This window comes from Bradyrhizobium acaciae, from assembly GCF_020889785.1.
Taxonomy (GTDB): Bacteria; Pseudomonadota; Alphaproteobacteria; order Rhizobiales; family Xanthobacteraceae; genus Bradyrhizobium; species Bradyrhizobium acaciae.
This window is the reverse complement of sequence record NZ_JACMYK010000004.1, coordinates 115,343-173,013: the sequence shown is the minus strand read 5'-3', so window position 1 is coordinate 173,013 and position 57,671 is coordinate 115,343. Positions and strand designations below refer to the sequence as shown.

The following is a 57,671-nucleotide window of genomic DNA, read 5'->3' as shown; positions in this document are numbered from 1 at the left end:
ATTTATGAAGGCGCATCACGTCAGCCTTGAGATGCTCCATCACCGCCCGCTGGACGGAGGATCCACGATCGCGCGATGCGGGACTTGCCGTTGAAAACGATCAGGTGGCCCTTTCGCCTGGACCGTTGCTTGCTCTCGGCGTCCGCATTTGAGCCAACGTTGAACGGCATACGCTTGCTAAGGCTCGTACCTGCGTAACAATCCCTACTTCACTGAATTCGATACTCAAAATCGACTTGTATTTCATCGTTTTGTTTATGCTTACGACGAAGCAAGCATCGCTCCCGTCCTGCCCCTTCTGCAGGTCTCGTGAGACGAACGCGAATAACCTTCACACCCGCTCGTTCCTGAAATGAAGGAAGTTACAAACCTCAAAGTACTTTTCCTCATTCAAGCGGAATCCAAATGCCGATATTCGGCTCGTCAGAACAGATGGATCGAAAGCAAACGCCTGAAAGCCGTTCGAGCAATCTAATCGGACGTAGCCATCTGTCCGCACCACAGCCTGAACGTTTATCCCGCAAAGATCATAATATTCTAGCCGCGCCGCGGTCGCTGTCTGGCTGGTTGAAAAAAGCGACAACGCGAGATCAAAGGGCGTCTGGCACATCAGCGCGAGAAATTCCATTGGACGATCCATGGTGCCAAGAACATTGAACGGCAGAATGCAAAGCACGCTTCCGTCATATCGCCGCATGATCTCACCGACCAGACGCCTTCTTTCAAAAAACTTGTTGGCCTCGCAGCGGACAACAGCTCCCTTGTCTTCCTTCAATCTACGTACGCGAGGTGGATTGATATCGATACCAAGGTAATCACTCTCATCGTTCTTGATACCAATAAGGCGGTAGCAACTGCAACCGACCTCAATAATCAACCGGTATGTGGTCGAACGCAGGAGCTCAAGACAGAACGCTCTCTCACGTTCGTGGAACTGACGCACCTGAGCGGTGAAGTAGCTCGGACGCATGAGACGTATGCCTTCGTCACCCAGATAGATCGCTCGATTCACTTGGCGGGATCGGAATGCAGAGGAGTTCACTGGCACCTCATCTGATTCCGCTTGCCCGAAATATAAAGTCTGCGACACCGGCGTCCGATCGCTGTGGTCAGTTCATCGCTCAGCATGTCGGCGGCTAAAGCCATATCTGCGACCGTCTGCCCGGGGCAGATCAGGTCGACCGTTGTACCTGGCGCAGTCGAACTCTCGGGCAGCTCCGTCACATCGATGCTGATGAGATCCATCGAAACGAAGCCGACGATTGGCGCTCGAGCACCACATATGAAGACATGACCTCGATTGCCGAGGCTACGCGGGAACCCATCTGCATAACCAATAGAGGCGGTCGCGACACGCATCCGTCTCTTCACTGGGTATGATCTGTGGTATCCGATCGCTTCCCCGACCTTTACCCTGCGACATTGAACGATTCGCGTTCGCAGGCGGACGACTTGCGATGGCCTGAAGTCGGGATCACCGGATATGGAAAGGCCGAGAATTCCACCACCCGATCGTATGAGGTCGAAATGAAATTCACATCCGGCAAATAGTCCCGCGGAGTTCGACAGCGAGAGGATTGCTTTGGGAAACAGATAGGTGAGTTTGCGGAACTGATACAATTGTTGCCGACTAATATCGTTGCGCCACTCCGCGCAGGCGAGTTGGCTCATGAACAGCACGACCGGCAGATCCGACAGCACCTTTTCATTTTCGACGGCTTTTTGCAGCTCATCGACGGGAAACCCCAGTCGAGACAAGCCCGTGTCGACATGGACACCTGCGGGCAACAACCGGTTGCGAAGGCGGCAATGCCCGAGCCATGCATTCAGCTGTTCCCTGCTGTTCAGGATCGGCAGCAAGTCATGGTGCTCAATAGCCGCCTCCAAACCGGGCATAACCCCATGAAGCAGGTAGATTTTCGCAGCTAAAGGCAGCACCCTGCGCAAGGCCACGCCTTCTTCCACATCGGCCACGAAGAAATGCCCGCAGCCAAGCCGCGCAAGAAACGGCGCTATGCGCAGCGCGCCAAGGCCATAGGCGTCTGCCTTGAGAACTGCGCCGCAAGCGCTATGGGGCGCCAGCATCCGAAACTTCCGGTAGTTAGATTCTATTGCGCCGAGATCAACAACCATGGTCGATCTCGATGTATTGGCATAACCGGCATCTGACAGATTATCAGAGAGATTGGAGTTAAGACCAATCACATCCGGCATGTGCCGACCCTCATGTCGCCGTAACGTCGTGTCGATCCGCAGCATATAGGAATCGTACCGCCTCTTCCGCACACGCCGGCCCAAAGCGAAACCCATTACCCGAACCGCCGCCGATCACACACAAACCTGCGATATCTTTCGCAGGACGGGAAAACGGCACACCATCCGCCGAATAGCAGTCGCAAAACACACGTGCTGACGCCACCGCTGGCCATTCGGCGGAAAACCACTTGGCCAGAATTGCGGTGGCACGCGCGAGATCATCCGAACTGAGCCGCAGTTCATCGGAGACCGGGTTTACATCCCATTCCTGCGAGGTAAAGCTAAACAGCCAGTATCCCTGCTCGATCATGGGAATGAGGAACGCGTAGTCATCGAATAGCCCGATCATTGGACAGTTCGGCGTGGGCCGCGCGGCCAAATGGAGCGCGACTACCTTCTTAACTCGCAATCCCGATTCGTCTGTTAGATGCCGCCGCAACAGTGAGCCTGGTAACCAGGGCCCGATTGCAAGAATGGCCCGCTTCGTCGCGAGTTCGCTGTTATCAGAGGTCTGGAGAACAATATTGCGCGGCCCCTTCCGTATGCTTGTAATCGATGTACGCTCGCTTACTGAAACCCCTTCGATCCTGAGCCTTTTAGTCAGATCCTGAACAATGGAATCCACTTGACAGTACGAACCACGATCTAACAGGACGGCCACATCGGCAGGGACCGAGAATTGCGGCAAAGATGATAGCTTCTCGGCCAGAGCGAAGGATGTTGATGGGGTCAGGTGGCCCACGCTGCTCTGTCGCGCGAGTTCACCGGGATTGCGCGTCAACCAAAACACATCACAGTCTCGTCCCTTGGGCCATTGTCCGTCGGGATAGATCCCGCGCCAGAATTCCGAACCGCAATCGATGAGGCTCCTTTCCTTTTGGTTCCGACAGATATTGATCTGGATCCCAGGCGCAAACCCGCTAGTACCAGATCCAGCGATATCTCGTTCGACGATGACTATTCTTTTTTCCGGGCCATCCCTCGCTGCGATGAAGGCCGCACTAAGACCCATAATGCCAGCCCCGATGACTGCGAGGTCATAGATCTTGTCAGTCATTGAGTTTGTTTCCAGGAGATGGAGAAGGCACTCAGAACTTCGTTGCCACTATTCTGCAAATGATGGGTCTGATTCGGTCGCAGAAACACCAGATCGCCGGACTTCACGGCCAACTCACCATCGTCGGTCACCACCTGACCGCGCCCGCTCGTAATCCGCCAAATCTCGCTGGATGGATGAGAATGAGGCGTCGACACCGCGAGCGGATCGAGGCGAAATTCAATGAATTCGACCGGAGCGGTGATCTCCGGATCATCTATCCGTTTGACGTCCTGTACCAGTACGCCGGGGCTATAGACCGTTACGTCACCTAAGGTCATCAGCTGAGCATTCTTCACGGTTTATCTCCAATCATGCAGCTGGATCGCGACATGCTGCCCATTGCCGAGCGGGCGCTCTCAGGCACCACACCATACCAGTTGAGAGCTCCTGTTGCGGGCCCGCAATCGTAAGCTACCCGACCAATGATCGAATTGAGCACAGTTGAGGCGCGCCAAGGAACCAAACTCAGATTTGTGTCGGCGATGCCGTGTTGAAATCGTGCGCCATTCTGGACGTATAAGCGGCAGCTTTCGGGGCCATCAAACCGGGCCTGGAACTCCTTGCCGACCACGATCTCTCGAGAGCCACCAGGCGCGCTCACAATCGAAAGCCGGTTTGCGACCGGCTCCAGAAAGGGAGGGATCTCCGTACGGTAGCCCGTGGCGAGCACGATAATGTCAGCGACATATTCTGCGCACGCGCCGGTGGCCTGCTGACGTACCCCCAGGCGAAATGGAGATGTGGCACGCAGCTCCTCAGCCATGGCGTCGACGCGTATTTCGACCTCGGCGGGATACAAACCTCGACCAACCTCGCGATCGTAAAGTGCGTTGTAGATCGCGCGGAGTGTCGATGGGTTGACGCCATCGCTCGCCAAAACCTGCCGTTCAAGTGTTTGCTTTCTGGCGGCGTCGCTTTGCCCAAGGAACCATGCGCCAAACTGTGGAAAGAACCACTCATTAACAAAGGGGCTATCTTCGAGCGCAAATATGCTTGCGCGGCGCGTGATCCAGGCCAAGGCTCCCAGCGCGCCGCATGCACCGGTTAGCAGATGAAGAAATATTTCTGCTCCGCTTTGCCCCCCACCTACCACGACAACACGCTTGTTGGCGAACTCGCGGCGTCGCAGGAGAAAGGTACTCGCGTGAAACACCTGATTCTCCGGCGCATTTCTGCTCCAGTCAGGAACAGAGGGCACCCGGCCTACGCCGACCACTGTCGTACGGGTCTGATAATTGCGGCGATTGGTAGCGATACTGAACGCATCACCGCGTAGCTCGACTGCAATGACCTGTTCGCCGAATTGAACGTTTGCTAGCTTTTCTGCGGCCCATTTCAAATAATCTTCAAATTCGCTGCGGCCAACCGAAGCGATTCCTCGAACAATGGCTCGATAAAGCCGTCTTTTCTCGTGCAGATAGGCGAGAAAGCTATATACACTGGTCGGATCTGCTGGTGTTACGAGATCCTTTAAGGGGCTGGTTTGCATAAGAGCCCCATCTAGAAGCAACCCTGGATGCCAACTCGGCGCCTCCGATCTTTCCAGGATGTGTAAGGAAATTTCCGGAATCGGGGCCGCGAGCGCTGCCAGGCTCAGATTCGCCGGGCCCGCGCCGATTGCCGTTACCTGATGGCCGCCCTGCTTCGACATCACGCCGTCCGCAAGCCGGGCCATTTAGCGCTCCCGGCTCGTTGAAAACATTTGAATTGCGAGAACGATGCCATTGCTACCGACAAGCATCATCATGCTGATCAGCAGATCATCGAAGCTGTGGGCGCTCACGATCTGCCCGGCGATATATGGAAATCCGAACAAACCAACGAAGTAGGAGATTGTGAAGACCTGAGAAGCAACCGCCAATGATGTCCCTTCTGTACCTGCGATGAAGACAACCATACCGTTCAGAGTCGAATAACTAAGTCCGTATCCAAGGGCGAACATCGCTGTACCGAGGATGTAGATCTCCGCACTCCTTGCATTCATCAAAAGCAAGAATAGTCCTGCCATGGTGCACAAGACGAGAAACGCTGCGACCCACTCAAGCCGAAACTTTCCGATGACCGGCGCAGCCGCGAAGCGCAAGAAAACAGCTGTCAACGTGAAGACTATAAAGAATGTATCGGCGGATTGCCCGCGTGATGAGGCGTAAAGCGTCTGGAACGTTGACAGACCTGAAAACACGCATGCGCCGACGCCGATCATGACGATCGGATAACGCGTATTCGACTTGAAGGCCTCTTGCACGCCCTCAAACGTGAGTCGGACAGCCGCCATTTTGATCTGAGGAGCCTGCGCCAGTGCCCTGCCGGCCAACACCAGCAGCATGGCGCCAACGAGACATGCAGCAGCGAATAGAGAGTACGCTGCGATATAGGATCCGGAAATCTCCACGACGGTGCGCGCCAGTGGAACAGCAAGTCCGATCCCCAGCATCTGGGATCCGGAAAGCAAGGTGAGATACTTGACGCGAGCCGTAGGTCGCACGCGTTCTAGGATTTGAAGCGGAGCCAGCATATAGAAGATTGACCATCCAATGCCGAGCGAGATCCCGCCGAGATAAGCGAGCAACATAAAAGCCGGCGCCGCGGCAAAACAGATCATTGCAATTGCCATCACCGCGGCAGCAAGGGTGATCGTTTGCATCACGCCCAATAGATCGGCGATCCCGCCCGCTACAAGCGAACATAGTATTGTCGCGACCGTACCGGTCGAAATAACTGTTCCTGCTATGGATGCGCTCTGTGGAGCCGACTGCAGAGCATCCACTAGAAAGAAGCTCGACCCATACGACGCGGCCACGTTGATGCTACCTAGCATGAATGGAATCGAGACCTCGAGCGGCACTTCATCGGGCAACTTATCGGCGGCGATAATGTTCGCTGCGGCTTTCATTGCGTTACTTTCCCCGGAAGGCATCGATCTATGTCTGTGGCCGTCAAGCTGCGCCCATCGATTCTTGGTGCGTTTCCGCTCCGTTTGGATGAGGGTCTCGCCGCGCGGGCTGCGAGGGGATGTCCTTCATGACCGAGCCAGTGCCACAGAGCTTCTGTGATCCTAGGCATCAACGGCCAACCCAATATGCTGAAGCCCATCAGCCATGTGTAAGCGATTTGATGGCTCGGATTGGACTCAAGACAATCGAGCCATTCGGTCACCGATCTGAACGCGCGCGATACGCGCAGATGATCTAGCGAGAGAGCGGAGCACTGCTGGTCGTACAGCCGGTCCAGCATGATCATCATCGCATTATCTATGTGACACGCGGCGAAGGCCGGCATCGCGTTGATGATGTCCGTACAACGGTTGAAGACCCCAGCGCTCTTGTCGAGAATTGCGTTATAACGATCAATCAATTGTTTTGGGATCAGATCGGTTTCCGCTTCTTCGGGGCAGATTTCCGACAAACATACTCTGAGAATATCGATAGATATATCCGGCACTTGAGCTATTTCACCCGCCCAAACCACGTGGCCGCGACTGGTGGAGAACTTCGATCCGTTCAACCGAAGGAAATGATTAAAGAAAATTCGGTCAAATTGACGAAATGACTCCTGGCCCAATGCGCATCCGGTAACTCCCACGAGCATCGGGATTGTATTGTCGATGCCGGTCGCCCCGATCAGAAAAGTATCGGAATTGCGCGCAAAAGCACTTGGTGTGCCGAATGCCTCCGCATTTTTATGCCCACAATAGAGAGAATGAGCGTAGAGCAACGAGGAGTAGCTAAACAGGATCTGACGTGTGTTGAACTGGTGCGAATTCCAGGACAATCCATGCAGGCCAGGAACGGTCAACCGCATTTGCTGCCCTTTGCGTGCGATATATCGCTTTCCTATCTCCATAAAGGCAGGTTCGATAGCCGCATCGTCCCACGCCCGGGCGAGTTGGTCTCTTCGCGCAATTGAGAGAAAGGCAGAAATGTTATCTGTCCATTCTACAATCCGTCCTCGCCTCGACACCGGGTTTCGTGCTTCATCTGGCTCGAAATGATGTCCACATTGTTCGCAGAAGAAGCTCCCTGCGGATGCTTCGCATATGGGGCAGGTTGCGCCAAACCAGCCTCCAATGCAGAAACGCTCTTCCGTTGACGTCAGAGCAGAGCCCGCATCGTCGACGGGTAGCCGCGCTGCGCGAAATTCCAGCGATCCTGCTGCAGATAACGCATCCATAAGCACGTTGCTGACATTGGAAAACCGCTGAAGATTTACGCCGTGGGCTGGATCGTCGAAATGATCGAAAACGATCTCTAGTGAGGCGAGATCATGAGTAATCCGCATGTGGAAGCCATGAGCCAGGTCCGACGGATCGATGTTCTCGCGCACGGCTCGGACTAGAACATGGTTCTCGAAACCGTCGGTCGTCAGACCGGAGCGAACATGATGCCCTGCCCTCTTCAGGTGCCTTTGTAGAACGTCCATTCTGAGAAATGGGCCGGCAGCGTGGCCAAGATGTGCCCTGCCATTAGCCGTCAAGTTGACGGGCGAGATATATACGTCGGCCGGATTCGTATTGGCTACGCTTAGCGGCGTGATGATTGGGGTTTTTCTCATATCTGCACAAATGACATCCAGGAACAGATCCTGAAAACACGCGAATAGACATCCAGATAATTCGCCACGACAACGGGAATACGCGTGCGACTTGGCGGATTACGAATTTACGTATCTCGAGCCTAGGCGTTCAAAGCGTGTCACACACTCTTTGAGTACCTCTGGACCCTCTCCTAGCTGGACGCGTCACGTGTCGGTTCTCAGCTCAGAACCTGGCCTCCTCTCCACTTCTGCAGTCAACCTAACCAATCGCCCTGGAGCGATCGAGATAACGCCATGGAGAAGCAAGCGGCGCGCCAATTCAAAATCGTTAATCTTGCCGTCGCCGCGGCCTGCATTTCGGTCCACAATCAACATTTGGTCACGAACCTGACAGGCGGCTCGACAGGGACCGCAGGAGCCCACCACATTTTTTTACTCTCTCACGCGCAACGGCGGGCGTTGAATGGACAACCGCGCCTGGCCGGGCGACCGCGAGCTCACGATCTACGCTGGGCGACCGATCCGGCCGTTGCAAGGTTTGAGATGATGCCGCCCATGCGGACGAGCCCGCAGCAATCAAATAGGCCCGCGCGAAAGGGATGCATGCGCTCTCATTGGACGAGAGATAGCTTGCTGCGTACCACGCGCCTTGCCGACCAGCCGATAGCGCGTCGGAGCGGATCGTTTCCGTGCGTCGCTGAAAGCTGGCCGGCGAACATGCCGACCTCCGCAGGTCGACAAGCCGTTGAAGCCAACACCAGGAGCTTATCCCGTTTTTGAAAGGTTGAGACGGCTTCAATCTTGCGCCTCAAGGAGTCGAGTGCTCGCCGCAACTCAACCAAGACCATTGAACAGACAGCGTTATTGCGCCTTCCCGCGCCGTACAATCGGCATAGGGCGACTCCAGCCGCTTAAGCTTGAGGTAGGCACCTTCTGTCGTGCCGGAGCTATCGGTCCAAGCAAGCAAGGCAATCTTGCTAAGGTACAGCACCTCATGCGCAACCATCGTGAATCTCGGCGCCAAGCTGCGATACCTTCAGGGCACTCCCGGGATGTGGGCAGCAAATTTGATCTTCGATGACTTTGGAGTTGGCACCTCACACCAATTCGGCTTCCAAGCTCCACGGCCACTTTCAGGCAAAACAATTCGCGCGAGGACGTCGGACCCATCTCCGCAGCGCAGATATGTTGCTCACGTCATTCTTTGCGTGATGACCGAGGATATTTGAAGTCTGTTCGGGGGCGTCCTGTACCGGTCGGCGAGGCTTTTGAACAACTCGCCCATCTGGTCTGACCGAACGGTAAATTCTCCATAATTTGGATCAAACAGGGTCGTCATTCCATTCGATGTCGAGGTCGCAATTGTATGCGCGCCACGCGGTTTGAAACGCAGGCTGATCAGATAGACCGATGGATAGTGGGTAATTTCATTCACTATCCGGGCAATTTCGGAGGACGTTCCAAACTCATATCGAGTCTGATTGCTCGCAGGCTCTAATCCCGCCTCACGCAGCATTGCGGTTTTTGCCTGAAGGTTGGTAGAACTCCCCGCCCTGTCATTTCGCAACAAGGCCTTGAGATCTTCATACCGTTGCTGCCGCACTGCCGCCGAGACATGGTTTTCAGCGCCCGGTGCCAGAGCGCTCATTCGAGACGATGGACTACTGGCGAGATTGAGGATCCACTCAGCTGCCAAGCCCATGCAGATTCCATTGACATTGGCGCCAGATAATTCGGCAGTTCTGTATCGGAACAAAGGCTGGCGCGGCTCCGCCGGAGAGGCTGAAGCTGAACCGGAAGACAGAGAAGTGGTGGTGAGGTCCGATGAGGCCGGGGTGCGAATGTTCGCATCTGAGGTATGCGGCCTGCTGCAGCAGAGCCCCATTTTATCTGACAGCTCTTCGGGAGGCAGGCTCTCTTCCTGCCCGAGATCCGTAAGCACCTGCTCGAAGTTGCTGTTGTCCGCCGACTGACTCAGTTCATGAGCTTGATCGGCGCCCGTGGCTTGGCCGATTACCGGATTGAACATGGCGTTCCCTTGCCTCTAGCATGTGCTTGCCTTGACGGAGTAGGGCTGGGCGAGCTCCACCTGTGAGTTTATTGCGGCAAGCTGACGACGAGCTGACGAGCAAGAACAAGTTGCAGAAGCCGGCGCATGGCGTCTCCTGCATGGCCACCTTTTCCGCTTACCCAATCCCGGCTGAAATGCCGGCGACCTGCTCGACGACTTCAAGGATAGGAGTGGTCGGGCACAATCGTCGGAGGATGCAATTTATCCCGAGCTCGAGTTCGGCGCGGCTGTCCACGCATATTTGGCGCGGCGATGGCCAGATCCTGACGCTGTCGTTCCCTCAATTCGCCGGCACGGGACTCGCCGGACCGGTGCGTCATCATCACCTCCTGCTTCGCTGGGCTGGCAAGCCGGCGACGTTAGGCAAACGGAACTACCGACACCTTCCGTTGCGGTGTGGGCTGACAACAGCGCCGAACCACTGCTTTTCATCTGCCTCGCGGACAATCCTTAGCCCACCTCATATTGCGGTCGCACTCATGCGGGCAAACCACGTTGCCGCCTCCGATGGGCCGAGCCCAACGACGCCTACAAAGCCCGGTGGCGGCATTGGGATGTCCCGATGAGTTGGCCTCCACAGATGCAGGCAGTACCGACTGTTATTTACATATTGCGAATGTGGGGGATGAAGCTGCATCACGCATTCCTCTTCATCCCAGAACAGGTCTTTGACGAAGCACATCTCTTCCCAATTCGGACAACGTCGCGGCGTTGAGACAGCGACATGCTCCCAGCCGGGACGAATTAATCCGCTGATCGTCAGTTCACAGCCGCAAGGTCCCTGTACAACGAACATGCCGCAAGGACCTGATCCTGGAAGGCTTGCAAACTGGCCATATTGTACGCGACCGGCCTCCAGCCTCTCTATCACTTGCGTCCGCACGTTTCCTCCTTTGCCTCGTGGACCGCCTTGAAGTCGATGTAGATGACGTTGTTGTTTTGCAACTCACGACTTGGCGCATGTTCCGCCCTCTTTGGGACGGCGCTCCGATACCAATCTTCAGCGAACCACCTGCTGAGAAAGCCGCAGATGTCCATCACTTGTTCTCCTGTCTTTTTGGACACCGACGCCCTGCCCAGGGCGCTTGGCAGTCCTTGCGGGGCCTTTATTGCCCGAATGCAAACCGTGCAAGCTGCAATCGATGATGACCGCGCATGGGTCGAGAATTGCCACTCGGGGAGGCTCGGCGGTATGGGGAGCCTATATCTCGATCATCGCACGAGGCCCACGCGCAGCGCCTGCTCATTGACCGCAGCGTACACCGCCGAACAACGTGCGCATCAGCATACGATGTTGCCTTGAGCTTTCGCGGTTGACGCACAATGGTTCGTTGCGTGCGCCGCGTCGAGGTCTCGCGGAGATGCGCTTAGTCCTACAGACGCGTCGAGGGCGACAACCTCATCGCCGCCGGATCGACCACCATGCTTGGTATGCACTCCGAAATGGCCCGACATCTACATTCCATTATCGCTCGCAATACCAAAACATATTTCGCCTATCCTCGTTCAATGCTTCGCGAGCGCGATGATTGCGGCCTCATCAACTGCACTGCGATCACTCGTTGCTTTCTGCTCGCCGGCTCTGAAACAGTGCCAATGCGTCATCTATGTGACCGTAATTGATTCGTACGGAAGCAAAATCGAAACGAGCTCGCGTTGTGACAGCATACCGTGTCCACATACCGATAGCATCCATGGGCTGATGAGATCTCGTAAGCTAGTGGTCAGAGAAGCTGATTAATCTATCTTGAGGCACTGCAATCGCGCTAGCGCCGGCTGCCCCTTTGCCGCGTCCTACCATGCAAACTCCCCACCCCCTATTTTGTCGAATGTCGCTAACGAGCTCTTGCCTTTCGATGCCGATGTCGCCTTCCGGACACCTAGGTTGCAACTCCGACCAACGGCAGCGAGCTCGTGTGGCTTCGTTCGCATCAAGGCTGCGCCGGCACCTGTCCGCTCGTGGCATGCTGATTACTGCCGGAGTCTAGGCGTCACTCATCTGGCTATTTGTTTTGTTCTGCGCGATACGCTGCCCAGCGCCCCTCAGCTTTGGGAGCACCTCCTCTAACCGCCCATTGATCGCGCTGCAAACAAGAATCTGACAACCCGAGCCATGAAGGAAGACTGCGAACTTATGAACGATACGATGCATCCGGAAATCAGCCGTCCCCCGCGGACCAGTGCGGCACGTGGCCAATGACTCACTGGCGCGCACCAAAGGACCCAACTGTCAGGCATTACGGTGCCGATTGCCGTTGTTCGCAGCCGCAACGGCAATGGAATGTATGGCCGCTGGCCGCACTCCTCTTGGGTGCGCTGCTCTGGGCCAGCATTTACTGGATCGTTGCAGCGGCTTTATGAGCCAAAAGAGCTCGCAGAGAAACAAGGAAGCTGCGTCGGGTGGCACGCCCACGCACTTCCTGGCCTCGGCGGTCCGATTGCAGGGCAGGAATATGCCCGCGTGAGTGGGCAGCGGAAACTTCCTTCACGGGCCAGCCCTGCGCCCCGGCTTGGGTAGCGGGATATGAATCCGCAACTGAGGCAGGAAGACGCATCCGGCATACCATGCCGAACCAGCTTCGAGGCCACTCAATGTGCCTCGAAGCCAAAAGGCCTATCGTGGACCAAAGCGCGAAATTTAGCGCTACTTGCTTGGATGCGCCGACTGCCGAGTGACATTTGCTCCGCGATTGGCGCTGCGGCCGTCCAGCTGAGGCGCAGCTTCTCGAAGCCCAGCAAAGCCCTACAGCTCTCGCTCGGGCCATGTTTCGTCCTCCCTTCTACGCGTCTGCCACTCTTGGGCACGCCGAGCCAGCTTGTCGTACTCGATCGCAACGTTAAGAAGCCTGTCTCTTAGTTTACCGTAAGCGAGTCCTTCCGCCTTTTTTCGCGTTGCTTCCGCACGGCTTCGCCAGTGGTCGGGCTGATAGAGTTTACTTTTCGGATCCATGCCGTGAGCATGCAATTTGGAAATCAAAGAAATGCGACAGCGGCGCTCCGTATAATCACCTAAGGGCGGGCGGCCGCCAAAGCGCCATTTGCCACCGTAAGAAGATACTCGGTCGATTTGATCCAGGAAGGGACTTGAATCGCACGCAGCGTCAGATTGTACGATCCTGGACAGCTCGGGACCGACCCCGACAATCCAGACGCTACCTGCAGGCAATGAGAATAGCGAATGTGTCAAACATCTAAGCGCAGCTGGCGAGAGGCGCTCGGGATCATACGCTTCCGCAGATACGTGCCTGCTTGCACGTTACCCGAGGCTAGCTCGGCCAGCAGCGAGAGAGATCGAGCCCATCGATATTTCTACAGAAGGCGCTCTCATCCCAATCGCCGTCTCCACATTAATGTGGATCGCAGGCCGGCTACACTGAACATGACCTGGAGGCGCCTCATCGGGGTTCATTACGCAGGATCAATTGTGTCATCAGCTATAGTTTGAGCGCACCTGGCTTTTGCTCATCTCGCTGCCTCGATAACCCCGGCTCCGGGCCGCAGGTCTTGTTCGATTCCGCATCGCGCCGGCCGTAACGGCAACTATCGGCCGTGAGGTGGGCAGCGCTCAAGCACCTCAAGACGTGCCACGCGAATACTTCAGGACATCCAGGCACACCGGATCGGCGAAACGGGCTCCAGGCTGCCCTTGGCGCTATACGTCTATTGGCCGACGGACAGGCCATTTTGCGCTTCGCTCAAGACATCGCAGACCTACCAACCTTAAGGAATGACATGACTCAAAACCAAGGGACCGGTTCGGCTTCGCTCCTCAAATCTTGCCGCGCCATCGCTGTAGCTGCCGCAGTGACTGCTTTAATCCCCTGTCAGGTGCGCGCGCGAGATCAAGCTCCAACTCCCGAGGAGAGACAGGCGTGTATGGAGGACGTGTTCCGCCTTTGCAGCAATCACATACCGAGCCACATCGCTATCCTTGCCTGCCTCAGATCCAAGCACGCCAGCCTCAGCCAGCAATGCCGTTACGTGATCTCCTCACGAGATACGGGCAAGAACGGCGGCGGCTCGAAGTAGAGGATCAGATGGCCTGTTCGCCCGCCTCACGTTTCGAGATAGCCCACCTAGCATGCAGGACTTTCACGCGACGTTGGCTGGAGGGAGCGAGCCCGGCCACTCACGGCGTTTTGGTCCCTCAATGCTTATTTGGATAGGCCAATGCAACAATTGCCCTTCGATACCGTACTGATCGCCAACAGGGGCGAGATAGCCGCTCGCATCATCAAAACGCTACGTAAACTTGGACTCCGTTCTGCAATTGCTTACCACGAAATAGACGCGAGAACGCCGGCCGTCTCCATGGCCGACCTGGCCATTCAGATCACCGGCAGCACACCGATCGCAAGTTATCTCGATACTGGGCAGATCATCGCGGCCGCCGACCAGGCGCGCGCCGGCGCGCTGCATCCCGGTTATGGGCTGCTTTCCGAGAATGCGGAGTTCGCCCGAGCGGTGACAGACGCCGGCATTGCGTTCATCGGTCCTCTTCCTGACACTATTGAACTGATGGGGGACAAGATCCGCGCACGCAATTTCGTTCAGTCCAACGGCTTTCCGGTCGCGATCTGCGTCACCGAAGAAGATGATCCGGCGACGTTTGCCTCCAGAGCACAGGCCATGGGAGCTCCTCTGCTCGTGAAGCCATCGGCTGGTGGCGGCGGTAAAGGCATGCGGATTGTACGCGACCTTAATACCTTGGAGGCAGCCATCGAGCAGGCGCGCAGTGAGGCGGGCCGTTACTTTGGAGATGCCCGCCTCTATGCCGAACGATATCTCGAATACCCGCGACACATCGAAGTACAGGTGCTCGGTGATTGCTTAGGGAACCTTGTGCATCTGTTCGAGCGCGAGTGTTCCGTACAGCGCCGATTCCAGAAAATTATCGAGGAAGCGCCCTCGCCTGCGCTATCCCAAGAAGTGCGGGCTCGAATTTGCGATACGGCTATTCGCATCGCTCGTGCAGCGAACTACCGGAATGCAGGAACCGTCGAATTCATCGTCAGCGGAGACGATTTTTACTTCCTCGAAATGAATACACGACTTCAGGTCGAGCATCCGGTCACCGAGATGATTACTGGCCTCGATCTGGTGGCGGAACAGATCTATGCGGCAGCGGGCCGCGAACTTGCATTCTCCCAATCCGATATCGTTTCGAACGGCCATGCAATCGAGCTCCGGCTATACGCGGAGGCTCCTGAACGCGGGTACGTTCCGACTACCGGAAAAGTACTTCTACTTGAGTATCCCAATGACGTACGGATCGACAGCGGCATCATGCAAGGCCAGCACATCACGCCGGCGTTCGATCCGATGCTCGCCAAGATCATCGTGCATTCACCAAGCCGCATGGAATCTGCTCTGAGAGCCCATCGTGCAGTTCGCGAATTGGTTTTACTCGGGTGCGAGACCAATGCGGACTTGCTCGCCCGGATCGTTTCCGACGAGGCATTTCTCGGCGGTCACTTCCATGTCGGATACCTTGAACAAAACCCGCATCTCGCAGCGGGCAATTTTGCTGCCGGAATGTCTGCGTTCCTAGCATCCGCCGCTCTCCTGACGAGGCCGGTCCGCGACTCGGCAGATGCCGTGCCAGAGCTCCACTCAGCGCTCGGCAATTGGAGAAACTGAAGTGTATCACTCGTTCGAGGTTGACGGCGTAGATCATACATTATGGCTTTCGGCCAGCCGGCATGGCTACCGCCTGCATTTGCGAGACGAGGTGATTGCCCCCGTCGCATTCACCCAGCGCAGCGAGAGCAGCGGTATCCTGACCATTGCCGGGCAGAGCGAACCCGTCAGGTTCGTGATCGAGGGGGAGCTCATCCACCTTCATATCCGCGGCACAACGCGCACTTTGCGCTACATCGATCCGCTACGGAGCCACGCGGCTGGGAATAACGGGGCTTGTCCCCTCGTAGCCCGGGCGCCAATGCCCGGGATGGTTGTCGCGATAGCAGTGTCGCCTGGTGACTCAGTCTCGGCGGGGACGGCGCTAATGATGATTGAAAGTATGAAGCTGGAAACGATCATAAGATCACCCCAGGACGGCATCGTCGAGCGGATTCACGTCAAGGAAAATGAGAACTTCGAGCACGACGCCGCACTCGTAACGCTGTCTAAAGAAGGGTTCTGAAATGCAGCGGATCGGTTCTGCGGCAGATGTCGATTCTCAGGAATTTCGTCGCAACGACCTCCACAACAGACAATTGGCTGCCGAATTGAAGGTGCGCCAACGCTCGGCCCGGTTCGAAAGACCTGAGAAAGACTTCGAGCGGCTGCGTCGGCAGAACAAGCTGTTTGTTCGCAACCGCATCGCAGCTTTGCTGGATCCGGAAACTCCTTTCCTGGAGCTTTCTACGCTAGCCGCCAACAAGGCCTACAATGGAGAGGTCCCGGGCGCCGCGCAGGTGGTCGGCATAGGCATCGTTGCGGGGCGAGAAGTAATTATTCACGCTGACGATTCCAGCGTGAAGAGCGGCGCATGGTATCCACTCTCGGTCAAGAAGATCGTGCGGGCCTTGGACATAGCCATCGAAAACCGTCTGCCGGTGGTTCATCTATGCGACTGCGCCGGTGGTTTTCTGCCTTTGCAGGCGGAATTCTTTGCTGATCGATACCATGCGGGTCGAATTCTACGCAATCAGTCGATACTCTCGAAGATGGGAGTACCGCAGGTCGCCATCGTCATGGGCCACTGCACCGCGGCAGGGGCCTATGTCCCGGCGCTTAGCGAGTACAACATTGTGGTCGAAGGCACGGGAGCAATTTTCCTAGGCGGCCCTCCGGTCGTGAAGGCTGCCACTGGCGAACAAGTCTCCGCCGAAGAGCTTGGCGGTGCCCTGATGCACACCAGCGTTTCGGGCACCGGCGACTATTTCGCAACTTCTGAGATCCACGCAATCGCGATAGCGCGCAACATTGTCGCGCGCTTTCACCGACCGGCGAAATCCTGCATCAATCGTGTAGCCCCCGAGCCGCCGGTCTATGATGCATCTGAACTCTACGGCATCATTCCAAAGGACGCACGAGGGCAGTTCGACATGCGGGAGATTATCGCCCGTCTCGTCGATGGCAGTCGATTTGATGAGTACCAGCCGCATTATGCAACATCACTCGTGTGCGGCTTTGCCCGACTCTACGGATATCAAGTCGGGATCGTTGCCAATAATGGCGTTCTGTTCGGCGACAGTGCGCTAAAGGGCGCCCATTTCATTCAAATATGCGACAAGAACCGGACGCCCCTGCTCTTCCTGCAGAACGTCACAGGCTTTATGGTTGGTCGCGAATATGAACGCCGTGGGATCACCAAGGACGGTGCCAAGCTGATCATGGCTGTGTCCAGCGCGTCTGTCCCGAAGTTTACTATTATTTGCAACAGCTCTCATGGCGCAGGAACTTACGCCATGTCAGGACGCGCGTTTGATCCTCGATTTGTGTTCAGCTGGCCGAACTCTCAGATCTCTGCGATGGGTGCCGAACAGGCCGCCGGCGTTCTCACCCACGTCAAGGCGAGACAATTGGCCCGCACCGGAGGGCGCCTCTCTGAGCAGGAACTGGCAGGCATTCGCGAACCGGTTCTTGAAGAATATCGCGAACGATCAAGCGCCTATTATGCAACGTCCGAACTCTGGGACGATGGCATTCTTGATCCTGTCGATACCAGGACCGCCCTTGCAATCGCGTTGAGTGCTTCACTCAACGCACCGATCGACGCGCCGCAGTACGGCGTGTTCCGACTGTAAGGCAGGACCGAGCACCGACCACTTAGACCCTGACGCAAGCAGACCCGGAGCTCTCCGTTGCGGTGTGATGGCTTCCGGTTTCGCCTAATGCACCTTGATTTGCACTCTGCGGGATGGTCTGCAGAAGCAGATCAGCACTGCTCCGCCCAAAACACGTGAGAGGCGACTTTACCGACAGGACAGCGGTGCCGACAAGCCGGACGATTTTCCAAGTTTCCGTCGCCTCGGCTGAATGATCGTGATCAAGAAGCCGCCGCTAAAGCACATGAGCGGCAGTAGACCACGCCATCTTTGCTGGCGCGGCAACTGCACTGCCCCCATCGGTCGGCGATCTCTTGACCGCATCACGACATGGAGAGCTTGACCCTCACGTAGCGTCAGGTTGTAGCCTTGCCGAAATGGCGGTGCCCAACCCAACCGATCACTCAAACGTCGATTTAGGCCGTGCCGCCGATGGGCCGGCTTCATCAAGACAGCCGGTGCCAAGTCTCTTCAACAAAAGCCTCCGTTGAAGCGGGTCGCTTCAGATTCAGACAAAGAATGCGTAAAGTCGATGGAAGCGCTGAAATCAATTATCGGTAAAGTTGCCACCGGCGCCACTCTGACTCGTGACGAAGCTGCGTCAGCATTCGACGGCCTGATGTCGGGTCATGCGACTCCGTCGCAGATCGGCGGCTTGTTGATGGGTTTGCGAGTCAGGGGCGAAACGATCGACGAAGTCACCGGTGCGGTCTCCGCGGTACGCGAGCGAATGCCGCGGGTCGAGGTGGCATGCGATCCCATCGGTATCGCTAGTACGAGCGATACCGCCCCACACTCGGCCAACGTGATGACGTGCGCCTCTTTTATCGTGGCCGGAACCGACGTTGCTGTTGCCAGGCATGCCAACAGCGATAGATATTCAGGTGCAAACACTGCAGACCTATTGGCGCATCTCGGCGTCAACGTCGACCTCAAGCCTGAGGCCGTTGCGCGCTGTGTGCACGAAGCCGGAATCGGTTTCTCATTCGCGTCAGCTCATTATCCTGCGATGCAGCGCGTTGGCCAAATCCGGACGGCACTTGGGACCCACACCATCCTTAACCTCATCGCGCCACTGTCCAATCCGGCCAGGGTCAAGCGGCAGATCGTTGGAATATTCGCTCGCGAATGGGTCCAGCCTCTGGCTTACGTGTTGAAGAACCTCGGCTGCGAATCGGTGTGGGTGGTTCATGGCTATAACGGGCTGGGCGAGGTTACCCTCACGGGGCCGACCTTTGTTGCAGCGCTTGAGGCCGGCACGGTGCGCACCTTCGAAGTAACACCAGAACAAGCCGGGCTTGCCCGTAGCGACGAGGAGACGCTCGAGAGCGGCGACATCAAGGCCAATGCGGTCGCCTTGCAAAACGTGCTCGACGGCGTTCCAGGTCGATTTCGCGACGCTGCACTTTTGAATGCGGCGGCGGCATTGATCGTGGCCGGCCGCGTCGAGACGCTGCAGGAGGGTGTCGCACTCGCACAACACGCGCTTGACGGTGGCGCCGCTGCCGCTCGACTGAAACGCTTGATTGCAGTTTCCAACGCCTAACAGGCGGTTTGGAAGATGGTTCGACGGGGAGGCCAGTTATGAGAAGCGGCTATGCAATAGCAGTTGCGAATGGGCGTCTATTTCTTCGAGATTTCGATGAGCACGCGCCGCCTGCGAGCGCCATTCAAGACGCGGTACGAGAGCCATCCCTGTTCATCGGCGAGGGTCTGCTCCAGAGCCTGTTGCCGAAACACAGAGCCGCGGCATGCGCTGCGTTCTAAAGGAGATAGTCAGATAATGTCATCACAGAAGTTGGAAGCACTCGGATCCATCGCAATGATAGAACACATCATTCGAAAATTTCGTGAATTGATCGATACGGATTGCTCGATCCCGCCCGAACTGCGGGGTTCTCTGCACGCGACGCTCGATGTGCATCTTCTAGATGCAAAAAAGCGTGTGCTCTTACGCGCACATTGAGCGCTAACCCTGGGCGGCACTCTGGTCCGCGCGCGGAGGACATCAATGTCATGTTCGGTCTCATCCTTGCCCTCTGGACACGCGGTTTTCCGAGACTGCGGGCCCAATTGCGGCCGCGAGATGAACGCGAGCCTACCCAAGCTAACGGAGCACCAGAGTGAGGTATAACTCTAAAGGCAGGTCATGACGCACCGGTCATCCCCTGTGGTTGGGAACATGCCGTCTATCCAGCCGGCAGATTTCCGTCATGCTATGCGACATCTGGCAAGCGGCGTCGCCATCGTGACGACCGGAACGGCCGGCGGACGACGTGGACTAACGGTGAGTTCTGTGACGTCCATCTGCATGGAACCGCCGTGCTTGCTCGTTGGCATCAACGCCCAATCTGAAGCGCATGACGCGATACTCGATAGCGGCAGTTTTGCAATCAATCTTCTCCACAGTGACCAGGAGGACCTTGCCCGGCGTTTTGGCGGTCAGGAGGGAGCGAAAGGTGTTCATCGCTTCGGCACAGCTTCCTGGACTCAGGGCGTGGTCGACGTGCCGCTATTGTCCAACGCACTTTGCGCGCTGGAATGCATTTTGTATGAGCACAAGATCATTGGCACACACAGGATCTTTATCGGACGAATCGTCGCAGCTCGGGCTGGCCATGGCAATCCATTGATCAACTTCCAGGGCGCGCTTCGAACCTTGCCCCTTGCCAAGTTCTGCGCAGAACGCCGCTAGAATGGAATACGCGTTGACCGGACGTCCGGTTCTGAAGCGATCCTTTTCAAACATTCATCCGGGCAACTCGCGGACGATTTTGGTTCTTACCGCCTCACCTCGCGCTGAAAGCGCGCGTACCTCGCGACTAATTAGACCATCCTACCGCAGGCTGGCCCAGCATAGCACCGACGTAAACTACCAGCTTTGGTAGCTCAGTTCTCCTCGGCAGGCGCGTAGCATCGTTGTCGCGGCAGGATCATGGTTTAGAGGCACACTGCGTCACAATCCTCGTGCTCGATCCTGAAGCGAGCAAGTAGTCGTTCCATGAGCTTGCTCGCGAGTGATGAAAGTCGAGATTCGAGGGGCATCCGACACTATGTCCAGTTACCCGTTTGAAACCTCCGCGATCCTCGATGGCATCCGTCGCTGGGTCGAGATCGAGTCACCGACGGAACGGCCGGATCAGCTCAACAAGCTGGCTGACGTCGTCGCCGCCGGCTATTGCGATCTGCCGGCCACCATCGAGCGCATTTCGGGACGTGAGGGGTGCGGCGATCACCTGATCACGCGCTCGTCCTGGGGACAAGGCGTGCCGGGCATTCTGGTGTTGAGCCATCTCGACACAGTTCATCCGATAGGATTCATAAGACGACTACCGTTCAAGATCAACGGTGACAGCGCGTTCGGCCCGGGTACCTACGACATGAAGGGCGGCGCCTATCTAGCCTATCATGCATTTCGGCAGATCTGCGCCGACGACGCGCGCCCGCCGCTCGGCATCACCCACCTCTACGTGTCGGATGAGGAGATCGGCAGTCCGACCTCGCGGGCGCTGATCGAGGCCGAAGGACGCAAGGCAAAATATGTGCTGGTTACCGAGCCAGCGCGCGACGGCGGCAAGATCGTCACCGGGCGGAAGGGTGTTGGCCGCTTCGATGTGTTCATCAAGGGCGCGCCAGCGCACGCCGGCGAACGCCCCGAAGACGGCCATAGCGCGATCCGGGAGCTAGCCAATGTGATCCAGACGCTCGAAGCGATGAACGATCTTTCGCGCGGCATCACCGTCAACGTTGGCGTCGTCCGCGGCGGCACCAAGCCGAACGTAATTGCCGAACAGGCCCATGCGGAAGTCGACCTGCGCGTGCCGACTACGGCTCATGCAGACGAGTTGGTGCCGAGAATTCTCCGAATCACCTCTCGCACCGATGGCGTTCGCCTGACAGTATCGGGCGGCTTGAACCGTCCTCCCTATGAGAAGAGCAAGGCGGGCGCCACGCTTTACGAACACGCCAGGCAACTTGCCGCTGAGATTGGTTTCGAGCTGCTCGATGCGTTCAGCGGCGGCGGCTCCGACGCCAATTTCACCGCGCCGCTTACCGCAACCCTTGATGGCCTCGGCGTAGACGGCAAGGGCGCGCACACGCATCATGAGCAACTCTATATTTCATCGATTGAACCCCGCGCGCGGCTGCTGTATCGCCTCTATCAGACACTGCGATAATCCACGCATCGATCGGCGAGCGAACTCAAGCGGAGGGTGTCGCGCAATCGCTCCTGGTAGCGAGCACTCGATCGCTGGAAGTGGGAGCCTTTTCGATAAGGGCCCTGCCAGCCGCAGAACCATTCTCATGGCAGCGCGACTTTCTGACGCAGATCGCGCTAGAAGCTCTCCACCCGTCCCGGAGGTCCGTCCCGACATATCCTTTGGCATGGTCGTGCGAGGTTGTCTGAAAGGGCTTGAATCGGACGTAACGTTAAGTTGTACAATCTTACGGTTGGCACGCATCTTCATCCGCCGCCGGGACTGGAAGGATCGACGAATGTCTGAGCTAGTCAGAACAACCCCGCGCCGGTTGGTCATGATCTTCATCCCCGACGGCTTTTCGGTCGAAACGTTGACGCAACGCGTCTTGACCGCCGTCTTAAGGCTGGCGGCTAGTTGCAAATGGTTGGGCATTGCAGGACCGCAACACTGTGGCTGCCGCAAGCCGGGCCTGCAGCGAGAGGGTGACGTCGGACGAGATCGATGCAGGGTTCGGTGCAGCACCAGTGCAGGGCGCGGCCTCTTCCCGATATTGAACCCGCCCCTCTCTTCTGCCGGGAGGCAGCCCCAGAAGCAGTCCGCCGAACGGGCTCTTCGCTCCGTTCATGCCGGCCTGCCGGCGCATGCTCGCCGCGCAGACTGCGACAGGCCGTGAGCCTCCAGAGGTTTTCAAAGGGCCTGAGCTGCAAGTGTCACTCGGCGTGAGCGGAACGGCACCGAAGAGATTGCCTGGTATCCTGGAGCAACAAATTGAAAGAGCCTGACGGCGGCAACAAGGTCTTGTTGATCGACCATATTGAAGGCCAGTGCCGGGCCATCATCGGCTTCAAGGATGGAGATACCAGAGCCGCCTATATGTGCGGCGAGCCTGTCTGTCAAAGACCGGGCAAGAAACAGTCGTCATGGTGCGCCTACCACTACGGGCAGATGCACACGACCGCCGCCGAGCCGAACAGAACGAGTAATCAGTCACCAGCGATTCGCCAGGCAATATCCGTTGATCGCAACCCTGGCAACATTCAATAGCTGCGTCGTGCTGCAGAAGGTGTGATTGTCGCTTGTGCAACGGGAACCGAACCATGTGGTGGGCCTCCCGAGCGCGTTGCGATGCCTGTCCGAACCGCTGCGCGGAGCTGGATCATATGGAGATTTAGTTGGACCTCTGCACGCTAGTTGAACGCAACGCAGCGTATGCTCCTGATAAAGCCGCCATCCGTTTCGAGGGGCAGACTCTAAGCTACGCGGGCCTCAATCGCCGGATATGGCGGGCGGCTTGCGCCCTCAAGAGCCAGTTCGGGGTAGAGCGAGGAGACCGGATCGCGATCCTTAGCCTGAACCGACCAGACTATCTCGTGCTGCTGTATGCGTGCGCGCGGCTCGGCGCAATTCTCGTACCTTTAAATTGGCGGCTCGCGCCTGCCGAGCAGCTGTTCATTCTGTCCGACTCAGGAGCAAACGTGTTGCTAGTTGAGCAGTCCTTCGATGCAGTCTTACCTGTTGTCTCGAGGGAACTGCCTTCTGTTTCTGTTGTCGGGCTAGACTTCACACCTATCAGCGGAAACAAATTGGACGATCTTCTGGACGCAGACTGTACTGACGGACGCAATCCGGGTGCGGACCTGTCTTGCCCGCTTTTGATCGTCTACACTTCAGGCACGACAGGACGACCGAAGGGCGCCGTACTGCGTCAGGAAGCGCTGCTCTGGAACGGCGTCATGAGTCAGCACATGCATGACCTCACCTCGGCCGATCACGCCTTGACTGTCCTGCCACTGTTTCACGTCGGTGGACTGAACATCCAGACGACGCCCAGTTTGCATCACGGTGCGACGGTTACTATCCACAGCCGCTTTACACCGGAGACCACTCTCGACGCGTTCGAGCGCGATCGACCCACGCTGGCGGTTTTGGTGCCGGCTATGATGCGAGCCCTGACCGAGAATGCCCGATGGGATAGCACAGACCTCTCCGCGCTGAGGGCAATCTGTACCGGATCTACTATGGTGCCCCCCGATCTTGTCGAGCTCTTTACCGCGCGCGGGGTGCCGGTCCTGCAAGTTTACGGTTCAACGGAGACCTGCCCGATCGCTGTGTATACGAAGTTCGGCGGGGGCCTCGCGCCCGAGGGATCGAGCGGCCTCGCAGGTCTGTGTTGCGAAGCTGCGATCATAGATGATGCTGGGCACACGCTGCCGGCCGGTGGCGCAGGCGAGATCGCAATACGTGGGCCCAACGTCTTCTGCGGATACTGGGAGGATCAAGAGACCACCCGCAAGGCTCTGGACGGTGGCTGGTACCGCACCGGCGACATTGGAAGTCGCGACGCCGACGGGTATTTTTGGGTGCATGACCGCAAGAAGAACCTGATCATTTCCGGTGGAGAGAACATCTATCCGGCCGAAGTTGAACGCGTGCTTATTGGTCATCCCGATGTTGCAGATTGCGCCGTCATCGGTCGACCGCATCTGCGTTGGGAAGAAGTACCGGTCGCCTATGTAATCAGGCGACCGGGCGCCCTGATCGAAGCAGAAGCGCTGATGGCGCATGTCCGGTCGCAGCTCGCCCGTTACAAGGTTCCGGACGAGATCATTTTCACGGCAGAGCTACCGAAAACTGCGTTGGGCAAGGTCCAGCATTTCATGCTGAAGAATGCTGGCGCAAAATCAAGTTACAAAGCAAATGGCAATTGAGTTCGGCGGATTGCACGCTAGCTGTACTTCTCAGCGATGCCGCAGGTCACATCGTGACGGCGCAAATTGAGCTTTTCGGACTGGCATTTACAGGCTGTGCTGCAGCGACTTCGCCAGCATCGAGGGTCTCTCACTCTGATCACATCCCAATGCGCAAAGGTCACTGATGCCGCGGATCATAATCATGAATGCCGGCACGGCGCAAATGTCGGGCCCCGATTTGGTAGCAGCTCAGCTTTCGCTCGCCGCCAACTCGGTTTACCGTTCGGCGTGGTTTGCTCAGGAGGGCGATCTGATAGTGTCCCCCCTATCAATTCCGACGGATCTGCTCTCCTACGTTGGCGCGACGCTCAATTTCGACGCCTCCAGTCTTTCATTGCTTGTACCTGGAAGCGGCCGAGAAGCGCCGATCCTCAACGATTGCGCACTGCTGTCCAACAGCATGGTTGAGCAAATCAACAGGCATATTCGTCAGAAATCATCCTGGACGATATATCCCTGCTACTCCAGCGAAGGTGTGGCGCGGCTGGCGTCCGTACTGGGTATACAGCAGACTGGCGACGAATTCGCTCTACAGCGTGGGCCTGATCTATTGAACCGCAAGAGCCACTTCCGTCAACTGTCGACAAGTGTCGCACTTCCGTTGCCCAATGGTTTTATAACGACGAATTCGAACGAACTGTTCCGAGCGGTCAACTCGCTCCGGCACGAAACCGGCAGGGTCATTGTGAAACTGGACAATGGGGCCGGCGGGGTCGGAAATGTCATTCTGAGCAGCAATGGAGACGGCCCGCTTCCCGGAGCGAGAGAGACCCGACAGATGACCTGGCCCTCGTTCGATCCGCACGCACTTTGGTCTGAGATGACAACTGCGTCATGCAAAACGCTGGTGGTCGAATCGTACCACTTGGCGCGAACTCCGTTCTATCTCGAGTATGAAATCGAGCATGATGGCTCAATCACTTTCATCAACAGTGGGAATATTCGACTACGCCGGAGCACCGATCGATCCGAACGCGCTCTGATCTGGACAGGACTTGAGCTTCCAAGCGATCTGGGCAATGAACAATGGTTGACTGCGCAGGCGCATGCCTACCGATTCGTATCCCTTGCCCGCAATTTAGGATATCGCGGACCGATTAATATTGACGCCATTTTCGCGAACGACGGACGGCTGCTATTCAATGAAGCGAACGGCCGCTGGGGTGGCGGCTCGGTGTTGCACAGCATTGCCGTCCGGCTTCTGGGGATCGACTACTCCGGCTCCTACGTTATTTCATCCGTGAGGGACGTTCGATCGAGTTCGCTCTGGTCTGCGCATGAACGTTTCGCCAAAGAGGGTCTTCTATTCGATGGCACACGCAAGCAGGGCGTCATCCCGCTTGCCGTTGACGAAGAAGCTGGCACGGTGGAGTGCCTCGTGATTGCGTACGACCGGGCCGCCGCCGGCGATCTGAAACAACGGCTCCTTACACTGGCTTAATTATTTGATGAGCCGGCGGCCGCCGCGTCTTCCTTATACTGCTCGATGAATGCTGCGTCGCCCAGACAGGCCTGTAGGTCAGGTTTGCCTGCGACTGGCACAGCTCCGCCCGCCGCCTGAGAGCTCCGCAGCTGAACCAGTGCCGTACGCACATTCGTGGCATGCCCGTTGCTATGAACTTCTCGATCTCTTCATGCAGCATCCCGTGGTCGAGCCGTTCAGCTATTCCCGACCCGCGGTTGGTAAAGAGCCAGCGGTCGAAGCCTAAAAGATAATCGACATTGCGCCTGGCTGTGTTCTCGGCGGCTCCGCATCTGAGGAGCTCTTCCCTGCCCCCGAGAATAAGCGGAATATCCGCATCGCATACACCAAAGGGTTCCAGGATCCAGCTGTTTTGCTAGATCCGATAGCTGTCGAGAACCTGACGACCCTATAACTTTCTACGAGCGCCCGACAACACCATCGCGCAGGCGCCGGAACACCCCCATTCGAAAACCGTGCCGATATCCTGCCGCGATGTTGTCCCAGTATTCTTGTGAGGCAGGTCGCGCGACTCTGTCGATCGTAGCTTCTATGGCTCCGATCAGCTTTTTGCCAGCCTCGGCGAAAGGCAGCCTGTAGAGCCGGTGTTTGCGCGGATCCCCTTAAGCCTCAATTTCGGTCGCCGAATTCCGCCATCCGCCGCAACGCTCCTCTAGCAAGCGGATCAGGTGACGATGGGGGCCAGCGAACGCATCTCCGCTGGTCCCTCCAAACCAATGGCTCCGGCAAAACCGTGTTTACTGCTCGAAGCACCTTGCTTCCGCTTTGAACCAACGTCTTGGCGCACCTCGCAGCGATGGACTACCTCGCAGGATAGATGTTCTGCAGGATTGGTGCGATCTGTCGATCTCACCGTCTGAAAGCTCTTCTGCCACTAGACTTATTCGCTAGTACTCGAGCTAACTTGCTTCATGACCGCTGGTAGAGCTTTCGATGACGCGCCGGTTTGTGCCGCTGCGCTTCGAACAGAAGTAGACCAGCGACCGGCGCTCCCCGGCGGAGACAGGCTTCACCTCATGGCGCAGCCTACATGTTGTGACGAGCACCGCACCAAACGGTGGTCGAAACACCTGCTGCTCGTAAGCGCTCGGATATACGACGAATTCACCACCCTCAAATTCTTGCGCGAGCTGCACAATTACGGAGTACTCAAAGTCTGGATCGCTCTCGGCATCCAGATGGATGCCAACAAACGAACCAGGAGGCATGCGATGCAACTGACATCTGCGAATCACATATTCCGACGATGCTCCCAAGATCGTTTTTAATGCGAAGCTGCGGTCCTTCCTTTCAAGCAGATCGATAATTTGCCCCGGCGCCGCGCCATCCACAGTGCTGGGATTACGGCCGGGCGGGTCCACCCTCACGCGTTTGACAAATACGTTGTGCGAGTCGCCAGCATCTCCCAACCGCACCTCTTCTTCGGGAATCTCAGCCTGCAGCTGATTGATCCTCGCCAGTTCATCTTGTGTAAATAACGTCTGGGGGCCGATCACGATCGTACCTTTTACCAGGAGCTCTATGCGGAATTTCGTCAGGGCCTCTTCTGACAGTAGGCCCTTTTTATGATTTGCTGAACGCGCCATTGGGTTCACTCCGGGGTTTGTTCTTCAATGCAGAGCCTCGGTCCTGTTTGCATCGAGCGGAATGCTTGTTCCCAATGCTCGCCATCGAACTCGACTATTCTGATGCCTTCGATCGTTCTTTTATCCAGGCATCGAACATTGATGCTGAATCCGGAGGGGTTCGACCGCGGCCGATAAAATGGCTTGACGCCGCAAACCCGACAAAACGTATGCCGGGCGATGTTCTTGTTGAACTGGTAAGTGGTGAGGAGCTCTTCGCCACCTTCAATCGTGAGCTTATCGCCAGGTACCAGCAAGTGCATAAATCCGGACATCTGACAGATCGAGCAATTGCATCGAACTGCCGAGAGCTGCTGCGGCGCCCGGACGCGGAATTTGACAGATCCACAGTGACAGTGGCCGCGGTGTTCGATTTCAGCTCGGTCATTTTGCTCAACTGAGACAGTCCGGAGCAAATCGTGGCACCACTGCAAGTTCAGTCGATAGGCTCGATCGAACTCGTCCAGAAAGAAACCATTGCGATCAGCCGGTACAAGTTCGCCAATGAGGCGGCCTGTCATTTCTGCATGATACTTCTCGGCTGGATCGCTTCCACCGACGTGGCTGCGGAAGTACTCAAGATCGTCGGGCCTCGCATCAAAGGTTTTGACCGTGGTGGTCCACAGCGCCTGGATCATCTCCGCAGCGTGCAGCTCAAAGGCGACCATGTAGGCGCAACGCACCACGGGGTCTTTTGCTGACAATCCGTCATAGAGAGAATGCAGGTACCGGTTGGTCGTCGTGCTATAGTTGGGACGTATTGCTTTGCCGAGCAGTCGCGATGCATCCCTTCTGAACAGGTTTGAGTGAAACTTTTCGGTCAGCAGAATGTCGGGTAGCGCGGCCTTGCCACCCTGGAGAATTCGGCCATGGCCGCCTGTCTCATCCCAGCAAAGAAAGTTTGCGACGACGCTAGTCAGCTCAATATCTCTGGGAAGATCACGATTATGATGCATTGCATCGAATATGAGATCCTTTTGCGATCCTGCCTGCAGGTAGGGAAACGCCTGCGACATCGCCAGGTATTCAGGAAGCAGGCTAGCAAACTGCTCTTCGGACAGCTCCTCAGCAAAGGGATGTGTGCCAGACAGAGCTCGCGCGCGCGCGGTCAAATGCGCGCAGATTATCTGCGCAGGCTGATCCGGCGAAAATCGAGAAGCTTGAGAAGACGTCATTTAGACGATAGCCATGAGGATAGAACAAGCCTTGAAGAAACGAATTCTCGTCGTGACCAACTATTGGCCAGTCGAGACAGAAGACACCGTAGGCGCGATGGCGCTTATGATCACCGTCGTCCCCGCGGCCACCCTTAGCCGGGCGTCTTGAGCTCAATCCTGTTCACACAAGGAGCACGCCCACTGATTGAAGCGCCGATAACCCTGTCGGATTACGATCCAGATCCGTCCAATTCTACGCATTGTCGGCGCCTCCAGGCATCACGCGCAGAATCATGTTGGGTTATTGGCCGGCGCAAACGCATCGGGATTTTGCGTCACAGGAACGCGCGTCTGTTTGCGCGTTCGTGCCTGGCTTGACGTCGGTCGTAAGATGCATCGAATCCTCGCAGTTTCTGCACATTGCTATTTCTGGCTGGCTACGCGCTTGGGACAGCGCTGCCGGAAGGAGGCGAACCTACCGCGCGCTTGAGAGCTTCGGCCAACATCTGCACGAGATGTCGGCAGTTCGGCCGCCACGAGCATCTGAGAAAACACCGCCGCTGGTTCTTGCCCGTCCCGCTTGCACTCGTCCGCTCCCGTTGTCTTGCACGTTTTCAGCAATCGCCGTGCCAAGCCTGGTCTCACGCCATAAGTTTCGGAATAGTCTGAGAAAACGTTCGTGCCGGCTCGTCAGGGCATGTCTTGAGTCTGACACGGCTTGCGTGGCTGTCGGAAATCGAGCAGCAAATAAGTGCCAGCCTCTGCCCGCGAGGGCATGCGGCCTTGACCGCCGAGATCGCCCCAACATGCCTCATAGCTGCCGTGAGCCGGCAAACGACATACCTCATGCATTTGTCCATTTTGGTTTGAAATGAAGTTAGCTTGCGGCAATTGACTTGATATCTGCTGGTGCTCCGCGAAATGGCGGCGAAATATGTGCACTAAGCTAATTATCGTCGAAAATACGCCGAAATGATCAGGCGCCTTCCGCGCGGCCGGTAATGTCACCAATGACAAAGTTACGGCCGGATGCAATTGGGCTGGCGTGAGGTTTTCCGAACCGGCCATTTTTGACGGGAAGGAAACTCGCGTGTCACAGACACTTATTCAGCACGGGACGGTTAAATCGCGCGTCAATGCGATCCTGCGTGCAACAAGCGGCAATTTCCTCGAGCAATTCGACTTTTTCCTGTTTGGCTTTTACGCCAGCGCTATCGGACGAGCCTTCTTCCCATCCGAAAGTGAAACAGCCTCCCTGCTCAACACCTTCGGCGTGTTCTGGCTGGGTGCCTTAATGCGTCCTGTAGGCGCAATCGTCCTCGGCGCCTATATCGACCAGATCGGCCGTCGAAAAGGCCTGATCATCACGCTATCGATCATGGCGATCGGTACTGTCATCATCGCCTTCTGTCCTGGTTACGCGATCATTGGCATTGCAGCCCCGATTATCGTTTTGGCCGGGCGGCTGCTCCAGGGGTTTTCCGCCGGCGTCGAGGTCGGCGGCGTTTCAGTCTATCTGGCGGAGATCGCAACCCCAGGCAATCGCGGCTTCTATACATCCTTTCAATCGTCCAGCCAGCAGGTCGCGATCTTTGTCGCGGCAAGCGTGGGATACCTACTGAACGAGTCGATGCCGGCCGAAACCGTCGCCTCCTGGGGGTGGCGCATTCCGTTTTTTCTCGGCTGCCTTATCATCCCGCTTATCTTCCTTCTTCGTCGAACGCTGGAGGAAACGCCGGAATTTCTAGGGATGAAGAAGCATCCGAAGGCCAGCGAGATCTTTGCCTCGGCGCTGGTCAGCTGGCGCAAAGTCGTTCTCGGAATGATGATGGCGATCCTGAGCACAACGACCTTCTATTTCGTCACCGTTTACACGCCCACTTTCGGCAAGACAGTCTTGAAGCTGTCCGCTCAGGACGCTCTCCTGGTGACGCTCCTGGTCGCCATGACCAATTTCATCTGGAACCCAATTGGCGGCGCCGTCTCCGACCGAATCGGCCGAAAGCCAGTTCTGCTCGGCATTGCCGGCCTTGCATTGGTGACAGCGTATCCGGCTTTGCACTGGCTGGTAAGCGCGCCCACCTTCGGCAAGATGTTGGCGGTCGCGATGATGTTATCGTTCTATTTTGGCACCTACAGCGGAACTATGTTGGGCGCGCTCGTTGAGATCGTGCCCGCGCATGTGCGTACGACTTGCTTTTCCCTGGCCTTCGCACTCGCGGCCGCCTTGTTTGGCACCTTTACGCCATTGGCTTCGACCTGGCTCATCGAGCAAACCAACGACAAGGCTTCACCGGGGTACTGGCTGATGTTCTCAGCCGCGCTCGGCATTATCGCGGCACTGACGATCTATCGGGGCACCGCCAAACCGTCGAGAACAGCCGACCGTTCACACCCTCACCCAAAGGACAGCACCTTGGGCGTGCAAACGGCATCGCTCTAGTCCGATGCTTCCTGATGCAGATGGGTTTCGCCTCGTCGTCGCTGGCCACCTCGAAGCTGACCTTGTGTTATGGTCTGACTAGCTTCTATCCAGATCAAGCGTCACGGCCGATGCCGCGAGATCGGCTTCGAGCTTGGGTTGATGCTTGAAAATGGCGTCTATCAGCGCCAGCGCCGGTTGCTCTGTGGCCTCAACCAAGGCCGCCTTCTCAGCGCGTGCAGACGGCGCGAACACTCGCTTGACGACGGTCGGCGAGCCCTTGAGTCCGCATTTAGAGATGTCCTCGACGCCGGCATCGTGCGCGCTCCATCTTACGATGGGCGCCCGTGCGGCACGTAAGGCATCCGCCATCGTGCCGCGCCGAATCTGGTTTGTTGCCTCCAGCATGGTGACGAGACAGGGAAGTCTCGTGTGCAGCACCTGGATACCACCTTCGGAACGTCGTTCCGCTTCGATTGTGTGTGCGGCGAGATCCAGGGATCTGACCTTGGCGACGTAGGTAAGCTGCAGCACGCCCAGCCGTTTTGCGATGCCGGGCCCAACCTGCGCGGTATCGCCGTCGATGGTCTGCTTGCCCGTGAAGATGAGGTTTACCGGGCCATATTCCTTACCAATCTTTCGGATGGCTGTTGCCAGTGCATACGTCGTCGCAAGGGTGTCGGAGCCCGCAAAACATCGATCGGTGAGCAGTACGGCGCGATCGGCGCCATAGGTCAGCGCCTTCCTCAAAGAATCTTCCGCCGAAGGCGGGCCCATTGTAAGCACGGTTATTTCGCCGCCGAACCGATCGCGCAGTTCCAGCGCGGCCTCAAGTGCAAAGAGGTCATATGGGTTGATGATTGTCGGCACGCCCTGACGCATGATTGTATTGGTAACGGGGTGCACGCGGATCTGCGCAGAGTCAGGAACCTGTTTGATGCAGACGACATTGTGCACGGAGTTGCTCCAAAAGTTGCGACAGCTGCGAAGAAGACAGCAAGTCTCGTACCATCACCGGCTCTCCTTGGACTTTGCTCGCCATTTCAAAGGCCTGCACCGAACCGATCGCGCGACCTGGCCCGCTTTTGCGAGGGACGAATACCGACAAGCGTCCAGGCCGCGCCATCCCGGTGCCGCCGCGAGGCACGTCCGGCAAATGACGCAATATCCTTGCGTTCAAAACCGCTTGATCTCGATTCCGTATTTCCTCAACGCGTAACCAATCTGACGCGGGGTTAGTCCCAGCAAGCGCGCTGCTTTTGCCTGCACCCATCCAGATTTCTCCATGGCCGCAATGACTCGCTCGCGATCGGCGATCTTCGCGCCGCTTACGAGGACTGTGCCAGGAGGGGCAGCTAGCGAGGCCAACTCGCTGCCGCCTGGCGGAGCCGGCGCGGTCGCTTCCGATATCGGAGCGATCGACTTAGCCAGTACCGGCGTGCTCGGCACCGGTGGCATGATCATCTGCTCCGATGTACTTTTCCACAGCATCGCGGAAAGACATTGGCCGTGGCAACAAGCGAAATCATTTCTCACGATCGCTGGCCCAGCGGACAACGTCGCCGTGCGCTGAATGCAGTTTTCGAGCTCTCGGACATTTCCGGGAAATCCGCAGTTCATGAGCACATCAATCGCGCTCGCCTCCAAGGTCAGCGTACGTCCGTTCTCGTTGTTGAAGTTCCTGAGAAACTCGCTGGCCAGCAGCGGAATATCACTCCGCCGCTCGCGCAGCGGTGGCAGGAGCAAGGGAACAACGCTGATCCGATAGTAAAGGTCAGCACGAAACTCGCTCTTTGCTACGGCCTCTTCCAAATTCCTGTTGGTCGCTGCTATGACACGAACATCGACCTTGATGGTCTGGTTGCTGCCGACGCGCTCGAACTCTTGCTCTTGCAGAACTCGCAGCAACTTCGCCTGGAACGGCGCCGAAATCTCGCCGATCTCATCAAGAAATAGTGTCCCTTTGTCAGCAAGCTCGAAGCGCCCCTTGCGCGAGCTGAACGCGCCGGTGAAGGCACCTTTTTCATGGCCAAACAATTCGGACTCCAGGACCGTCTCGGGCAGCGCCGCGCAATTCAGCTTGACGAAGGGCCGTTTGGCGCGTGATGACGACTCGTGAATGGCTTTGGCTACCAATTCCTTTCCGGTCCCGGATTCACCGCGCAGTAGAACCGTGCTGTTCGATTTGGCTACGATCGCGATCTTCTCGAGAAGCCCACGGAGCGCCGGACTGTCGCCAATGATGCCATGAACGTTGACCTTCTTGCGATCCCGTGCTGGTTGCTTCAGCTCAAACAATTGCTTTTGTAGCCGGTCCTTCTCAACCATCAGCCGTTCGCGATCGCAGGCGAACAAGCGATGCAGCTTAACTGTCTGTCCCACCAGGTTGGCGATCATGGCGAGCAGCCGCGTGTCATGATCGAGCCGCAGACTCGATCTGTCGTCCCGGAAACGATCGACTGTCAGCGTACCCACGACCTTGGGGTCGATGCGAATTGGAACTCCGATGAACGACACGGGCGTATTATCCGAGGCGCCCAGCAGCTCGAGGTCGGCAGCGCTGAATGTCGGATCGGCTGCCACATTTTCGGCGACAAGAGGCCGGTCCGCCGCGACTATTTGGTCGATCGCCTTTCGGGGCAAGCGCATCCGGTAGCGTTCGTCGCTGCCTTCGCTCCAACCGGCGCCTACCGTGATGTCGGGCATCCCGTCATCGTCGAACAGCGAGACGATACCGTGTCGCATCTGCACAAACGATTGGAGAAGATCGAGAACGTTGGCCAACGTGACCTCAAGCCGGCACGGAGCGTTCAGTATCTTCGATATTTCGAAAATACCGGTCAGTGCGCTCTCGCGCAACGGCTCGACGGAGAGCTCGCGTTCCGGCTCCACTTGTGAGGCAGGCCTTTCGCGTGAGGAAGCGATATGCAGCATGAGACGATCTCCGATGTTTTGATCACCTTCCCTGGCGCCTTCTTCTGGTTTGCGAACTTCGTTCTGCATGTCATTCTCGATCTAGCGCCAAGTGGTGACGAGATGACATAGAAACGTAACAGCTTTTCGTGGCACGACGATAAACTTTCAGTGCGTTTTGTTTTGCGGAATGGGTGACCGACGCCAGCGTAGAACACACGTTCCACTGCTGCAGCTTACGTCAGCTTCGTTGCCAGGCGAGGCCGATCACAGATGTTGCCCGCCGTTGATCGGCAGCTCGGCTCCCGTGATGTAGCTCGCAGCATCTGAGCACAGGAAGAAGATGACCTTGGCCACCTCATCGGGCGTTCCCACTCTGCGCAGCGGGATGGTTGGTACAAGACGCGCTTGGGTGTCGGGCGACAACATGTCTGTCCCGATTTCGCCGGGAGCGATCGCATTCACACGAATGCCGTGCGGCGCATAATCATGCGCCATTTCGCGTGTGAGACTTGCAAGCGCCGCCTTCGATGTCGCATAGGCACTTCCAGCGAACGGATGCACCTTCGATCCGGCTATCGAAGTCACATTGACGATCGATCCTGACCCAGCTCTCAACTCGTCAAACAAGCCCTGCGCGAGCAGGATCGGAGCCACGAGATTGAGGTGGAAGACCCTCATCCATGTCTCGGTGGATGTCGCCAAGGACGTTAGCCGGTCCCCATTAGGTGTTTTGGGCGAAATCCCGGCATTATTCACCAGCGCATGCAAAACTCCGCCGCTCAGACGTTTCTTCACTTCGCTCACCGCGCGCGGCAGCATTCGATGGTCGCTTAGGTCGATCTGGACATGATCCTCGCTCCCTGATTTCCACGGGCAGCGCTTGCCGTCAAACGGCTGGCGCGCGCAAGAAATGATACGCCAGCCAGCTTCGGAAAATAGCTTGGCGGTGGCGTGACCAATTCCGCGCGATGCTCCCGTTAGCAGCATCGCCTTCCGTTCTCCTCGATGCACGCCAACTTTATCGACATGAAAAGGACAAGTCGAGTGCATCGCCGATGGTGCGGCTGGGATCGGATCGTCATTTGGCAGATCGAGACCCACGCCCACCTCCTCTCCTGCGTGCTCGCTCACTCCAAGCAGGAATTGGGCCACCATAGCCGACGCGACGCCGCTCCGGCTTTGCGGCCTGGTGTCGCGGATGCAGAGCGCTCTGGCGGGGGCTGTGAGGCGTCGCGTTGTCTTTGCGACAATGGTGGCGCTAGCGACAAAATGTCAGGAGTTCGCCCTCCTCGTCGGCGCGAGCAATACAGGCCATGAGGCGTACGCTGAATCCTGAACGCACGATCGAAGACGCCAACCGCTGGGCAGAGTTTTTCGCAGCGCATCGGTTCACAGCGTCCGGCCCGTCGCCGTAGCTCGAGCGACCCAAAGCTAACGTAATCATCCCCGCACGTCCGATTTTCCCGCGCGTAGCCCTAACCTGTCGTTCACGGCCAATGATGGTATCAATTTGACCCCACCTCCGGGCTGTCTGTGAACAAGCATGCACCCTGGCTGCGCCAGAACACCTTCAGAAGATCGCTGTAGCGAACTACGGAAGACGAACACCCCGACAGAGCGGTTCTTGCCCGGGACCTCCTTTGTTTGCAGCGTCTGCGCTCCTTCGTGATCTCGCCCAGATGAAGCCGCTTTTTTTGCTGAACGGTGCAGTGCGCCCCGCGAATAAAATTTGGCGCCTCAGGGCCTAAACGATCAGGGCTCCAGCATGCCGCGACGCATTTGGGTAAAGGTGAGCGAGGTGATGAACAAATGGCTTTCGCGCTGCGTCACCATCTAAACCAGGAGCGGTTCCCACCGGTGCCGCTTGAGGACTTTCTGATGATGTTATTGGCGAGAGCCACGCTCATCAGGGTCGCCATTGTGCCCTCCTTCACGACGCCGTCACGTCCAGATCAGCGGCGGCGACCGGCGAGCGACGGGACGCGATCAGGATGCCGCCGGACTTCGGGCTCGCCGGAAACAGCTTGCTACATTGCGTATCGCCGATGCCCAGCTCCTAACCCTTCTCGTCCACTTAGGCGCAAGTGCTGGGACGAGGTCGTGGTCGGTCTGAAGGCCTTGAGGCTCGCACTGCACGGCGTCCGCTCTGGTGAGCGTAGGTCAGCAATTTTCGATTCCCTGTTTCCGTGGCGTAATAGCGCCGACTGCGTCGACTGTCCCGACTAATGCCGGCGGCGGGAATATGGGTGGTCCTTGTGCGACGTCAGGATCAACGAGATTGACGAGGCTCGCGCGAGGCAATGACGAAGACTGGTTGTACCTTTTTGAGCGCGGCGGAACGCCGCTTCACCGTGTTCGGGTGCCACGGTCGCTATTTGGCTGTTGGCTGTCGGCGTCCTTTAACGGAACCTCGCCACCACGAGCTGCTTTGGCAACAATTCTGCCCGCGGAGAAGAAGTGATAGTACTTCTCAATGCAAAGAGCGACCAACAGATCAATCAGGCGAGCGATCACTTTACGTCACCAGCTCTCGGGACGCTTCTTCAATTAAGATTAGCCGGGCCGGATCGTTCAGGTCGAACTCTACCACGCGTGGCGCAAACAGGCGCGCATAGCGCGTGAATGCGCTCGTCGGAGGAAAACGAATCGCAGTGTCGCACCTCGCAAGGAGATACATTTCGATCAAGGCGGAAAAGCCGCCCGCGGCTCCGAGCGCGCCACTATGCAATGGTCCGGCTTGAGGCGCCTGGAAACTCTTTGGCACCGTGAAGACATCAGGAAATGTCGCCGAAATCCTTTCGAGGACGAGCGCACTGTCCGTGCAAAGGAACAGCCTCACGGGTTTTGCGTGTGGCAACGCTTTCGCCATTTCGACGGCATTACAGACCTGTCGCAGGGCCCGCTCCGGATCGGCCCAATACGGGGTATGCCCCATAATGTCCTCGCCGTTGCCATGTCGAACATGAACGCCGATCATGCTGTAGGGCTCAAAGTGCTCGCGGTAGATCGCATCAATCCGGGCCTGAATCTCAGATCGTGGTTTGATGCTCCGAAAAATTTCCCGTTCTGCTTCTTGATCGCAGCGCCACATCAGGCAGGCGTCACACACAACAGTGTTCGCGTCACTGTCTTGCTGGCTTTGAAACAATTGATCGAGTTCGTCGCGCTCTTTGAAAATTTGCTCGTCCGGCCGATAGACGCAGTCGATCGATGGCTTATTCCACCAACTCGGGAAGAATGGTCCTGGAAACGAGCGCTGATTGATCTGGTCGTCGCAAATCACCCGTACGCCGGCAATGTCTTGAACTGGCTCAAAGAACACTGGAAAGGCGTTGATGAACGGTTGGTCGAGATAACAGGATCCTCGCCAATCGATGACCAGGTTTCGCCCGGTCCGCTGTGCAAAACGCCAAGCTGCCGCCAGCGACCACAGGCAGTCACCGAATCCCGTACGTCGTCGGGACACTACGAACCTATCATTCCTCGAACCGCTCTGCATGGCCACCTCCCGGGCTCCTGGTTGGACAAGAGACGCAATTGCAGACATCTCATGTATCATCTCGTCCGACGTCACAGTCTGAAATCGCGGTGCCGGCGAGCTGCGTCGGTAGAACTTCATAGCAGTGCTATCCGTGATGGGCCGCGTTCTCGCAACACCTTCCGTCTTTTCTTGAGCGGTGTTGCGGCGACGTGCCGATTTCAGCCGGATGCCCGATGCCCCCGTGCGTCGGATGGCCTGGCCTCCTCCATGCAGGCATCGACATGGCCATGCTCATGAGTTACGGCTATGTTTCGCTTTACACTGTGTTGCGGCCGCAATCCGCGCGCGGCGGATGCAGACGAACGCCTCGCAGCTCCCACACGAGCCGCAATTCCTTCACGAGATCTTCACGCTTGGCCTGGCCCAGCATGGCTCCGTCGAGCAGCCCGCCGAGCGACGCCTCGCCCTCGACCCGCATCAAGATCTCGAAAAGCTCATGTGAGATACGCATACTATCGCGGGCGGAATGTCCCGTGCGGATCTCGCAGACCGTCTCCTGACGATCTACCGCTACGTGAGAGCGGACACGATGAAGCGATGCATAGGGTGGCAATGAAACGCCCAGTGCACTCCAATCCTCCAATGTTGCCGTCCGCTTCTTGACCAGGAACGGCCCGACCACAAGTCCGTCCAAATCGGTCGTCAAGAACGTAACGATCGCGTCTGACACCGAATCAACGATCGGCTCGGCATTGTTGTTAAACGACGTGTTTAGAAGAATCGGTATGCCAGTTATCTTCTTGAACGCGTTGATTAAATCCCAATAAGCGGGATTGGTCTCGCGCGACACCGTTTGCAGCCGAGCGGTGCCGTCAACGTGCGTGATAGCACCGAGCACGCTACGCTGGGCTTCATGCACGCGAACGACAAAGTTCATGAACGGCAGCTCCCTCGTGCCGCCTGGAAGCTCGAAGAACTCGCTCGCATCCTCAACCAGCACAGACGGCGCAAACGGACGATAACTCTCGCGCTTTTTGACCATCTCGTTAATTCGATTCTTGTTATCGGCTGGCCGCGGGTCCGCAAGAATGCTGCGGTTACCAAGCGCACGTGGGCCGAATTCAGAGCGGCCCTGAACCCAACCGATTACAGCGCCATTTGCCATCCATTCTGCCGCAATGGATGCTATGTCATCACTTCGTTGAATGTCGAGGTGGCCTGACCATGCGTTGAGCTCACGCTCTATGGCTTGCTCGTTGCCGAGATCGGGTCCCCAATAGACGTCCGGCAGTCGCTCGCGCGGCGCCGGCCTGCCCAGCTCGTTTGATACGATCAATGCAGCGCCGAGCGCGCAGCCGGCGTCGTGCGCCGCGGGTTGAACAAAGATGTCATCAAATAGCCCGGAATAAAGCAGCTTACCGTTCAGCGTGCAATTATGGGCTACCCCTCCAGCCAGGCACAAGCGTGTCATGCCCGTCGCTTCACGATGGTGCCGCAGGATGTGAAACACGATTCGCTCCAGCGCCTCCTGCAGCGAAGCGCTGACATCTCGATGCTGTTGGGTGAATGGCATTTCTTTTCGGCGAACCTCGATGTGGCGGACCAGGGCCGGAGCGATGCGATCCAAGTGAACGCGATAGCCACCCTTGTCCAACAACTCGTAGAACTGTGCAAAGAGTTCGCGATAGGGAGCCGGATCACCATACGGGGCAAGCCCCATCACTTTGTACTCGTCGAACAATCCGTAGCCGAGATATCGGATCGTCTCGAGATAGAACAGCCCCAGGGAGTTACGTTCCGGGAAGCTTGCAAGTTGCGCAATTTCGATGCCAGACCCCACCGCCAATAAGCCGGAGAGAAAATCGCCACTACCGTCGATCGTCAAAATGAGACTTTGTTCGAACCCGGACATGGCAAACGAGCTCATGGCATGCGCTTCGTGGTGATTTACGAAGGAAAGCCGCGACGGATCGATCTCGGCGTCGAACTCCCGTGCGAGCAGCTGGCGCATCAACAGTTTGGCGTCCAAAGGAACGGGCTTGGAAACAGAAAGACGCTCGAGCATTGCATTGCAGTAGGCTTCAGTCGCGTAGAACGCGATACGGTCGATCTCGCCGAGTTCAACTCCTGCGGTAGAAAGACAGTATCGGATGGAGTTGCTCGGCAACTTGTTGGAGTGCTTGACCCGGTTGAGGCGCTCCTCTTCGACGGCAGCAATCACGCGGCCATCCTGCACAAGGACCGCAGCGCCATCGTGAAGAAATGTACTCGGGAGCTCTGGTGATCTTTCATAGATTCTGTCAAGACCACCACTTAATCCAAGGCACAACATCCAGCTCTCCATTTGATCATGGCGGGAACGACAACTGCGTTCCACCTATCCAATCTGTGCGGTCACGCTCCGTCGGGTACGCGGGCCAGACAACACAATACAGCTTCGCAATTCCGTCTCGGCGCCTCGCGACAGACGCTGAGAACGTAGCGGTGCCGCCGTCCGCGCCGATCGACCGAACAGACGGCCGGAGACGTTGCTCGATCGCGACCTCTCCAGTCCATCGCAGTGGCCGCTGCGACAGACCAGGTCATCCCGAGCTACCGCACGACGCATCGTGACTGTGACTTTCTCCATTCTGCGGAACTCACGTCAACGCAGCAGACGGCGCCGAAATACTGCTATCGACGCAAAAAAGGGCACGACCGTGTAAACGCAGAGCGCGGCGACATGCAGGGCAACACTGTCGACACCGCGTTCAAGCATCGCTGGGCGAATAAGGTCAACCGAATGTGCGAGAGGCAACAAGCCGACGAAATGCTGAAATGAGCCGGGCAGTTGGCTCGTCGGAAAGACCACGCCACACAAAAACACCATAGGACTGAGGACAAGTGTCTGGTAAAATACGAAGTAGTCGTAACTTGGCGCAAGAGATATGACGACCATGGCCATGCTGGCGAAGACAAGGCCAGTAAGGGCGATTGTTGGCATCGCATACAGAATGGATAGCCAGGATGCATACCCCAGCGCGACAGCGACGATCCCGATCGCTGTTCCGGCCAGAACGGACTTAGTGGCCGCCCACACCAGTTCACCCAAAACGATATCGCCAAGCGTGAGCCCAGTGGAGAGGATTGCTTCCCAGGTACGCTTGGCGTCCATGCGTGCGAAGGCCGCATACATAGTTTCAAAGGTCGCGGACGTCATGGCACTGGTCGCGACCATGCCTGCCGCAAGGAACGCGATGTACGACGTCCCCTCAACGCGCCCCACGATCAGCCCAAGGCCAAAACCGAGGCCAAACAGATTGGTCAAGGGGTCTGCGAGGTTGCCGAGAATCGATGCCATCGCAACTTTCTTCCATGCTAGGAAGTTCCGACGCCATACCGCGATCCAGTTGTACGCGTTTGTGGGCATCACCGCCGCATAACTTTCACCCATAACTCACTCCATCTCGCGTCCGGTCAGCCGCAAAAACACGTCTTCGAGATTTGGGGGACGCTGCAGAACACGAAGTCCCGCTCGCCCCCGCAGTAGCACGCGGAGCTGCTCCGGATATGGCGCATAGCAGAAGAGCGTCTCTCCACTCACTTCGATGTGCCGCGCATGGGGCCTGATCAGCTCACGGAGCTGACGTGGATCACCTCCATAGATTTCGACCACGTTGCAGCCGATATGCTCGTCGATTAGCACATCTGGCTTGCCTTCGGCGATCTTGCGTCCGCCCTCGAGGACACACAGCCGATCGCACAGGCGTTCGGCCTCTTCCATAAAGTGAGTGGTCAAGAGGATTGTCTTGCCACGCGCCAGCAGAACTCGCAGGCGCTCCCAGATCAGGTGCCGTGCGTGCGGATCCAGACCAGTCGTCGGCTCGTCCATTACGAGCAGATGCGGGTCATTTATTAGCGCGCGTGCCAAGGTCACTCGCCGCTTCATGCCACCCGACAGTTCTGACACCCGTGCGTCCGCCTTGGTTTCGAGCCGCGCGAACTCGAGCAGCGATGGTACGACGGCTTCGATCTTGCGGGCGCTCATGCCGAAATAGCGACCAAACACCAGCAGATTCTCGCGTACGGTAAACTCAAGCTCAAGGTTGTCGAATTGTGGTACGACGCCGACCCGCATGCGTGCGACACGCGCGCGCGCCGGCACAGGTTCATTGAGTACCATTATCTTGCCTGCGTCCGGCGAGATCATGCCGAGGAGCATGCGGGCGATCGTGCTCTTGCCGGCTCCATTTGGCCCGAGTAGACCAAAGCACTCTCCGCGGGCAACCGAGAACGACAGTTCATCGACGATAACTCTGCCGCCAAATGACTTTCTGACGCCGGCAAGGTCGATTGCTACGGTGGACATGCTCATCTTAGGCCGACTGGAGCCGTTTAGCCGGCGGTTGCTTCCTTACGACCGGCTTGGTCCAGAGCTGGCCATCACACCACACATGCTCAACGCGCCCCCATTGACAGGCCGCCGCGGCGTCCGGAAAGAATCCACGCCCGTTCAGGTTCGCGCTCGTATTGCAGAGCAACGGAAGCCCCGTAAGGCGCTCGAATTCGATGAGAAGCTCAGCGACTTTGTGTGGAGAGCTGCGCGAGATTGTCTGCAGTCGCGCTGAACCGTCCAGATGAATGACAGCAGGGATCTTGTCGCGCCATTCCGCCCTGGTTTGATGATCGAACAGCATGTACGGATCCGGCGTACCTGGGTTGAATATCTCTGGCGCGCGATCCTCCAAGCAGATCGGCGCCACCGGTCGGAAATGCTCACGACACTTAATGTCATTGAGATGATCCTTCATGGCTGGTGACGTCGGAGCCGCCAGAATACTTCTGCCGCCCAACGCCCGCGGACCCAGCTCGGCGCGCCCGGACAGGAACACTACCGGCTTGTTGTCGGCGAGAATGGCGGCAAGCTCGCGCAGACTGCACGGCTCGGACTCCCATTCCGGCAACTCCTCGGTCGCCTGCAGAGCCGGACCGCTGTAAACAGACCATTCCAACGGTCCAAACCCATTTCGCGCCGCCATCGCCGCGCAAGCAGCACCTATTGCCGAGCCGCTGTCATTCGGGAAAGGCGGTACCCACACCTCGTCGAACAGGCCCGTCGCGCGAAGCGCACTATTCCACTTGATGTTGAGACCGCACCCACCTGCCACACATAGATTTCGCGCGCCGGGAAGAGAGGAGTGCTGCAACAGAGCCATCGCGATTTCCCGAACCAGAAGACGTTCCAAGAACATATGAAACGAGGCAAGGATATCCTCCGCGCGTTTGCCCGTAAGGCGCACTGCGCTTGCCTCGAAAAAATCGTGCGTGGCCGCAAGTAATGCTTCTGGATTGTGGATGTCTGCGCGGTAGCGACGAGCCTGCTCCGTGTCCGCGGCAAAGCGCTTCTCGTAGAGTTCTTGAAAAACTGCGATAACGCCTTCGTCGACAGAGCCAAGCGCGATGTAGGCCATCAGCTTGCCGGCGATACCCAAATCCCAACTGGTGCGGCTCGGCTGCCTGTAAGGCCCGAAATGAAGGCCGGCGGCAGCATAGGCCTGACCAATCATGGGAAACAGGGATCCCATGAGCCGCGCGCCGCGAGGTTCGACATAGTAAAGGCGGGGAAAGATGGATCCGTCCCATACCAGACAGAACGCGGGCTTTCTCGTACTGGCAAAGGGGCTGGTGCTATAGGCTGACGCGACGTGGCCCGTGACGTGCGGGTAACTATTATACGGAAAGACCTTGTCGCCTAGGATCAGGCCAAACCCTTCGACGGAATCAAGAAGGCCTTCAGCATGACGCTCGACATATGGTCCCCCTTTCAGCGTGATCGGCACCGCCCCACTTAAGACCTGGAACCGCGACTCGATCTCTCCATCCCAGCCATCGATAACGAACTGATCAATGTCTCGCGGATCAAGACCATGCTCCACCAATGCACGCACGACTTCATCGAGGTTGTCGATGGATTGATAGCGCGGGTTGTTGCCGCGCTTTTCCTGCTCGGTGCAAAATACGAGCCGCCCATCCTCGACGAGAGCAATTCCGCCGTCATGTGTTAATTTGATGCCGCAGATGCGCATACGACCCCCTGATCTAATGACCGACGATAGAGCGTTTTAACTACTGCCCCGACTTCCGGAACAGGACGAGCAAGCAGTCTTCGTTGACCGACGCTGTTTGGCAGTGCAGACGCTCCACCTCCAACAAGCTCTCCTTGAAGAGAGAGATCACCGTCTCGGCACCAGCGGCATGACCCCAGTGTCGACAGATGGCATCCCGCGCGGACCCGAACACCAGAACGCCGTCTGGGGCGAGCATGCTCACCAGATTGCGGACCGCCGCGTGCATCTCGGAAACGTCATTGAGATAGTAGAGAACCTCGGCGACGACGATCAGATCGAACTTCTCTGTGGTCGAAAATTGCTGAATATCGCAGGTTATCCAATTTACATGTGGCCGATGTCCGGTCCGTAGGCGCGCTCGTTCGATCGCCTGCGGCATGACATCGACCACTGTTAGCCGGCGGCAACGCGGTGCAAGTATTTCAGTGAATGCCCCGGCTGCGCATCCGACTTCGAGGGCATGCTCGATAGCCCCATTGCAAGACGACATCCGGAGCATCTGCCCGTACCGTTCCTGCTCGAACGCACTGCTGTCGAGATGCCATGGATCATCCACAGCGAGCTCGCGTTCCAGTAGTTGATGGTTCTTGTACACAGTCATACGCCGATAGACCTACTTATACGCGCTCGATCGTTTCCGACCGCAAATGCTCTCCGGCGCCGCCAAGCGCGATAGACGGTGAGGAACCGCTGCCTTCGGAGTTGTGCCAGACGCCTCCTCTGTAGCCGCAAGACCCGCTGCACTGTTCGGCACCGGCATGATCTGCTCATTTCCTTCAGTTGGCTCATTGACGATCGTGCGCGACAGCCAATCGCTGTTGCTCAATGTACAAAGGGCATACGCTTTGAGTGGTAGTAAAAGAAAGATGTTTATCGGTGTGTGGAGCGAGAATCCGAGAAATCGCAATTCCCCCGCCCGAAGTGCAGCTACACTGCACCGAACCATCGTCATCGCCGCAATTGTCAAGCCTGTCCACCAGGGTACAGATCCGTCGACTGCAAGTTCGGCAAGCGCAGCCAGTGCTGAAAGGGCGAGTAGCAGTGGGCCAAGATTCTGCCCGACAACGTCCAGTGTGAGGTAGCCATCGAGCTCCGGCAGCAGACGCAATGCGAGAAACGTATCGCGAAAGGTGCTGCGCGCCCAGCGCAGTTGCTGACGCAGGTATGGCCCGAGAGTGTCAGGGACAAGCGTTGCCGCAATCGCGTCCGGAACATACTCGGTTCGGAATCCCGCCTTGAGCATGAGAATCGTCAAATGGCGATCTTCGCCAAAATCACTCGGCTTGCCGCGAAAGAATTGCGTTTCGTATTGATCAAGCAGCAGGGCAAGTGCAGAGCGACGATACATCGCACATGGACCGCAGCAGCACATGACCGCACCGAACCGAGCTTGCGCCGCGCGCTCTTCGTTGCACGCCAGCCAGTATTCCATATCGATCAGACTGGTCAGCCATGTATCGTTACGATTGCTCGCTACCAGCTGGCCCATCGCGGCACCAATGTCGGGATCCCGCATCTTCGCCGCAAGTTTGGTCACCACGTCAGCGGCCAGTATCGTATCGGAATCGACGTTAAGCACCAAGTCACCGGACGAGCCGCGTATTGCGGCGATCTGCGCCTTGCGCTTGCCAACATTCCTGGCGAGCAAGATGATGCTGAAGCGCGCATCGTTGGCATAGATCTTATGTACAGGCCCTACAACGTCGCGATTTGCCGAGCCATCGTCGACCAAATAGATCCGCAGCTTTCCTTCGTAGTCTTGTCTGGCGAGCGACTCCAAACACTGCGCGAGCGTGTCCGGTTTCTCGTTGAAGCAAGGCACGATAATATCCACACTTGGCAGAACCGGCGCGGATTGTCCCAGATCGTTCCGCGGCGATGGGGCATTCCCCCGCCGCGCATACAGCGCCTGCGTGCTTTTGTAGATGGTCGAGAGCAGCGCGTAAGACGAAACCGCGGCGGCGCTGGTTGTAGCGAGCAGGTCCATAGGGTGCCAGTTGTTGTTCAGTGAAGCTGAGGGAGCGGGCGGATCACGAAGCCGCGGCGTTGTAGTGCTGGAACTAGGTAAGAGAGCGCTCTAACCGTCTGGTCTCGCCGAGTTGCACCAACGCACGGTCCGTCCTCATCAGGAGGATATCCATCGTGCAGGAGAACAATCGAACCCGGTCGAACGGCTCCGAGTACCGAAGTCACAATTCTCTCCACCCCGGGCTGGGACCAATCTCTCGGATCGACCGACCAGTGCACAGCCGTAAGACCCGCCTGTGCCGTTGTAGCGAGCACCTCTTCGGTCCATTTACCGTAGGGGGCCCGCATGTGCCTGGGCGCAGCCTGCGGACACGCCGAACGAATCGCTTCGCTGGCCATTAGCACCTCACCGCGCACCTCAACGGGCCCGCATCTGGACAGATCCGGATGCGTCATCGTGTGGTTCGCCACCTCATGGCCTTGTGCGATCATCCGTCGAATGAGCTCGGGTTGCTCGGCTGCGTAGGTACCGATCACAAAGAACGTCGCTGGCACCCGATGGTGCGTCAACACATCGAGAACCTCTGGCGTGCAAAATGGATTTGGCCCATCGTCAAAGGTCAAATAGACAGGGAAGCTTCCGCTCACATCAGCGTAGTCGCAAGGAACGGCGGACACGGGGATAAGGTCTTTCACAGCTCGGGCCCGTTCCGATCGATCATCGCGCCGGCGGGCCACTCGCTGATCGCGCTTTGAACCGGGAACACCACCACGATCACCTCTTCGATGCGGATCGGCGACAAATTGGGATAGACATCCGGATGCGTAGAGCGGACGCGAAGGCCTGACATGAGGGTCGCGAGGCCCTGTCTTTGCACCAGTCGGGTAAGATGCTTCTCAAGCGCGGGCCGGACCGTCCCGAAGCCGAACGGGACTCCAAGTTCGTGCAGCATAGGATACATCACCCGCATCGCGTGGCTGATTCCAAGACCCTCGAGATCCGGCCGCACGGCATACAGCCCAAGTTCGGCCACGAGCAGATCGATTGCACCAATCTTGATGAAGCGGCGCAGTAGTCCGACGTGAGCAGCTACGCCATGGGCGTCGCGACCAATCACGCGGACCTCAGGCCTAGCGCCGGCCCAACTTCTGTTGCCTTCAAATGGCTGCGCATTAAAAGCACCGGTCGGCCCGTAACTCTTCCGAAAAAATTCGGCGAGCTCGGCATGCTCAGCAAGCCGCAGGTCGTTTTCCCAGCGAACGCTCCAATGAACTTGAGCGCGCGCAGAAGGAGCTTCCGCAGTGCGAGATGCGACCATGTCCATTGCAGGCTTTCCTACGCGAGTCTTTTCAAAAGCGGGGCTCAGTCACGCAAACTCACTCACCGGACGCAGACCGATCGAGAAATTCGCCGTTGCATTTCGTTGGACGCCGGTTTGCCTTTGCGCGCCCGGCAATGGAGCAGATCGCTTGGTGTGACGCTTTTATGAGCGATCAGTTGATCGCTCCGTTGAGGCTTGTCGTTTCGACCGAATGCTGTGCCGAAGGCGTACCGACGGGGCGATTCGATCGTGCAGATGTTATCTGCACCATGGAGCCCTTCTGCCTCGTCTATAGCGGCCATCGGCGATTTGCCGCTAGTGACCGGACCATCGATGCGGAGCATCTCGTTGAGAGATCGTCTCAACGACACTAGATCAACTTGGTTCTCATGCATCTTCAACACGCCCCGAATGCGATTGACAGTCGAGCCAACGGACTGTCGCCAGATCTATTTGGCATTCGCGCTCTGCGCCTGCCTCTGTATCACGACACTAGGGCGACGCTGATCGGGCCCTCAAGTGTACGCGGGTAAACCGCCGATATGGAAAGGGTTGGGATACACATACGAAGGTTTACTGAGCGCTTCGATAAGCGAGTTGCGCTGGTCAAGACCGACGCCACTCGTACGCCTGCGCGTATCACAGCTGCCCAAGAAACCCATAGCGGCCGCTCACGTTCAAGGGGTTGTCCAGAGCCCGCGCACCACCAACAGCCATCATGGTGTTCCAACTATTTTCCAAACTGATGTTTGCTATCCAACATCCCGCAGTTTGGTAAAATCGATTGTTTCGATAGAATGCATCCACACGATGGATAGACTAAAAGATGCGCTTCAAAGGCCTCGATCTTAACCTGCTCGTTGCGCTCGATGCTCTGATGACCGAGCGCAACCTCACCGCCGCGGCGCGTACAATCAACCTGAGCCAGCCCGCTATGAGCGCGGCAATCGCGCGGCTGCGCACCTACTTCGGCGATGAACTTTTCACGATGCGCGGTCGAGAGCTCGTCCCGACACCGGGCGCGGAAGCGCTCGCGGGTCCCGTTCGCGAGGCCCTGTTGCACATTCAGCTTTCGATTATTTCACGAGATTCGTTCGACCCTGCTCAGTCCAACCGTCGCTTCAGGGTCATTCTCTCCGACTTCATGACGATCGTCTTTTTTCGACGAATTATGGACCGCATCGCACAGGAAGCCCCGGCTGTGCGCTTTGAATTGCTGCCCTTTTCGGATGAGCCAGACGAGTTGCTCCGCCGAGGCGAGGTCGACTTTCTCATTCTGCCGGAATTGTTTATGTCGAGCACTCACCCCAAGGCGACGCTGTTCGACGAGACTCTCGTGTGCGTGGGATGCCGCACGAACAAGCAGCTGTCACGCCAACTGACATACGAAAACTATCTTTCGCTGGGTCACGTTACGGCCAAATTCGGACGGGCGCCCAGGCCCAACCTGGAAGAATGGTTTTTGCTTGAACACGGTTTAAAGAGACGGATCGAGGTGGTAGTGCAAGGCTTTAGCCTTATCCCACCCATAATATTGGACACCCGCCGTATCGGCACGATGCCTTTGCGACTCGCGAGGCATTTCGAAAAGCGGATGCCCGTGCGGATTGTCGCACCACCCTTGCCTCTGCCCACATTCACCGAAGCATTGCAATGGCCTGCGTTCCACAACACCGACCCAGCGAGTGTTTGGATGAGGCGAATATTGTTGGAAGAGGCGTCCAACATCGCATCGGGCCATCTCGAGACATCTACACGCAGGCGATGTTAAGTTCAGCATCGGACGATTGGGCCGTGTCTCGAGTATGGCGGCACGCCATTAATTCTCCGCCGACGCTTTCTATTTCTCGATGCGCGATGTTGCAAGCATCTAACGATGGATTACGACTCGCTAAGGTGGCTTGGCAGGTCGTGCACCAAAATGTTCCGGTTGAGGTTGGGATACACGCGATAATGCTCGACGGACGTCGAGCATTAGGCTGGTACATAACGCTTGTTGGTGCGCAAATTTCCGGCACGTTCAATTATTCGCTTGAATCCCACGCTGCGTGAGGTTGTAGGCTGCGCGCCTTGGCTCGCGCTGCGTTAAACGGCGGTCGACCGTGCGCACAGCCGAACTCACGGCGTTGGCGGAACAACTTCGACTGGTGCCAATAGTTAACGACCGGGTCTTGTTAACCAGGTTGGCCCGAGCGGCGAGCCTAATAGCTTCGGGCTTGTACCGGTTTCCGGTCTCTGATGTCCGCCAACGGCCGAACTGTCCATCGTTGCGATGATTCCGCGACTTCCTCTCGCGATCGCAAGAAGGACGAAACCGATTCGGACGAGCCGGTGAGACCGCCCCAAGCGCGGCCGCGGCCGGTCGTTTATGCAACGCACGCACGTTTACGCCGGACAAGAAGATATGCGTTTCAAAGGATTGGATCTAAATCTTCTCGTCGCTCTCGATGCTCTAATGACCGAGCGCAGCCTGACTGCAGCGGCACGCAAGATCAGCCTTAGCCAGCCCGCTATGAGTGCAGCTGTCGCCCGACTGCGCTCCTATTTTGGCGATGAGTTGTTTGTAATGAGAGGACGAGAACTTGTCCTGACCTCACGCGCGGAGGGACTCGCCGCTCCGGTTCGTGAGGCGCTGATGCACATCCAGCACTTGATTATCGCGCGGAACGCCTTCGACCCTGCCCGATCAAACCGGCGGTTCAGGATCTGCCTGTCAGATTTTATGACGGTCGTATTCTTCCGCCACGTCGTGGAGCGTGTCGCGAGAGAAGCACCCAACGTCAGATTCGAGCTCGTGACCCTCACCGATGAGCACGATGAGTTGCTTCGGCGCGGCGAGGTCGATTTTGTCATCCTGCCGGAACTATTCATGTCCGGTACGCACCCCAGAGCGGCCTTGTTCGAGGAGAGCCTTGTTTGCGTGGGCTGCCACACGAATCGTCACCTACTGAGGCGGTTGACATTTGATCGGTATATGTCGATGGGCCACGTTGCGGTCAAGCTCGGAGGCACACGCAAGACCTTCGTCGAGGATTCCTTGTTGCACGATCTCGGGATCAATCGGCGCATCGATATTTTGGTGCAGAGCTTCAGCATGATCCCGCCCCTGCTAGCGGGCACAGGCCGCATAGGGACCATACCCTTAAGGCTCGCAAAGCATTTTCAAAGAACCGCGCCGCTTCGGATTGCCGCGCTTCCCCAGGCATTCCCCACCTTCACCGAGTCAGTCCAATGGCCAATCCTTAATAGCAGCGACCCAGAAAGCATCTGGCTGCGAGAAATATTGCTGCAGGAGGCCGCTCGCGTAGCAACTGCGCGTGAAGAGGCGTTCAACATTAGCAATCCGGAGCAAGCAAATGATGCCGGCGGCTTCGCAGGATCTGTCTCGCCGCTAGCGTAAGGCCGTTGCCAAAGGTGAACGAACCCGGCACCCGGACGGTGTCCCAACGCGTGCAATTTTGCATCGCCTCGCTCGAAGTCGTTGTCTCTCGTCAAAGCCCCTCATAGTTGGCGATCGTCACAAGCCCGCGCCGATGGCGAATCGGTTGCGGCGCTCGCAATCATCGGGCGCTTCGGCATCGTCGGAGATCCAGCCCACGAGCAGCCAACGCAGTGCCGATTGGTTGTGCATATGATGTTTGACTTGCGTCGGCCACGCAAGGCATCGCACATGCGTGTTGCCCTGTCGCATCACCCTGGAGCGTATCGCATCTTTGCTTATCTCGCGCCGCGGGTCTGACTTCTTTTGGCCCCACCTCGGCCAAACGTCTTGACGAGGTGCGCTATGCCAACACAATGACGAATAAGGAGCCGTACGTTGGAGCAATACAACGGAGTATTCGATCCCGAAGAGCTTTCTTTCTTGGGGAGCCTTTTTGACAGGACAGTCTTCGCGCTGCCGCCATCAATGCGAACTCCGGATAATCGAACGGCGATCGCCAAACTGATCCTGGAGCGTACAGCGGCAGGCAATACCCAGCTGGCATGCTTAACTAACCTGTTGATCACCCTTTCTCCTCAGGGTTGATCGCGCGCCGTTCTAAGGATAGTCACCACTTCTGCGCTGGAATGGAAGACGATCCAGCTAGAGCTTTGAAATGGCTTGAATCCAACGTGACGTCAGGTTGTAGGCTTTGAAATTGAACAACATGAGCAAAGCTACACCAAGACGGCGTCGATGGCGCATTGGCGAACTAGCGGAAGCGACCGGAGTGACGGTACGCACGCTGCATCATTATGAACACACCGGCCTGTTAGCCGCTTCAGAGCGCACGGATGGCGGCCACCGGATGTACGACCGCGAAAGCGTCCAGCGGGTTCACCAGATTCGGGCGCTACGCGAGCTTGGCTTCTCCCTTTACGAGATCCGTAAAGCTATGGAGGGAACGACTTCGCTGACCGACCTATTGCGCAAACATTTGGAGCGTATAGAGCTTCAAGTTGCTCGAGCAACGCTGTTGCGAGATCGATTGCGCAACATGACGACCGACAGGGACGTTCAGGTCAGCGTGGATGAGCTACCTGCCACCTTGGATGCCATGTCGCGGGTTGAGACACGTAGTCAAGCGTCCCGATGCACATGCAGGTTGGCTGCAGAGCGCGAGGAGCGATGGCGACGCATTCGGGACGACCTGCGCGATTGTATGGATAGAGGCGAACACCCTTGCGGCGATCGCGCGAAGGCCGTCGCGATTGCCGCGCGCCTGCTGATCGGCGAAATCGCTGGAGCGGATTCTCGGGTTTCGACGATTCTGAAGGTCCTCGCACGCCTAAGCGCCCCACGCAGTTTGGCTGGTTGGGATCCCTGCCTCATGCAATATCTCGATCTTGCCCTCGCCGGCCTGGAGGATCAGCCATACTGAGATCACAGGGTAGCTCCGGACGGCTTGACCAATCCGCTTGGCCGGCTCGATCGTCATGGCGGTTCGGCGTGATCCGCCGGCTTTGATGCCCGGCGGCAGCTTTACCAATCACTGGTCAGATTTTCTGCGAGGCTCCCGGCGATCCGCCGCCTTCTCTGATGCATTAAGCGAAGCTCTCCCGTTCAGGGGAGACTTGAATCGCACGTAACGTCAAATTGTAGGCTCCGCCATGGTCGTTGTCCGAGCTGACGCATGCTTTGCTTGGCGATCCTTCGACCTGCGGGCCCGTGCTGGCCGCAGACGGTTGGGCTTAGATCGAGATGAGCACTAGGAGTTCTGCAGTGTTGAATAGGCGTTACACTCCAGCTGCAGGCGCGGCCTTCGTTTTCTGTGCCCTCGCCTCGACTGCGTGGGCTTTGGACATTCATATTGCCGAGGCTGGCCCGATGAGCGGAAGCAGCGTGGCGTTCGGCGCGCAGATGCGCAACGGCGCCGCTGCGGCGGTCGAGGCATCGAACGCTTCGCGCCTCCTTCCCAACACCCAGGTGCTACTGAGTGTCGCTGATGACGCCTGCGACCCAAAGCAAGCGGTAGCCGTTACAAATAAGCTCACAATGACTCAGGTGCGTTTGGTCGTCGGCCATCTTTGCTCGTCTTTGTCCATCTCCGCATCCGACGTCTATGCCGAAACAGGTATCATCCAATTGTCACCTGGTCCGACAAATCCTCAGCTAACGGAATGCGGCATCCCGACCGTAATTCGGATCTGCGGCCGCGATGACCAGCAGGACGCTTGCGGCCGAATACATTCATCAGAATTGATCGACGCGACCACAGCCCTTCTCCCTCAACCTAGCCCCCGACACGGATGATGAAACGACATCAGGATCTTTCTGCCGTTGTACTCGCGAGCTTTCTAGTGCTCGCTGCTTTCGGCACGCTCGTCGCCCTCGCTGCAGCGCTCGCAGAATTACCAGACGTCGACGTAGAGGAGGAGCTTCGTCCGATGGTAGACAAATAGCATCCCGATTAAGGCCAGTTCTTGCAACCCGTCACTCAAACATCCGCAACAGTCTGATTGGGAATGCTGCGTCTTTCCGCTCTTGAGACGGCAGCCATGACAACCAAACCGCCGCGGCAATCTCTCCGTCGACCGCCCATGCTGACAAATGCAACCGCACTTCGTAGCTTCCGGCGACCTCACATTGCGCGAAACGCGATCGCGATCCAATCGCTGTTTCGCCAGCGCGTTGCTTGTCAATTGTTTAAGCGCCTCGACCGATTCAAAGCGACTTACGACAAACTGAAGGTCTATGTGAGCGCGATCCGACCGCCGGCCAGTTTGATGGGACGCCGCTCGTTGCGAAGCGGATTGCCGATAACGACTTCACATTGATTCCGGCAGCCGGCAATTCGGGCATGGCGCCTCGACGATCGGAAAGAGTTACAACCTTGAGAATGTTATCGACATGACTTCGATCAGCTCTCCTGTCCGACTGCGCATCCTGGGACGTTGTTCTACTTTCGGGCACAACTGCCGATCCATTTGGGATGAAGGATGTAACGCTCCATCCGACATCGCGACAACTCGGAAAATCTACTGCATGCATATTGCCTGCACTTCGAGTGCAAGTGCTGCGCAAAACGGAACGTACAGATGAAACGACCGAAATTCACAGAAGAGCAAATTATCGCGATACTGAACGAGCAAGGAGCAGGTGCGAAGCCGGCTGATCTAGCTCACAGACACAGGATCTCCGAAGCGATGATCCACGACTGGAAGGCCAAGTTCGGCGGCATGGACGTTTCGGCCGCCAAGCGGTTGAACGCCCTGGAAGAGGAGAACGCGAAGCTAAAAACACTTCTGGTCGAGCAGATGCTTGGCGTGGATGCACTTCGCGAACTCCTATCAAAGTAGTCGCAAACAATAGGCAGGTTCTCACGCCCACGCTGCATGGCGCACGCCCAGAGCGTTAGCTCCCGCAAAATAGCCAGATCGGCCAAGTGATGCACGCCATGTCTCTGAGGCCGACGGCACAACCAGGACTCCCATTCGCAATCGGAGATAATCGAGTGAAAAGCGGCCTTCCCTCACGACTGACATGCGCAATCTTTGACCACTTGGACGACGACGGCCGCGACATTGCGCGCCAGTATGAAGATCGTCTCAAGCTGGCGGAGACGTGTGATTCTCTGGGCTTTTACGCTTATCACCTGGCCGAGCACCACTGCACCCCTCATGGCAGAGGGCCTTCGCCGAACCTGTTTCTAGCAAGTCTTGCGCAGCGCACCCGGAGGCTTCGCTTTGGTCCGCTTGTTCTGTTGCTCAACCTCTATCATCCATTGCGCGCGTTCGAAGAAATCTGCATGCTTGATCAATTGAGCGGCGGCAGGCTCGAACTCGGTATTGGGCGCGGCTCCCAGCCGATCGAATGGGGCTATTTCGGCATCAGCGCAGGCGCGGCGCCAAGCCGCTATATGGAATCCAGCGAAATCTTAAATGCTGCGCTGAAGAGCGATACGTTATCCTACCAAGGAAGCCATTTTGAGCTGAACAGTGTACCCTTAACCTTGAGGCCTCATCAGCGCCCTTATCCGCCGACATGGATCGCCAGCAATCGGACCGAATCGGCGGAATGGGCCGCGGCAAATGGTGCAAATCTGGCGTGTGTCGGTCCCGCCTCTGCTGTCCGAAGCATCACGGATGCTTTTCGTTCCCGTCGTGCGCGCTGCACAGCCACGGACGATCGAGAGCCATTCCTAGGGTTAGCTCGTATGATCGTGATTGCGAGATCTGACGGAGACGCTCATGCGGCTGCCGAAACCGCTTATGGACAATGGCTGGATAGCTTTAAGTTCCTTTACGAGTTGAACGCCACTCCGACACCGCCGACCCTGCCGCTTTCATTCGATGCAGCCTTGGAGAACCAATTGTGCGTCGTCGGAACGCCAGCTTCCGCCCGACAGCAGCTTCTTAATCAGATGGAAGAGGCAGGTACCAACTACCTGCTCTGCCAGCTTGCATTTGGGCACCTTCCGCTCGACGTTTCACTATACACCGCGAGCGCGATCAGAGCCGAAATCATCGATAGCTTTGGCTGACAATGTCTATTCAACTTTGCGACTGCGGGATGCCCGGCCAGTTCTTGGCATTCCGCACGTGCCATTTGCGTGCGATCAAGCCGTTCCTTCTTGCTCAACGGGAGATCCCAAACCCACCAGGATATAGGCGCGACCTCAAGCATCACTTTGCCGGCCGCGCAGCCGATGTCGTCGGCAGCGACATGACTGGTTGAATAGCGTTGGCATGACAAACCGGCTCAACCCGTACGCGGGCTTGTCTTATGCGTCGTCCAGAGCAGGTCAAGGATAGTCGCGCGCTATCCGCGGCCTGGATGCATCCCATCAAAACTTTCGATTTTACGAATTTCCGCCAAATGCACCATAGTCGCTCACCGGTTTCCGGAAAGCACCTTTAACGAAGCTCGTGTGACCATGGACCCCCTTTGCTTTCTGCCAAGTCGCAGGTCGGCTCAAACCTTTCGCGGCAGCACCACCATCGGTATCCCTCGACCTTTGAAACCGCGCCACAAGTGGTCTAGCTTCAGCCGGAAGGCTCGCCAAGCCGTACGGCCCTCATTCGAAGTCGCCGACAGCAATATCGTCATCCTAAAGGCCTCACCGAAGATCAGGTGCTTCTCACGCGCATTGGCCGGGTTGCATGCGTGCGTCGCATAGAAGCCAGGCAGGCGCACTGCCTGTGGCGCCAGCCGCGGCAAGGCTTGCCGACCTGACCAGCTGGACAGCCCCCTTACTTCCACGAAGTTGCGATTCTCAAGTAGTGCGACGACAGCCATCTGACTTCCTTAAACACAAAAAGGACGTGCTGGTATCAACGCCGCGCACTGAGGTCGATTTCGGCGATGCGAAAGGCTACGCGACAAAACTTGCCGCCCACTTACGCCATTTGATCGCGGGGTTCTCATGCCGCCCATCCGCTCCACGCTGTTCAGTGGGCTCCGCCTATGCCAACGGCGTTCCTGCGAAGTCTGCTAGCTTGGCGTGCGCCGGCTCGATAGCTCAATCAAGGAGTCGAGCTATAGCGACTTACCTCCTTCGGGTCTTTCTGCGAGACGAGCCTGTCCCTTTCTTTGGTTGCCATGTGCGAGTTGTCTTGTGCAGCGGCAATTCGGTCATGCACCGCATCGGCTGCCTCGCAAACCGGAACGAATACAAAACTACACGTCAATCTCGTTTAATTAGTCTGGAGCAGCACTGTGGAACTTGACCCTTCGAATTCACGCATGCAAGACCTTGAGGATCGCATCGAACTACAACTCGATATCGTAGCAACTCTCGTCCGCGAAGGAAGCAACGAGCTCGAGGCAATCCAGCTGCTCAACGCACTCACGAACGAAATGGTATCAGCGGAACTCGAGCTCGGCCAGCTCGGCGATACGAGCACCGGTGGCCATCCAGGCGGCGAACGAGCAGCGCGAATGAGACGGGACCAAGGCGTCTACAATCCAGAAGAGCTTCAAATCTTGGGGCGCCTTCTCGATCAGGCAGTGGCCGCCTTACCACCTGCACTGCGCACTCCGGCCAACCAGATGTGGATTGCCAGATTGATTCTGGCGCGTGCGGCGGGCTGAGAGCCGCTTTGCTCTTCTGCAGTTGACGGCCGCTCAGCGAACGCTTCATCGCTGGGCTGACCGTTGCTGCTCTCCTACAAATGGATAAGGCCGCTTTGAGACCGTGGCTCACCGCTACGTGAGTGAGCCGCCTCGGCGTGCTGATCATTTCACTTCGAGGAGCGAGACATCCATCCGATCTCCGCTGGACTGCACCCCAAGCGCTCGATCATGGCATCTTACGCGCTCGCAGTTTTTCTTTATTCGGGCGAGACACCGCACGGTTAACCCCGCCTTCCGATATTCGGATCTTGGCAGCATGAGCTGCCCCCTGATGGCGGCCGCCGTATTCTAAAGTTGCGGACCACCATATATTTCGTTGCCAGAATGAGCTCCTGGCAGATCACCGCAATTGTCGCGATAGCTTGTCCCGTTTCTTTCGTGCGACCTATCCGTAGCAGAACCGTATCGCAAATGTGGTGCCGTGCGAAGCCGGCAGATGTAGCCAGGCTGTTGACGCATGTCGGGAAGCACACGAACGGATTGTCGAGAATGAGCCACACAGCCGGATGCGACATAAAGAGCGCATACGACATCTCCCAGAGCACTTCTTAGCTTTCAACGTTTGAATGTAGTGAACAGCCTGCTTCGTAAGACGGCTATAGCTCGACTGACTCTTGGGAGTGTCGGCCCGCAAGCGGCGAAGGGCGAACGCCGGGCAACAAGATGCGGGGCGCAAAGAGACAGATGTTACGCAGGGTCTCCTCAGCCAATCCAGAATCGTTCGACTCGCGCTGGCACTTCGACATTCGGTCATCGGGACTTCAACAAGCGGCATTATAAAGTTCACTGTGCGCCGCGAGCAGCTCGACACACATTTTTTGCTGGGGCTCCGACTTCTTGCCGGTCAAGACAGGCCGCAGCTCGTCGGTACGCTTCGGACGAATCTTTTACCTTGTGCCTCGAGGAGTTTCGAGATGGATCAGATCATATCCGACCAGGTACAAGCGC

43 protein-coding genes and 1 pseudogene (1 of these 44 cut by a window edge) are annotated in these 57,671 nt (G+C 57.3%); 19 read left to right on the top strand and 25 right to left on the bottom strand.

Going from position 1 to position 57,671, the window contains the following annotated elements:
* Positions 1-331: 331 nt before the first annotated feature.
* The 10 genes from H8A92_RS03820 to H8A92_RS03780 form a co-directional block, all read right to left on the bottom strand.
* A complete protein-coding gene (locus H8A92_RS03820) occupies positions 332-1,042 on the bottom strand; it encodes a hypothetical protein (protein WP_229194519.1) in 711 nt (236 codons plus the stop codon).
* Positions 1,039-2,214, bottom strand: coding sequence for an alanine racemase (alr, locus tag H8A92_RS03815; RefSeq protein ID WP_229194518.1), 1,176 nt, complete (start codon positions 2,212-2,214; stop codon positions 1,039-1,041). Before alr ends, H8A92_RS03820 begins: the two co-directional genes overlap by 4 nt.
* A 10-nt stretch (positions 2,215-2,224) precedes the next feature.
* Positions 2,225-3,313, bottom strand: coding sequence for an NAD(P)/FAD-dependent oxidoreductase (locus H8A92_RS03810; RefSeq protein ID WP_229194517.1), 1,089 nt, complete (start codon positions 3,311-3,313; stop codon positions 2,225-2,227).
* Positions 3,310-3,651 carry a cupin domain-containing protein gene (locus H8A92_RS03805; RefSeq protein WP_229194516.1) on the bottom strand — a complete coding sequence of 114 codons (342 nt, stop codon included), beginning with the start codon at positions 3,649-3,651 and terminating at the stop codon, positions 3,310-3,312. The genes H8A92_RS03810 and H8A92_RS03805 overlap by 4 nt, the downstream gene beginning before the upstream one ends.
* Positions 3,648-5,030: a lysine N(6)-hydroxylase/L-ornithine N(5)-oxygenase family protein gene (locus H8A92_RS03800; protein WP_229194515.1), complete on the bottom strand. Its 1,383-nt coding sequence runs from the start codon at positions 5,028-5,030 to the stop codon at positions 3,648-3,650. The genes H8A92_RS03805 and H8A92_RS03800 overlap by 4 nt, the downstream gene beginning before the upstream one ends.
* Positions 5,031-6,248: an MFS transporter gene (locus H8A92_RS03795; RefSeq protein ID WP_229194514.1), complete on the bottom strand. Its 1,218-nt coding sequence runs from the start codon at positions 6,246-6,248 to the stop codon at positions 5,031-5,033.
* Complete coding sequence (locus H8A92_RS03790) at positions 6,245-7,906, bottom strand: class I tRNA ligase family protein (RefSeq protein WP_274613207.1); 1,662 nt, start codon at positions 7,904-7,906, stop codon at positions 6,245-6,247. Before H8A92_RS03790 ends, H8A92_RS03795 begins: the two co-directional genes overlap by 4 nt.
* Positions 7,907-9,080: 1,174 nt before the next feature.
* Positions 9,081-9,917 (bottom strand): YopT-type cysteine protease domain-containing protein, encoded by an 837-nt coding sequence (locus H8A92_RS03785; protein WP_229194513.1) that lies wholly within the window; start codon positions 9,915-9,917, stop codon positions 9,081-9,083.
* A 502-nt stretch (positions 9,918-10,419) separates the two neighbouring features.
* Positions 10,420-10,755: a DUF7694 domain-containing protein gene (locus H8A92_RS41170; RefSeq protein ID WP_420831286.1), complete on the bottom strand. Its 336-nt coding sequence runs from the start codon at positions 10,753-10,755 to the stop codon at positions 10,420-10,422.
* Between the two features lie 71 nt (positions 10,756-10,826).
* Positions 10,827-11,024: a hypothetical protein gene (locus tag H8A92_RS03780; protein ID WP_229194512.1), complete on the bottom strand. Its 198-nt coding sequence runs from the start codon at positions 11,022-11,024 to the stop codon at positions 10,827-10,829.
* 3,105 nt (positions 11,025-14,129) lie between these two features.
* On the opposite strand from H8A92_RS03780, the gene H8A92_RS03775 reads away from it, so the two are divergent.
* The 9 genes from H8A92_RS03775 to H8A92_RS03735 all read left to right on the top strand — a co-directional run bounded on the left by H8A92_RS03775 (position 14,130) and on the right by H8A92_RS03735 (position 26,127).
* Positions 14,130-15,599 (top strand): acetyl-CoA carboxylase biotin carboxylase subunit, encoded by a 1,470-nt coding sequence (locus H8A92_RS03775; protein WP_229194511.1) that lies wholly within the window; start codon positions 14,130-14,132, stop codon positions 15,597-15,599.
* 1 nt (position 15,600) lies between these two features.
* On the top strand, positions 15,601-16,104 hold the full coding sequence (locus H8A92_RS40940; RefSeq protein ID WP_229194510.1) for an acyl-CoA carboxylase biotin carboxyl carrier protein subunit: 504 nt from the start codon (positions 15,601-15,603) through the stop codon (positions 16,102-16,104).
* 1 nt (position 16,105) lies between these two features.
* Positions 16,106-17,713, top strand: a complete 1,608-nt coding sequence (locus tag H8A92_RS03765; RefSeq protein WP_229194509.1) for an acyl-CoA carboxylase subunit beta — start codon at positions 16,106-16,108, stop codon at positions 17,711-17,713.
* Positions 17,714-18,266: 553 nt separating this feature from the next.
* The gene (trpD, locus tag H8A92_RS03760) at positions 18,267-19,280 is read left to right on the top strand and encodes an anthranilate phosphoribosyltransferase (protein WP_229194508.1); all 1,014 of its coding nucleotides are present in this window, start codon (positions 18,267-18,269) and stop codon (positions 19,278-19,280) included.
* 636 nt (positions 19,281-19,916) lie between these two features.
* On the top strand, positions 19,917-20,429 hold the full coding sequence (locus H8A92_RS03755; RefSeq protein WP_229194507.1) for a flavin reductase family protein: 513 nt from the start codon (positions 19,917-19,919) through the stop codon (positions 20,427-20,429).
* A 325-nt stretch (positions 20,430-20,754) separates the two neighbouring features.
* Complete coding sequence (locus tag H8A92_RS03750) at positions 20,755-21,912, top strand: M20 family metallopeptidase (RefSeq protein ID WP_229194535.1); 1,158 nt, start codon at positions 20,755-20,757, stop codon at positions 21,910-21,912.
* A gap of 792 nt (positions 21,913-22,704) precedes the next feature.
* Positions 22,705-22,980 (top strand): hypothetical protein, encoded by a 276-nt coding sequence (locus H8A92_RS03745; protein WP_229194506.1) that lies wholly within the window; start codon positions 22,705-22,707, stop codon positions 22,978-22,980.
* Between the two features lie 128 nt (positions 22,981-23,108).
* On the top strand, positions 23,109-24,644 hold the full coding sequence (locus H8A92_RS03740; RefSeq protein ID WP_229194505.1) for a class I adenylate-forming enzyme family protein: 1,536 nt from the start codon (positions 23,109-23,111) through the stop codon (positions 24,642-24,644).
* A gap of 184 nt (positions 24,645-24,828) precedes the next feature.
* Positions 24,829-26,127, top strand: coding sequence for a preATP grasp domain-containing protein (locus tag H8A92_RS03735; protein WP_229194504.1), 1,299 nt, complete (start codon positions 24,829-24,831; stop codon positions 26,125-26,127).
* Positions 26,128-27,068: 941 nt separating this feature from the next.
* Here the strand turns inward: H8A92_RS03735 and H8A92_RS03730 are convergent.
* Both H8A92_RS03730 and H8A92_RS03725 read right to left on the bottom strand, forming a co-directional pair.
* Positions 27,069-27,755: a 2OG-Fe(II) oxygenase gene (locus H8A92_RS03730; RefSeq protein WP_229194503.1), complete on the bottom strand. Its 687-nt coding sequence runs from the start codon at positions 27,753-27,755 to the stop codon at positions 27,069-27,071.
* Positions 27,756-27,760: 5 nt separating this feature from the next.
* A complete protein-coding gene (locus H8A92_RS03725; protein WP_229194502.1) occupies positions 27,761-28,969 on the bottom strand; it encodes a GFA family protein in 1,209 nt (402 codons plus the stop codon).
* A 1,072-nt stretch (positions 28,970-30,041) separates the two neighbouring features.
* Between H8A92_RS03725 and tcuC the strand changes: the two genes are divergently transcribed.
* The gene (gene tcuC / locus H8A92_RS03720; protein ID WP_229194501.1) at positions 30,042-31,394 is read left to right on the top strand and encodes an MFS transporter; all 1,353 of its coding nucleotides are present in this window, start codon (positions 30,042-30,044) and stop codon (positions 31,392-31,394) included.
* A gap of 78 nt (positions 31,395-31,472) precedes the next feature.
* On the opposite strand, the gene H8A92_RS03715 is transcribed toward tcuC, so the two are convergent.
* The 12 genes from H8A92_RS03715 to H8A92_RS03660 form a co-directional block, all read right to left on the bottom strand.
* Positions 31,473-32,330: an electron transfer flavoprotein subunit beta/FixA family protein gene (locus H8A92_RS03715; protein ID WP_229194500.1), complete on the bottom strand. Its 858-nt coding sequence runs from the start codon at positions 32,328-32,330 to the stop codon at positions 31,473-31,475.
* A 219-nt stretch (positions 32,331-32,549) separates the two neighbouring features.
* Positions 32,550-34,376 carry a nif-specific transcriptional activator NifA gene (gene nifA, locus H8A92_RS03710; protein WP_229194499.1) on the bottom strand — a complete coding sequence of 609 codons (1,827 nt, stop codon included), beginning with the start codon at positions 34,374-34,376 and terminating at the stop codon, positions 32,550-32,552.
* A 177-nt stretch (positions 34,377-34,553) separates the two neighbouring features.
* The gene (locus tag H8A92_RS03705) at positions 34,554-35,390 is read right to left on the bottom strand and encodes an SDR family NAD(P)-dependent oxidoreductase (RefSeq protein WP_420831285.1); all 837 of its coding nucleotides are present in this window, start codon (positions 35,388-35,390) and stop codon (positions 34,554-34,556) included.
* Between the two features lie 1,414 nt (positions 35,391-36,804).
* Positions 36,805-37,908 carry a nodulation protein NodZ gene (locus H8A92_RS03700; protein ID WP_274613206.1) on the bottom strand — a complete coding sequence of 368 codons (1,104 nt, stop codon included), beginning with the start codon at positions 37,906-37,908 and terminating at the stop codon, positions 36,805-36,807.
* Between the two features lie 178 nt (positions 37,909-38,086).
* Complete coding sequence (locus H8A92_RS03695) at positions 38,087-40,102, bottom strand: carbamoyltransferase family protein (protein WP_229194533.1); 2,016 nt, start codon at positions 40,100-40,102, stop codon at positions 38,087-38,089.
* 312 nt (positions 40,103-40,414) lie between these two features.
* On the bottom strand, positions 40,415-41,203 hold the full coding sequence (locus tag H8A92_RS03690) for an ABC transporter permease (RefSeq protein ID WP_229194497.1): 789 nt from the start codon (positions 41,201-41,203) through the stop codon (positions 40,415-40,417).
* A 3-nt stretch (positions 41,204-41,206) separates the two neighbouring features.
* Positions 41,207-42,124, bottom strand: a complete 918-nt coding sequence (nodI, locus tag H8A92_RS03685) for a nodulation factor ABC transporter ATP-binding protein NodI (protein WP_229194496.1) — start codon at positions 42,122-42,124, stop codon at positions 41,207-41,209.
* A gap of 1 nt (position 42,125) precedes the next feature.
* Positions 42,126-43,835 carry a nodulation protein NodU gene (nodU, locus tag H8A92_RS03680; RefSeq protein ID WP_229194495.1) on the bottom strand — a complete coding sequence of 570 codons (1,710 nt, stop codon included), beginning with the start codon at positions 43,833-43,835 and terminating at the stop codon, positions 42,126-42,128.
* Positions 43,836-43,875: 40 nt separating this feature from the next.
* Entirely contained in the window at positions 43,876-44,478 is a 603-nt protein-coding gene (gene nodS, locus H8A92_RS03675) for a nodulation methyltransferase NodS (RefSeq protein WP_229194494.1), read from the bottom strand.
* A 12-nt stretch (positions 44,479-44,490) separates the two neighbouring features.
* Positions 44,491-45,864 (bottom strand): chitooligosaccharide synthase NodC, encoded by a 1,374-nt coding sequence (nodC, locus tag H8A92_RS03670; protein WP_229194493.1) that lies wholly within the window; start codon positions 45,862-45,864, stop codon positions 44,491-44,493.
* A 17-nt stretch (positions 45,865-45,881) separates the two neighbouring features.
* Complete coding sequence (gene nodB, locus H8A92_RS03665) at positions 45,882-46,541, bottom strand: chitooligosaccharide deacetylase NodB (protein WP_420831284.1); 660 nt, start codon at positions 46,539-46,541, stop codon at positions 45,882-45,884.
* Positions 46,538-47,170, bottom strand: a complete 633-nt coding sequence (locus H8A92_RS03660; protein WP_229194492.1) for a NodA family N-acyltransferase — start codon at positions 47,168-47,170, stop codon at positions 46,538-46,540. Before H8A92_RS03660 ends, nodB begins: the two co-directional genes overlap by 4 nt.
* Positions 47,171-47,993: 823 nt before the next feature.
* Between H8A92_RS03660 and nodD1 the strand changes: the two genes are divergently transcribed.
* From nodD1 to H8A92_RS03625, 7 genes and pseudogenes are all read left to right on the top strand, one after another.
* Positions 47,994-48,938, top strand: coding sequence for a transcriptional regulator NodD1 (gene nodD1 / locus H8A92_RS03655; RefSeq protein ID WP_229194491.1), 945 nt, complete (start codon positions 47,994-47,996; stop codon positions 48,936-48,938).
* A gap of 633 nt (positions 48,939-49,571) precedes the next feature.
* Positions 49,572-50,567 carry a LysR family transcriptional regulator gene (locus H8A92_RS03650; RefSeq protein ID WP_229194490.1) on the top strand — a complete coding sequence of 332 codons (996 nt, stop codon included), beginning with the start codon at positions 49,572-49,574 and terminating at the stop codon, positions 50,565-50,567.
* A gap of 417 nt (positions 50,568-50,984) precedes the next feature.
* Complete coding sequence (locus H8A92_RS03645; RefSeq protein ID WP_229194489.1) at positions 50,985-51,194, top strand: hypothetical protein; 210 nt, start codon at positions 50,985-50,987, stop codon at positions 51,192-51,194.
* Between the two features lie 121 nt (positions 51,195-51,315).
* On the top strand, positions 51,316-52,029 hold the full coding sequence (locus H8A92_RS03640; RefSeq protein WP_229194531.1) for a MerR family transcriptional regulator: 714 nt from the start codon (positions 51,316-51,318) through the stop codon (positions 52,027-52,029).
* 320 nt (positions 52,030-52,349) lie between these two features.
* Positions 52,350-52,901 carry an ABC transporter substrate-binding protein gene (locus H8A92_RS03635; RefSeq protein WP_338026499.1) on the top strand — a complete coding sequence of 184 codons (552 nt, stop codon included), beginning with the start codon at positions 52,350-52,352 and terminating at the stop codon, positions 52,899-52,901.
* Between the two features lie 785 nt (positions 52,902-53,686).
* A pseudogene (locus tag H8A92_RS03630) lies at positions 53,687-53,944 on the top strand (transposase); the annotation flags it as partial.
* Positions 53,945-54,102: 158 nt separating this feature from the next.
* Entirely contained in the window at positions 54,103-55,131 is a 1,029-nt protein-coding gene (locus tag H8A92_RS03625) for an LLM class flavin-dependent oxidoreductase (protein ID WP_229194488.1), read from the top strand.
* Positions 55,132-55,562: 431 nt separating this feature from the next.
* On the opposite strand, the gene H8A92_RS03620 is transcribed toward H8A92_RS03625, so the two are convergent.
* Positions 55,563-55,886: a hypothetical protein gene (locus tag H8A92_RS03620; protein WP_229194487.1), complete on the bottom strand. Its 324-nt coding sequence runs from the start codon at positions 55,884-55,886 to the stop codon at positions 55,563-55,565.
* 447 nt (positions 55,887-56,333) lie between these two features.
* On the opposite strand from H8A92_RS03620, the gene H8A92_RS03615 reads away from it, so the two are divergent.
* Positions 56,334-56,681, top strand: coding sequence for a NolY (locus H8A92_RS03615; RefSeq protein WP_229194486.1), 348 nt, complete (start codon positions 56,334-56,336; stop codon positions 56,679-56,681).
* A 956-nt stretch (positions 56,682-57,637) separates the two neighbouring features.
* On the top strand, positions 57,638-57,671 hold the 5' portion of the coding sequence (locus tag H8A92_RS03610) for a hypothetical protein (RefSeq protein ID WP_229194485.1). Its footprint extends 212 nt past the window's final position; 34 of the gene's 246 nt are visible here — the first part of the coding sequence; the start codon lies at positions 57,638-57,640; its stop codon lies beyond the right edge, outside the window.

What these genes read in the sequence shown, in the direction of transcription:
- alr (WP_229194518.1), bottom strand. Translation starts at nt 2,214, where the DNA reads ATGCCGGATGTGATTGGTCTTAACTCCAATCTCTCTGATAATCTGTCA.
- H8A92_RS03810 (WP_229194517.1), bottom strand. Translation starts at nt 3,313, where the DNA reads ATGACTGACAAGATCTATGACCTCGCAGTCATCGGGGCTGGCATTATG.
- H8A92_RS03800 (WP_229194515.1), bottom strand. Translation starts at nt 5,030, where the DNA reads ATGGCCCGGCTTGCGGACGGCGTGATGTCGAAGCAGGGCGGCCATCAG.
- H8A92_RS03795 (WP_229194514.1), bottom strand. Translation starts at nt 6,248, where the DNA reads ATGAAAGCCGCAGCGAACATTATCGCCGCCGATAAGTTGCCCGATGAA.
- H8A92_RS03790 (WP_274613207.1), bottom strand. Translation starts at nt 7,906, where the DNA reads ATGAGAAAAACCCCAATCATCACGCCGCTAAGCGTAGCCAATACGAAT.
- H8A92_RS03785 (WP_229194513.1), bottom strand. Translation starts at nt 9,917, where the DNA reads ATGTTCAATCCGGTAATCGGCCAAGCCACGGGCGCCGATCAAGCTCAT.
- H8A92_RS41170 (WP_420831286.1), bottom strand. Translation starts at nt 10,755, where the DNA reads ATGTTCGTTGTACAGGGACCTTGCGGCTGTGAACTGACGATCAGCGGA.
- H8A92_RS03775 (WP_229194511.1), top strand. Translation starts at nt 14,130, where the DNA reads ATGCAACAATTGCCCTTCGATACCGTACTGATCGCCAACAGGGGCGAG.
- H8A92_RS03765 (WP_229194509.1), top strand. Translation starts at nt 16,106, where the DNA reads ATGCAGCGGATCGGTTCTGCGGCAGATGTCGATTCTCAGGAATTTCGT.
- trpD (WP_229194508.1), top strand. Translation starts at nt 18,267, where the DNA reads ATGGAAGCGCTGAAATCAATTATCGGTAAAGTTGCCACCGGCGCCACT.
- H8A92_RS03755 (WP_229194507.1), top strand. Translation starts at nt 19,917, where the DNA reads ATGCCGTCTATCCAGCCGGCAGATTTCCGTCATGCTATGCGACATCTG.
- H8A92_RS03750 (WP_229194535.1), top strand. Translation starts at nt 20,755, where the DNA reads ATGAAAGTCGAGATTCGAGGGGCATCCGACACTATGTCCAGTTACCCG.
- H8A92_RS03735 (WP_229194504.1), top strand. Translation starts at nt 24,829, where the DNA reads ATGAATGCCGGCACGGCGCAAATGTCGGGCCCCGATTTGGTAGCAGCT.
- H8A92_RS03730 (WP_229194503.1), bottom strand. Translation starts at nt 27,755, where the DNA reads ATGGCGCGTTCAGCAAATCATAAAAAGGGCCTACTGTCAGAAGAGGCC.
- H8A92_RS03725 (WP_229194502.1), bottom strand. Translation starts at nt 28,969, where the DNA reads ATGACGTCTTCTCAAGCTTCTCGATTTTCGCCGGATCAGCCTGCGCAG.
- nifA (WP_229194499.1), bottom strand. Translation starts at nt 34,376, where the DNA reads ATGCAGAACGAAGTTCGCAAACCAGAAGAAGGCGCCAGGGAAGGTGAT.
- H8A92_RS03700 (WP_274613206.1), bottom strand. Translation starts at nt 37,908, where the DNA reads ATGAAGTTCTACCGACGCAGCTCGCCGGCACCGCGATTTCAGACTGTG.
- H8A92_RS03695 (WP_229194533.1), bottom strand. Translation starts at nt 40,102, where the DNA reads ATGTTGTGCCTTGGATTAAGTGGTGGTCTTGACAGAATCTATGAAAGA.
- H8A92_RS03690 (WP_229194497.1), bottom strand. Translation starts at nt 41,203, where the DNA reads ATGGGTGAAAGTTATGCGGCGGTGATGCCCACAAACGCGTACAACTGG.
- nodI (WP_229194496.1), bottom strand. Translation starts at nt 42,124, where the DNA reads ATGAGCATGTCCACCGTAGCAATCGACCTTGCCGGCGTCAGAAAGTCA.
- nodU (WP_229194495.1), bottom strand. Translation starts at nt 43,835, where the DNA reads ATGCGCATCTGCGGCATCAAATTAACACATGACGGCGGAATTGCTCTC.
- nodS (WP_229194494.1), bottom strand. Translation starts at nt 44,478, where the DNA reads ATGACTGTGTACAAGAACCATCAACTACTGGAACGCGAGCTCGCTGTG.
- nodC (WP_229194493.1), bottom strand. Translation starts at nt 45,864, where the DNA reads ATGGACCTGCTCGCTACAACCAGCGCCGCCGCGGTTTCGTCTTACGCG.
- H8A92_RS03660 (WP_229194492.1), bottom strand. Translation starts at nt 47,170, where the DNA reads ATGGACATGGTCGCATCTCGCACTGCGGAAGCTCCTTCTGCGCGCGCT.
- nodD1 (WP_229194491.1), top strand. Translation starts at nt 47,994, where the DNA reads ATGCGCTTCAAAGGCCTCGATCTTAACCTGCTCGTTGCGCTCGATGCT.
- H8A92_RS03650 (WP_229194490.1), top strand. Translation starts at nt 49,572, where the DNA reads ATGCGTTTCAAAGGATTGGATCTAAATCTTCTCGTCGCTCTCGATGCT.
- H8A92_RS03640 (WP_229194531.1), top strand. Translation starts at nt 51,316, where the DNA reads ATGAGCAAAGCTACACCAAGACGGCGTCGATGGCGCATTGGCGAACTA.
- H8A92_RS03635 (WP_338026499.1), top strand. Translation starts at nt 52,350, where the DNA reads ATGAGCACTAGGAGTTCTGCAGTGTTGAATAGGCGTTACACTCCAGCT.
- H8A92_RS03620 (WP_229194487.1), bottom strand. Translation starts at nt 55,886, where the DNA reads ATGGCTGTCGTCGCACTACTTGAGAATCGCAACTTCGTGGAAGTAAGG.
- H8A92_RS03615 (WP_229194486.1), top strand. Translation starts at nt 56,334, where the DNA reads ATGCAAGACCTTGAGGATCGCATCGAACTACAACTCGATATCGTAGCA.